Source organism: Polaromonas sp., assembly GCF_030682935.1.
Taxonomy (GTDB): Bacteria; Pseudomonadota; Gammaproteobacteria; order Burkholderiales; family Burkholderiaceae_C; genus Polaromonas.
Genome location: NZ_JAUXNA010000310.1, coordinates 1 through 42,439 on the forward strand (window position 1 = coordinate 1; position 42,439 = coordinate 42,439).

The 42,439-nt window shown below is 63.1% G+C and carries 38 protein-coding genes and 1 pseudogene; 24 read left to right on the forward strand and 15 right to left on the reverse strand.

Annotated elements, in window-relative coordinates; all coding sequences use genetic code 11:
• Positions 1-46 precede the first annotated feature (46 nt).
• The 3 genes from Q8K05_RS14170 to Q8K05_RS14180 all read right to left on the reverse strand — a co-directional run bounded on the left by Q8K05_RS14170 (position 47) and on the right by Q8K05_RS14180 (position 3,685).
• Entirely contained in the window at positions 47-1,132 is a 1,086-nt protein-coding gene (locus Q8K05_RS14170) for an ABC transporter permease (protein WP_305247280.1), read from the reverse strand.
• On the reverse strand, positions 1,119-2,684 hold the full coding sequence (locus Q8K05_RS14175) for an ABC transporter ATP-binding protein (protein ID WP_305247281.1): 1,566 nt from the start codon (positions 2,682-2,684) through the stop codon (positions 1,119-1,121). The genes Q8K05_RS14170 and Q8K05_RS14175 overlap by 14 nt, the downstream gene beginning before the upstream one ends.
• A gap of 71 nt (positions 2,685-2,755) precedes the next feature.
• A complete protein-coding gene (locus Q8K05_RS14180) occupies positions 2,756-3,685 on the reverse strand; it encodes a LysR family transcriptional regulator (protein WP_305247282.1) in 930 nt (309 codons plus the stop codon).
• Positions 3,686-3,778: 93 nt separating this feature from the next.
• On the opposite strand from Q8K05_RS14180, the gene xdhA reads away from it, so the two are divergent.
• The 8 genes from xdhA (at position 3,779) to Q8K05_RS14220 (ending at position 15,591) form a co-directional block, all read left to right on the forward strand.
• Positions 3,779-5,266 carry a xanthine dehydrogenase small subunit gene (xdhA, locus tag Q8K05_RS14185; RefSeq protein ID WP_305247283.1) on the forward strand — a complete coding sequence of 496 codons (1,488 nt, stop codon included), beginning with the start codon at positions 3,779-3,781 and terminating at the stop codon, positions 5,264-5,266.
• Positions 5,263-7,560 (forward strand): xanthine dehydrogenase molybdopterin binding subunit, encoded by a 2,298-nt coding sequence (gene xdhB / locus Q8K05_RS14190; protein ID WP_305247284.1) that lies wholly within the window; start codon positions 5,263-5,265, stop codon positions 7,558-7,560. Before xdhA ends, xdhB begins: the two co-directional genes overlap by 4 nt.
• A 279-nt stretch (positions 7,561-7,839) precedes the next feature.
• Positions 7,840-9,534: an AMP-binding protein gene (locus Q8K05_RS14195; protein ID WP_305247285.1), complete on the forward strand. Its 1,695-nt coding sequence runs from the start codon at positions 7,840-7,842 to the stop codon at positions 9,532-9,534.
• Between the two features lie 21 nt (positions 9,535-9,555).
• Positions 9,556-10,779, forward strand: coding sequence for a hypothetical protein (locus Q8K05_RS14200; protein WP_305247286.1), 1,224 nt, complete (start codon positions 9,556-9,558; stop codon positions 10,777-10,779).
• Positions 10,776-11,570, forward strand: a complete 795-nt coding sequence (locus tag Q8K05_RS14205) for a hypothetical protein (protein WP_305247287.1) — start codon at positions 10,776-10,778, stop codon at positions 11,568-11,570. The genes Q8K05_RS14200 and Q8K05_RS14205 overlap by 4 nt, the downstream gene beginning before the upstream one ends.
• Positions 11,571-11,572: 2 nt before the next feature.
• A complete protein-coding gene (locus Q8K05_RS14210) occupies positions 11,573-11,956 on the forward strand; it encodes a hypothetical protein (protein WP_305247288.1) in 384 nt (127 codons plus the stop codon).
• Between the two features lie 5 nt (positions 11,957-11,961).
• Positions 11,962-14,826 carry an AMP-binding protein gene (locus Q8K05_RS14215; protein WP_305247289.1) on the forward strand — a complete coding sequence of 955 codons (2,865 nt, stop codon included), beginning with the start codon at positions 11,962-11,964 and terminating at the stop codon, positions 14,824-14,826.
• A 132-nt stretch (positions 14,827-14,958) separates the two neighbouring features.
• Entirely contained in the window at positions 14,959-15,591 is a 633-nt protein-coding gene (locus tag Q8K05_RS14220; RefSeq protein WP_305247290.1) for a bifunctional 2-polyprenyl-6-hydroxyphenol methylase/3-demethylubiquinol 3-O-methyltransferase UbiG, read from the forward strand.
• Between the two features lie 104 nt (positions 15,592-15,695).
• On the opposite strand, the gene Q8K05_RS14225 is transcribed toward Q8K05_RS14220, so the two are convergent.
• Positions 15,696-16,820, reverse strand: a complete 1,125-nt coding sequence (locus tag Q8K05_RS14225; protein WP_305247291.1) for a hypothetical protein — start codon at positions 16,818-16,820, stop codon at positions 15,696-15,698.
• 176 nt (positions 16,821-16,996) lie between these two features.
• Entirely contained in the window at positions 16,997-17,737 is a 741-nt protein-coding gene (locus Q8K05_RS14230; protein WP_305247292.1) for a UTRA domain-containing protein, read from the reverse strand.
• Positions 17,738-17,752: 15 nt separating this feature from the next.
• Here Q8K05_RS14230 and Q8K05_RS14235 point away from each other — a divergent pair, with 15 nt between their 5' ends.
• From Q8K05_RS14235 to Q8K05_RS14265, 7 genes are read left to right on the forward strand one after another with little or no spacing between them, the layout of a single operon-like run.
• Positions 17,753-18,127, forward strand: coding sequence for a hypothetical protein (locus tag Q8K05_RS14235; protein ID WP_305247293.1), 375 nt, complete (start codon positions 17,753-17,755; stop codon positions 18,125-18,127).
• A gap of 26 nt (positions 18,128-18,153) precedes the next feature.
• A complete protein-coding gene (locus Q8K05_RS14240) occupies positions 18,154-19,209 on the forward strand; it encodes an ABC transporter substrate-binding protein (protein ID WP_305247294.1) in 1,056 nt (351 codons plus the stop codon).
• A gap of 7 nt (positions 19,210-19,216) precedes the next feature.
• Positions 19,217-20,026 (forward strand): alkaline phosphatase family protein, encoded by an 810-nt coding sequence (locus Q8K05_RS14245; protein WP_305247295.1) that lies wholly within the window; start codon positions 19,217-19,219, stop codon positions 20,024-20,026.
• 59 nt (positions 20,027-20,085) lie between these two features.
• Positions 20,086-20,910 carry an ABC transporter permease subunit gene (locus Q8K05_RS14250; RefSeq protein WP_305247296.1) on the forward strand — a complete coding sequence of 275 codons (825 nt, stop codon included), beginning with the start codon at positions 20,086-20,088 and terminating at the stop codon, positions 20,908-20,910.
• Positions 20,900-21,670 (forward strand): ABC transporter permease, encoded by a 771-nt coding sequence (locus Q8K05_RS14255; protein WP_305247297.1) that lies wholly within the window; start codon positions 20,900-20,902, stop codon positions 21,668-21,670. The genes Q8K05_RS14250 and Q8K05_RS14255 overlap by 11 nt, the downstream gene beginning before the upstream one ends.
• Positions 21,671-21,679: 9 nt before the next feature.
• Positions 21,680-22,696, forward strand: a complete 1,017-nt coding sequence (locus tag Q8K05_RS14260) for an ABC transporter ATP-binding protein (RefSeq protein WP_305247298.1) — start codon at positions 21,680-21,682, stop codon at positions 22,694-22,696.
• The gene (locus Q8K05_RS14265) at positions 22,696-23,361 is read left to right on the forward strand and encodes an HAD family phosphatase (RefSeq protein ID WP_305247299.1); all 666 of its coding nucleotides are present in this window, start codon (positions 22,696-22,698) and stop codon (positions 23,359-23,361) included. The genes Q8K05_RS14260 and Q8K05_RS14265 overlap by 1 nt, the downstream gene beginning before the upstream one ends.
• Here Q8K05_RS14265 and Q8K05_RS14270 read toward each other — a convergent pair.
• Positions 23,358-24,620, reverse strand: a complete 1,263-nt coding sequence (locus tag Q8K05_RS14270; RefSeq protein WP_305247300.1) for an Nramp family divalent metal transporter — start codon at positions 24,618-24,620, stop codon at positions 23,358-23,360. The two genes, Q8K05_RS14265 and Q8K05_RS14270, sit on opposite strands and share 4 nt — an antisense overlap.
• A gap of 176 nt (positions 24,621-24,796) precedes the next feature.
• On the opposite strand from Q8K05_RS14270, the pseudogene Q8K05_RS14275 reads away from it, so the two are divergent.
• Both Q8K05_RS14275 and Q8K05_RS14280 read left to right on the forward strand, forming a co-directional pair.
• Positions 24,797-25,165, forward strand: a pseudogene (locus tag Q8K05_RS14275) (aldehyde dehydrogenase family protein); the annotation flags it as partial.
• A gap of 18 nt (positions 25,166-25,183) precedes the next feature.
• The gene (locus tag Q8K05_RS14280) at positions 25,184-25,447 is read left to right on the forward strand and encodes a tripartite tricarboxylate transporter substrate-binding protein (RefSeq protein WP_305247317.1); all 264 of its coding nucleotides are present in this window, start codon (positions 25,184-25,186) and stop codon (positions 25,445-25,447) included.
• On the opposite strand, the gene Q8K05_RS14285 is transcribed toward Q8K05_RS14280, so the two are convergent.
• From Q8K05_RS14285 to Q8K05_RS14300, 4 genes are all read right to left on the reverse strand, one after another.
• Positions 25,405-26,721, reverse strand: coding sequence for a glycerate kinase (locus Q8K05_RS14285; protein WP_305247301.1), 1,317 nt, complete (start codon positions 26,719-26,721; stop codon positions 25,405-25,407). The two genes, Q8K05_RS14280 and Q8K05_RS14285, sit on opposite strands and share 43 nt — an antisense overlap.
• A gap of 56 nt (positions 26,722-26,777) precedes the next feature.
• Entirely contained in the window at positions 26,778-27,944 is a 1,167-nt protein-coding gene (locus Q8K05_RS14290) for a mandelate racemase/muconate lactonizing enzyme family protein (RefSeq protein WP_305247302.1), read from the reverse strand.
• Between the two features lie 74 nt (positions 27,945-28,018).
• The gene (locus Q8K05_RS14295; protein ID WP_305247303.1) at positions 28,019-28,975 is read right to left on the reverse strand and encodes a tripartite tricarboxylate transporter substrate binding protein; all 957 of its coding nucleotides are present in this window, start codon (positions 28,973-28,975) and stop codon (positions 28,019-28,021) included.
• A 41-nt stretch (positions 28,976-29,016) separates the two neighbouring features.
• On the reverse strand, positions 29,017-30,111 hold the full coding sequence (locus Q8K05_RS14300) for a tartrate dehydrogenase (RefSeq protein WP_305247304.1): 1,095 nt from the start codon (positions 30,109-30,111) through the stop codon (positions 29,017-29,019).
• A 101-nt stretch (positions 30,112-30,212) separates the two neighbouring features.
• Between Q8K05_RS14300 and Q8K05_RS14305 the strand changes: the two genes are divergently transcribed.
• Positions 30,213-31,148, forward strand: coding sequence for a LysR family transcriptional regulator (locus Q8K05_RS14305; RefSeq protein WP_305247305.1), 936 nt, complete (start codon positions 30,213-30,215; stop codon positions 31,146-31,148).
• Between the two features lie 17 nt (positions 31,149-31,165).
• Here Q8K05_RS14305 and Q8K05_RS14310 read toward each other — a convergent pair whose 3' ends face one another.
• Together Q8K05_RS14310 and xdhC are read right to left on the reverse strand one after the other, a co-directional pair.
• Positions 31,166-32,383 (reverse strand): urate hydroxylase PuuD, encoded by a 1,218-nt coding sequence (locus Q8K05_RS14310; RefSeq protein ID WP_305247306.1) that lies wholly within the window; start codon positions 32,381-32,383, stop codon positions 31,166-31,168.
• Positions 32,384-32,539: 156 nt separating this feature from the next.
• Positions 32,540-33,361, reverse strand: coding sequence for a xanthine dehydrogenase accessory protein XdhC (gene xdhC, locus Q8K05_RS14315; protein ID WP_305247307.1), 822 nt, complete (start codon positions 33,359-33,361; stop codon positions 32,540-32,542).
• A 114-nt stretch (positions 33,362-33,475) separates the two neighbouring features.
• On the opposite strand from xdhC, the gene Q8K05_RS14320 reads away from it, so the two are divergent.
• On the forward strand, positions 33,476-33,979 hold the full coding sequence (locus tag Q8K05_RS14320; protein ID WP_305247308.1) for a hypothetical protein: 504 nt from the start codon (positions 33,476-33,478) through the stop codon (positions 33,977-33,979).
• A 12-nt stretch (positions 33,980-33,991) separates the two neighbouring features.
• On the opposite strand, the gene Q8K05_RS14325 is transcribed toward Q8K05_RS14320, so the two are convergent.
• Complete coding sequence (locus Q8K05_RS14325; protein WP_305247309.1) at positions 33,992-35,002, reverse strand: tripartite tricarboxylate transporter substrate binding protein; 1,011 nt, start codon at positions 35,000-35,002, stop codon at positions 33,992-33,994.
• An 85-nt stretch (positions 35,003-35,087) separates the two neighbouring features.
• Positions 35,088-35,441, reverse strand: a complete 354-nt coding sequence (gene uraH / locus Q8K05_RS14330) for a hydroxyisourate hydrolase (protein WP_305247310.1) — start codon at positions 35,439-35,441, stop codon at positions 35,088-35,090.
• A gap of 85 nt (positions 35,442-35,526) precedes the next feature.
• On the opposite strand from uraH, the gene Q8K05_RS14335 reads away from it, so the two are divergent.
• From Q8K05_RS14335 to Q8K05_RS14350, 4 genes are read left to right on the forward strand one after another with little or no spacing between them, the layout of a single operon-like run.
• Positions 35,527-36,192 (forward strand): GntR family transcriptional regulator, encoded by a 666-nt coding sequence (locus Q8K05_RS14335; RefSeq protein ID WP_305247311.1) that lies wholly within the window; start codon positions 35,527-35,529, stop codon positions 36,190-36,192.
• Positions 36,189-37,139 (forward strand): allantoinase PuuE, encoded by a 951-nt coding sequence (gene puuE, locus Q8K05_RS14340; protein ID WP_305247312.1) that lies wholly within the window; start codon positions 36,189-36,191, stop codon positions 37,137-37,139. Before Q8K05_RS14335 ends, puuE begins: the two co-directional genes overlap by 4 nt.
• 3 nt (positions 37,140-37,142) lie before the next feature.
• Positions 37,143-38,918 (forward strand): 2-oxo-4-hydroxy-4-carboxy-5-ureidoimidazoline decarboxylase, encoded by a 1,776-nt coding sequence (gene uraD, locus Q8K05_RS14345; RefSeq protein WP_305247313.1) that lies wholly within the window; start codon positions 37,143-37,145, stop codon positions 38,916-38,918.
• Complete coding sequence (locus Q8K05_RS14350; protein WP_305247314.1) at positions 38,915-40,138, forward strand: ArgE/DapE family deacylase; 1,224 nt, start codon at positions 38,915-38,917, stop codon at positions 40,136-40,138. Before uraD ends, Q8K05_RS14350 begins: the two co-directional genes overlap by 4 nt.
• Positions 40,139-40,147: 9 nt before the next feature.
• On the opposite strand, the gene Q8K05_RS14355 is transcribed toward Q8K05_RS14350, so the two are convergent.
• Positions 40,148-41,062 carry a LysR family transcriptional regulator gene (locus Q8K05_RS14355; RefSeq protein ID WP_305247315.1) on the reverse strand — a complete coding sequence of 305 codons (915 nt, stop codon included), beginning with the start codon at positions 41,060-41,062 and terminating at the stop codon, positions 40,148-40,150.
• A gap of 124 nt (positions 41,063-41,186) precedes the next feature.
• Between Q8K05_RS14355 and gcl the strand changes: the two genes are divergently transcribed.
• Positions 41,187-42,439: glyoxylate carboligase (gene gcl / locus Q8K05_RS14360; RefSeq protein WP_305247316.1), on the forward strand; the 1,253-nt coding region annotated here is incomplete at its 3' end.

The following is a 42,439-nucleotide window of genomic DNA, read 5'->3' on the forward strand; positions in this document are numbered from 1 at the left end:
GTGCCGGCACTCAGGGTGGAAGCGATCAGCAGTGCGGTGGAATCCATCAGCGCGCTCCTTGGGTGCGCGGGAAGAAGGCGCTGGTAAATTTGAACCGGTAGGCAATCAGGGTGTCACAGGCCAGCAGGTTGAACAGCAGCAGGCCCTGGAACACGCCCGTCAGCGACTTGGGCAGGCCCAGGCGCGACTGCGCCAGCTCGCCGCCGATGTAGAACATGCTCATCAGCAGTGCTGAAAACACAATGCCCACCGGGTGCAGGCGACCGACAAAGGCCACGATGATGGCCGCAAAGCCGTAGCCCGCCGGCACGTAAGGCGTGAGCTGACCAATCGGTCCCGCCACCTCCAGCGCGCCCGCCAGGCCCGATGCCCCGCCGGAGACCAGCAGCGCCACCCACAAAGCCCGGCGCGACGAAAACCCGGCATAGCGCGCCGCCGCCGGGGCCAGGCCGCTGACCTCTTGCGCAAAGCCTGCGTAGGTGCGAAACAGGTACAGCCACATGACCAGCACCCCGACCAGGCCCAACAGAATGCCGATGGTGACGCGCGAGCCCGCCATCAGGCGCGGGATTTGCGTCACGGCTTCAAAGGTCCTGGTTTGCGGAAAGTTGTAGCCGGCCGGGTCTTTCCAGGGGCCAAACACCAGGAAGTTCAGCACCATGCCGGCCACGTACACCAGCATCAGGCTGACCAGGATTTCATTGGCGTTGAAGCGGTCCCGCAAAAAGGCGGTGATGCCGGCCCACGCCATGCCGCCGATCACGCCGGCCAGCAAAATCACCGGCATGATCCAGAGTCCGGTATTTTTGTCGGCCAGCAGGGCCACGCCGCCTGCCGCGACGGCGCCCATGACAAACTGGCCTTCGGCGCCGATGTTCCAGACGTTGGAGCGAAAGCACACCGCCAGGCCGAGCGCAATGATCAGCAAGGGTGTGGCCTTGACCATCAGCTCGCCGAGCGCATAGGGCGTGCGAATCGGTTCCCAAAAGAACACCTGCAGGCCCTTGACCGGGTCTTTGCCCAGCGCCACGAACAACCCCACGCCAACCACCACCGTGATTAGCAGCGCCAAAATCGGCGAGGCCAGGGTCCAGAACGACGAGGCCTGGGGCCGGGCTTCAAGCTGCGCCATGCTGGGCTCCTGTTGCGGCGGGCGTCCACAAGCCGCTCATCCACTGGCCGACCAGTTCCACCGTGGCCTGGGCGCGCGGCAGCGGCGGCGAGAGCTGGCCCTTGGCCATCACGTAGAGCCGGTCCGAAATTTCAAACAGCTCGTCGAGTTCTTCGCTGACCACCAGCACCGCGCAACCGGCACCCGCCAGCTTGAGCAGCTCGCCGCGTATCTGCGCGGCCGCACCCACGTCCACGCCCCAGGTCGGCTGCGAGACGATGAGCAGCGCCGGGTTGGCATCGATCTCGCGGCCCATGATGAATTTTTGCAGATTCCCCCCCGACAAGGACCGGGCCACCGCCTGCGGGCCGCCGCACTTGACCTTGAAGCGCGCGATGATGCGCCGGGCCTGCGCCTGCAGCGCGCCGCCCTTGAGCCAGCCGCCCGCGCCCACGGCTTCCGTGCGCGTGAGCATGAGGTTGCGGGCCAGCGACAGCGACGGCACGGCGCCCCGGCCCAGCCGTTCTTCAGGCACAAAGTGCAGCCCCAGGGCGCGGCGCCGGCCGGGGCTGAGCTTGCCCGCGTTGTGCCCCTTGACGACAATCGCCGCAGCGGCCGCCCGCGTGTCTTCACCCGACAGCGCAACCAGCAGCTCCTTTTGGCCGTTGCCCGAAACACCGGCAATGCCCACCACCTCACCGGCGCGCACCTGCAGCGCAATCTGCTGCAGGTCGACACCATGCTGGTCGCCCTTGGCCAGGCTCAGTTGCCGCACCTCCAGCACGACGTCGCCGATTTTGACGTCGCGCTGCGCCAGCGCGGGCGGCTCGGCGCCAATCATGAGGCGGCTCAGCGAGGCGTTGGACTCCTGGCGCGGATCACATTCACCCGACACCCTGCCTGCACGCAGCACGGTGCAGGCGGCGCACAGCGCACGGATTTCATGCAGCTTGTGGCTGATGTACAAGATGCTGCAGCCCTGGGCGGCCAGTTGGCGCAGCGTGACAAACAGCTTGTCAACCGCCTGCGGCGTCAGCACCGAGGTCGGCTCGTCCAGGATCAAGAGCTTGGGGTTGGTCAGCAGCGCCCGCACAATTTCCACGCGCTGGCGCTCGCCCACGCTGAGCGTGTGCACCGGCCGCGTCGGGTCCAGCTGCAAGCCGTAGGCCTCGGTGGTCTGCGTGATGCGCTGGGACACGTCGGCCAGGCTCAGGTGTTTGCCCAGGCCGAGCCAGACATTTTCCGCCACCGTCAGCGTGTCGAACAGACTGAAATGCTGGAACACCATGCTGATGCCGAGCGCGCGCGCTTCCTGCGGGTTGCTTATCACGACGCTCTGGCCATCGACCTTCACGCTGCCGGCGTCGGGTTTGACCGAGCCGTAGATGATTTTCATCAGCGTCGACTTGCCAGCGCCGTTTTCGCCCAGCACCGCATGGATTTCACCCGGCTGAACCGCCAGCGAGATATCGTCGTTGGCGACCACGCCGGGGTAGCGCTTGCTGATGCCGCGAAGCTGCAGCCGGGGCGGGCTGGCGGCCGGGGGTTCGGTGGGGGGAGGCAAGGCAGTCATGAATCGCTGGATACTTGTTGTTTTTTAATGTTTAAGGCCTCTAACCCTTTACTGACGGGTTAATACAGCTATTATTTTCGTAGCGAAGCAGCGACCGACTTGACCCGCTCGCGCAGCCACTTGGCGGCGTTAGAGGCATGCGTGCGTTCGTGCCAGAGCTGGTAGTACATCATGCGGGGAAACGCTATCGGGCAAGGCAGTATTTTGACCGGAAGCAATCCGGCAAAGCGCTCGCAGTACTGGCGACCGGTGCTCATGACCAGCAAGCTGGAAGCCACCATGGACGGCATCAGACCAAAGTGCGCGCAGCGCACCGTGATGTTGCGCGTCATGCCCAGGGCGGCCAGATGCTCGTCAATCACGCCCTTGGCGCCGGGATGCGTGGCCATGGGCGCAATGTGCTCGGCCTCCAGCCACATCGCCGCGTCCCAGCCACGCCGCGCCGCCGGGTGGTCGTTGGCCACCAGGCACACCACCTCATCGTCGAACAGACGCGCCAGGTGCAGGTCATCGGGCGGCGCGGCCCAGTTGCCAATCACCAGATCGACCCGCCCCTCTGCCAGGTGCGCGCGGTAATCAGACGCGGCCGACAGCGGGTGAATTTCAATCGGACAGCCTGGCGCCTGAGCCTTGATTTGCGCGACCAGCTGCGGCAAAAACAGAGGGTCGAGGTAGTCGCTGGCGGCCAGCCGGAAAGTGCTTTGCGCGGTGGCCGCGTCAAAGCCCCGGGCGTCGCTGAACAGCATGCCGGCGGCGCGCAAAATGCTGGCCGAGGGCTCGATCATGCGCAGACCCGCATCGGTGGGCACCATGCCGGCACCGGACCGCACCAGAATCGGGTCGCCGGCCAGTCCGCGCAGGCGCTTGAGCGCCGCGCTGACGGCCGGTTGGTACATTCCCAGGCGGATGGCGGCGCGCGAAACGCTGCGTTCGGTAAGCACGGTGTTCAGGACCCGGATGAGATGGAGGTCAATCTTGTCGGCAATTTTGTCGAAGGACACCGGATATTTCATACCTGTTTAACCATGCGCTTGATATGCTCTTTCATATGGCGGCCAGCGCCCGCGTGTTTTACCCTGAAGGCTATGACCCGCATGACGCACCCATTGACTGACAGCAATTCCGTGAAAACCCTGCGCTTCATCAGGCGGGGCGAAGTTGTTTCCCTGAACAATGTACCACCCAGCCGCACCCTGCTGGCGCTGCTGCGCGAGGACCTGCACCTGACCGGCACCAAGGAAGGCTGCGGCGAAGGCGACTGCGGCGCCTGCACCGTGGTGCTGGGCGAAGCCGAGCACGGCAGCCTGCGCTTTCGCGCGGTCAACAGCTGCATTCGCCTGGCGCATTCGATTGACGGCATGGCGCTGTGGAGCGTGGAAGACCTGGCGGCCAAAGACGGCACGCTGCATCCGGCGCAACAAGCCATGCTGCAATGCCACGGCTCGCAGTGCGGTTTTTGCACGCCGGGCTTTGTCATGAGTCTGTTCGGCATGTACCAGAACCATGTCTGCCAGGGCCAGACCATCACGCGCGAACTGGCGCAGCAGGACCTCTCGGGCAACCTGTGCCGCTGCACCGGCTACCGGCCGATTCTGGACGCCGCGCAACGCATGGGCACCTTGCCGCGCGCGGCCATCGACGAAGCCGATTTGCTACAAAAACTAGAGCAGCTAGCACCCTCTGATATTGGGCCAGAGGCTGATTTTTCTTACAAATCCCCAAAAACGCTGGACGCCCTCTTGCGCGCCCGCGCCGCGCACCCGGACGCGCAGCTGGTGGCGGGCTGCACCGACGTGGGCCTGTCGGTGACCAAGCTGCACCAGCAGTTTTCCAAGGTGCTCGACATCACCAAGGTGGCCGAATTGCGCCGCATCGAGCAGCACCCGCAGCACATCGCGGTAGGCGCGGCGGTCACGCTCAGCGACGCCTTTGCCGCCCTGGTCGCCGACCGGCCGCAGTTGCAAACCTTTGCCACCCGCTTTGCCGGCCTCCCGGTGCGCAACTCGGGCACGCTGGGCGGCAACGTCGCCAACGGCTCGCCGATTGGCGACGCCATGCCGCTGCTGATTGCGCTGGGCGCCAGCGTGGCGCTCATGAGCATTCGGGGCCAGCGTGAACTGCCGCTGGAGCAGCTCTACACCGGCTACCGCCAAAACGTGATGGCGGGCGACGAGGTTCTGGCCTGGATCAAGCTGCCCCAGCCCACAGACGGGGAAAATCTCAAGGTCTACAAGATTTCCAAGCGCTACGACGACGACATTTCTGCCGTATGCCTGGCGATCAAGCTGCACATCGACAAAGGTGCCGTGACCCATGCATCGATTGGCGCAGGCGGGGTTGCCGCGACGCCAGTACGCGCCGTCAAAACCGAAGCCGTGTTGATGGGCCAGTCCTGGACCGAGGCGACGGTTCAAAAAGCCATGGCCACGCTGCGCACCGAGTTTTCGCCGATCTCGGACATGCGGGCCTCCAGCGCCTACCGGGTCGAGGTGCTGGGCAATCTGCTGCGGCGCTACTGGCTTGAAAGCCAGGGCCAGCAGCAAATCAACCTGGAATCCTTCACGCTGGAGGACCCGGCATGAGCGCCGACCAAGACCTGACGGGCCAGCCCCCGGCCGCAGGCCGTTCAGCCTTTCATGAGAGCGCCCGCGCCCAGGTGGCGGGTTCCGCCACCTATGTGGACGACATCCCGGAAATCCGGGGCACGCTGTATGCCGCGCCGATTCTTTCGACCGTGGCGCATGGCCGGCTGCTGGACGTGGACACGGCAGCGGCGCTGGCGATGCCCGGCGTACGCGGCGTGATTCTGGCGCGCGACATTCCCGGTGACCGGGTGCTGGGCAACTTCTCGCACGACGAGCCGGTGTTTGCCCATAGCACCGTGCAGCACATCGGCCAGGTGATCGGCGTGGTGGTGGCCGAATCGGTGATGCAGGCCAGGCGCGCCGCGCGCCAGGTGCGCTGCCACATCGACACCCTGCCCGCCATCCTGAACCTGCGTGATGCCCTGAAGGCGCAAAGCTATGTGCTGCCACCGGTTTTTGTGCAGCGCGGTGATGCCGTCCAGGCGCTGAAAAGCGCGCTGCACACCTTGCACGGCACGCTGGAAGTCGGCGGCCAGGAGCATTTCTATCTTGAAGGCCAGATCGCCTACGTGCTGCCCCAGGAGCAACACCAGTGGCTGGTTTATTCCAGCACGCAGCACCCCGGCGAGGTGCAGCACTGGGTGGCGCACGCGCTGGGCATTGACCAGCACGCGGTGCGTGTCGAATGCCGGCGCATGGGCGGCGGCTTTGGCGGCAAGGAAACCCAGGCCGGTCACCTGGCCGTCTGGTCGGCGGTGGCGGCCCGCAAACTCAACGCACCCATCAAGCTGCGCCTGGACCGCGATGACGACTTCCTGGTCACCGGCAAGCGCCACCCGTTTGCCTACGATTACAGCGTGGGCTTTGACGACAGCGGGCGCATTACCGGCCTGCAGCTGATGATGGCCGTCAACTGCGGCTTCAGCGCCGACCTGTCGGGCCCCGTGGCCGACCGCGCGATTTTTCATGCCGACAACGCCTACTTTTTGCAGGACGTACACATCGCATCCTACCGCTGCAAAACCAACACCCAAAGCAACACGGCCTTTCGCGGCTTTGGCGGGCCGCAGGGCATGATCGTCATTGAATCCATCCTGGGCGACATTGCGCGCCAGCTGGGGCTGGACCCGCTGGCCGTGCGCAGGCGCAATCTCTATGGCGTGACTGCGCGCAACGTCACCCATTACGGCATGACCGTGGAGGACAATATCCTCGAACCCTTGCTCTCAAAACTGGCGCTGACTGCGGACTATCCACGTCGCAAACAAGCCATTTCGGCATGGAACGCCAGCAGCCCGGTCATCAAGCGCGGCATCGCCATCACGCCGGTGAAATTCGGCATTTCGTTTACCGCCACCTTGTTCAACCAGGCGGGTGCGCTGGTGCATGTGTACACCGACGGGAGCGTGCAGGTGAACCACGGCGGCACCGAAATGGGCCAGGGCCTGAACACCAAGGTGGCGCAAATCGTCGCCGACGAACTCGGCGTGGCGCTCGACCAGGTGCTGGCCACCGCCGCCGACACCAGCAAAATCCCCAACGCCTCGGCCACGGCCGCCTCCGCCGGCACCGACCTCAACGCCAGAGCCGCGCAATACGCCGCCCGCAAGGTAAAGGGCAAGCTGGCGCAGTTTGTGGCCGGGCTGGACCGCTGCGGCGCCGGCGCCGTGTGCTTTGGCGGCGGCCAGGTGATCACGCCCACCGCCACCCGGCTGTTTGCCGACGTCGTCCGGCAGGCCCATGCCAACCGGATCCAGCTCTGGAGCGACGGCTTTTACCGCACGCCCAAAATCCATTACGACCAAGCCGCGCTGAGCGGCCGGCCGTTTTACTACTTTGCCTACGGTGCCGCCTGCGCCGAAGTGGCCATAGACACCTTGACCGGCGAAAGCCGCGTACTGAAAGTCGACATCCTGCACGACGTCGGCACCTCGATCAACCCGGCCATCGACATCGGCCAGATCGAAGGCGGCTTCGTGCAGGGCATGGGCTGGCTGACCACCGAGCAACTGGTGTGGAATGACAAGGGCCACCTGAGCACCCACGCGCCCAGCACCTACAAGATCCCGGCGACCGGCGACATTCCCGAGCACTTCAAAATCGATCTCTGGCCGGAGCCCAACCGTGAAGACAACGTGTTCGGCAGCAAGGCCGTTGGCGAGCCGCCGTTGATGCTGGCGATCAGCGTGCTGGAAGCGCTGAAGGAGGCTGTGGCGGCCGCGCGCAGTGGTGTGGTTCGGCTGGATGCACCGGCTACCGCCGAGAACGTGTTGAGGTCGCTGAAAGCCTGAGCCTGACTTCACCACGCGTGTGCTTGGCGCACCGGCATTGTCAAAGCCTAAGTTGGGTTGCTTGCTGGTCACTGAGTTGCCTTGTCGTCATGTCACCCTGGAAACGGCAGCGAAGTGCGCATTCCCCGGCAAGGTGACGATTTGACATCAGAACGATCATGCCGCCTGCCACCCGGCGCCCATCAAGAGGGCAAGTCCCGACACCGGCGTTCACTTGTGCAAGTTGGCGCAATCTGTAGACTCAACACTTGAAAAAGAACTACGACAAGGGAGAGTGGTATGGAACCGATCTGGCTGAAGTACTATCCCGCAAGCGTTCCGGCGGAGATCGACATCTTCCGCTTTGCCTCGCTCAAGGACATGCTTGAACATAGTTGCGCGCGGTACCCGAAACGCCCCGCTTTCACCAATATGGGCGTTGCCCTGACCTATGGCGAGCTCGACCGCCTCTCCCGGAATTTCGGTGCCTACCTGCAGCAGGTGATCGGGCTGCGCCGTGGCGACCGTGTGGCCATCATGCTGCCCAACCTGCTGCAATATCCGGTGGCGCTGTTCGGCGCGCTGCGCGCCGGCCTGGTGGTGGTCAACGTCAATCCGCTCTACACCGCGCGCGAATTGCAGCACCAGCTGGCCGACTCCGGCGCCGTGGCGATCGTGGTGCTGGAGAACTTCGCGCACACCCTGCAGGAAATCGTCGCCACGACCGCCGTGCGCCACATCATCACCACCCAAGTGGGCGATCTGTTCCCGCCGGTCAAGGCCTGCCTGGTCAACTTCGCCGTCAAGCGGATCAAGCGCATGGTGCCGCGCTGGCAACTGCCGGGCGCGGTGGCCTTCAACGACGCGTTGAAATCTGGCGCCCGCCAAACGCCCGCCGACGTTGCACTCACACACGAGGACATCGCCTTCCTGCAATACACGGGCGGCACCACCGGTGTGGCCAAGGGCGTGATCCTGACGCACGGCAACATGGTGGCCAATGTGGAGCAGACCTCGGCCTGGATCGGCGGCACGCTCAAGGAGGGTGAGGAGGTGATCGTCACACCGCTGCCGCTCTACCACATCTTCGCGCTCACGGCCAATCTGCTGACCTTCGTGAAATGGGGTGCGAACAACATTCTCATCACCAATCCGCGCGACATTCCCGCCTTCATCGAAGAACTGAGCAAGACCCGTTTCACCGCCATCACCGGCGTCAACACCCTGTTCAATATGCTGCTCAACGCCCCCGGCTTTGAAAAAGTGCAACAGGCCAATGCCGGCGCGCTCAAGGTGGCGGTGGCCGGCGGCATGGCGGTGCAACGCACGGTGGCGGAGCGCTGGCAGCAGGTAATGGGCGTGCCGCTGATCGAGGGCTACGGCCTGACAGAAGCCGCCCCCATCGTCTGCGCCAATCCGCTGGAGGCCAAGACGTTCAGCGGCAAGATCGGCATGCCGCTGCCCTCCACCCGGGTGGCGATCAGGGACGAGGCAGGACGGGAACTCCCCCCGGGCGAAGTGGGTGAAATCTGCGTGCAGGGGCCACAGGTCATGCGGGGCTACTGGAACATGCCCGAGGAAACCGCCCGCGTCCTGGGCCCCGACGGCTGGCTGCGTACCGGGGACATGGCTGTGATGGACGACCATGGCAGCATCCAGTTCATCGACCGCAGCAAGGACGTGATCGTGGTGTCCGGCTTCAAGGTCTACCCGACCGAGATCGAGGACGTGGTGATGATGCTCCCCGGCATCAAGGAAGTGGGCGTGGCGGGCGTGCCGGATGAAAAAAGCGGCGAAGTGGTCAAGCTTTATCTGGTGAAGAAAGATCCAGGCCTCACCGCCGAAGCGGTGATTGCGCACTGCAGGGCGAACCTGACGGGGTACAAGGTGCCGAAGCACGTGGAATTTCGCGACAATCTACCGAAGTCCCCGATTGGCAAGATCTTGCGCAGAAAGCTGAAGGAGGAGCCCGCGGCCTCCGCAGGGGCCGACTGAGCGCAGGGGCAGGGCAAGGTGATGTCGCAAGCCTCTTTCCGCGTGATGGCCGTGGCGCTCCTCATCCTGCTGGCGGGCTGCGCGCCGGCACGGCACTACCAAGCCGCGCTGGTGTTGCAGGATTTCGCCGCGGCACAGGGCACATCGCGGCTCAAGCGGACCACCGCCGCACCGCAGCGGCAGACCATGACCTACACGGTGGCGGGGCGTAGCCATCGCGCCGACCTTTACTTGCCGGGCAAGCTGGACGCTTGCGTCGCCGTCGGCGGCGAACAGGCACGGGATGCATCCAGTCGCGGCAAGCACTGTCCACGCGCCGCCATCGTCGTGGTGCCCGGCGCTGTGCCACAGGGCAAGGACGACCCGCGATTGACAGCCTTCGCTTCGACCCTGGCGCGCGCCGGCTTTGCGGTGCTGACACCCGACCTTGCCGGCTTTCGCCAACTGCGGGTGCGCCCCTCGGATGCCCGTGAGATCGCGGATGCGTTCGCCTGGCTGTCCAGCCGCCCGGAACTGGCCCCCGGCGGCCGCGCCGGCCTGTTCGCCTTCAGCTACTCGGTCGGCCCTGCACTCCTTGCCGCGCTGGAAGACGACATCCGGGAACAGGTGCGCTTCATCCTGGGCGTCGGCGGCTACCACGACCTGCCCCGCGCGATGCGCTTCTTCACCACCGGCTGGTTCGAGCAGGAAGGCAAATGGCACGCCCTGACCCCGGACGACACCGGCAAAATGGTGCTGCTCCATGCCAGTCTGGACTACCTTGCCAACGGGCGTGACGGCGAGATATTCGACCGCATGGTGGCGCAGCGCATGCGCGACTCCCACGCTGACCTGTCACCGCTCGCTGCGGAGCTGAGCGCCGAGGCGCACGCGGTGTATGCGCTGGCCGCCAACCCTGATCCCGCACGTTTTCCCGAGCTGCTCTCAAGGCTGCCCGAGGCCATGCTTGCGGATATCGAACGCCTGGACCTGTCGCGCCATGATCTGAAGCCACTCAAGGCAAGACTCATCCTGGTGCACGGCCGGAACGACAACCTCATTCCTTACCCGGAGAGCCTGGCGCTCGCCGCCGCCGTGCCAGAGGGGCAGGCCAGCGTGTTTCTGATCCATCGTGTGCTCGGCCATGTGGAACTGGATATGTCCAATCTGCGCTCCTGGCGTTTCTGGAGCGAAGACCTCCCCGACCTGTGGCGGCTGTGGCGCGTCATCGACCTGCTGCTGGCGCAGCGCGAGGAGGCACGATGAACGCATGGCGGCTGGCCGATCCACGCGTCAAGGCCGCCGGCCTGTTGCTGCTGGTGGCGGCGCTGGCCGCCCTGGCATGGCTGCTGCCGCGCGTCCCGCAGCCGCAGCAGTACCATCATTTCGCCGACCCCTACGTCTGCTTTGGCCTGCCCCGTTGCCTCGATATCAGCTCCAACGCCCTGATCCTGCTGGCGGGAACGGCCGGCCTGCGTTTCCTGCGCAGTGCCGCAGCACGGCGCGCTTTCATCGAGCCGGCCGAGAGCCGCCCCTACACGCTGTTCTTTCTCGCCACCCTCCTGGTCGGCCTCGGCTCCGGCTACTACCACCTTGCGCCGGACAACGAGCGGCTGGCCTGGGACCGGGCAGCGCTGGCGCTCGCACTGATGTCCTGGCTCGCCGCCAACCTGTGCGAGCGCGTCCATCCGAGCGCCGGGCTGCGCCTGCTGCCGCTGCTGCTCGCCGCCGGGCTGGGCAGTGTCGTTTACTGGAACTGGAGCGAGGCGAACGGCATGGGCGACCTGCGTGCCTACGGCCTGATGCAGTTGATCCCGATGCTGCTGGTCCCGCTACTGCTCTGGCTCTATCGGCCCCGCTACAGTGGCGACAAGGACGTTCTTGCCATCACCGGGCTGTACCTGCTGGCCTTGCTGGGCGATCTTCTGGATCACCAGATTGCCGCGCTGAGCGGCCTGGTCAGCGGGCACACGGTGAAGCACATGATCGCCGCGTTGGCGATCTATGGCGTCCTGGTTCGATTGAAACGGCGCAGAATCATGGGACACAGGAAATGACGATGCCCAAGCCACTTCGACCAGTTCAGGACCGGCACCTCCAGACCATGTCGCACTCCGATGTCCGACCGCGCGAGTTGTGGGCCAGGGCCATGGGCCGGGTGTCCGGCCGGGCCCTGGTGGGCGTGCTGGCGCCCCCCTCGCGCGCGGCTGAATTCTTCGGCCTTTGGGGCCTTGCCGTCAAGCTCGCGTCGATCGCCGGGCCCCTGACCTACGGCATGACAAGCTGGGTGACGGGCGGCGATCACCGCCAGTCCCGGCTGGCCACCGGCAGCTATTTTCTCGTCGGGCTGGTGCTGCTCTGCGGCGTGAATCCGGTACACGGCCGACGGGCCGCCTTGCGTTCGGACCGCCTGTCACGCAGGGGAAACGTGCCCAACAGGTGACGCGAATGAGCCCTTCACTTCCCCCACTTCAACCCGGCGCGGCGCCCGACAGCCGAATCGATGCGCAACGGCTGCTCGGCATCGTGCAGGGCCTGGCGCGCGAGTTGCGGCCCCACGCCCCGGAGGTGGAGCATCTGGGTCTGGACCATTCCCTCGAACGTGACTTTGGCCTGGACAGCCTGGCGCGCGCCGAATTGCTGGCCCGCATCGAGCGCGAACTCGGTGCGCGACTGGACGAGGAAGCCCTCACCAGTGCCGAGACACCCCGTGATCTGCTCAGACTGACAGGGATCGCTGCCAGCACCGGCGCCACTGCCCCTGACCGTGCGGGCACGCCACCTGAACTGCCGGGTGGCGGGCCGCCCGAACTTGCCGGGAGAGCGGAGTCCGACCGGCCGCCGGACACGGCGTCCACCCTGATCGAGCTGCTGGACTGGCATGTGGCAACCCACGGCGACCGGGTGCACATCACGCTTTATGGCGAGGGTGAAAGCATGGAGGACATCAGCTACGGCGCGCTGCAGGCGCAGGCCAGGACGCTGGCGGCGGGCCTGCAGCAGCAGGGGCTGGGCGCCGGCGACAAAGTGGCGGTGATGCTGCCCACGGGACGCGAGTTCTTTGCCGCCTTCTACGGTGCGCTCTACGCCGGCTGCATACCAGTGCCGCTTTACCCGCCAGCGCGACCTTCGCAAATTGAGGACCACATGCGGCGCAGCGCCGGCATCATCGAGAATTCCCAGGCCGTCATGCTCGTCACGGTCGCCCCGGCCAAGACCCTGGGCCACCTGCTGCGCGCGCAGTGCGCGTCGCTGCGCAAGGTACTGACGGTCTCAGACCTGAGCGGCGCTGGCGCGCGGCCATCCGTAGCCAGGCCGGGACCCGCGGATGTCGCCTTCCTGCAATACACCTCCGGCAGCACGGGCAACCCCAAGGGCGTGGTTCTGACCCACGCCAACCTGCTGGCCAATCTGCGGGCGATGGAACGCGCCTCGGGCGTCACCGCTGCGGACACCTTCGTGTCATGGCTGCCGCTCTACCACGACATGGGGCTGATCGGCGCCTGCATGGGCAGCCTCCTGGTCGGTTTCCGGCTGGTGCTGATGTCGCCACTCGCTTTTCTCGCCCGGCCGGCATTCTGGCTGCGGACCATCCACCGGCATCGCGCCACGGTCTCGGCGGCGCCCAACTTCGCCTATGAACTGTGCGCCAACAAGCTCGATGAGCGCGACCTTGCGGGTCTGGACTTGAGCTGCTGGCGGCTGGCCTACAACGGCGCCGAGCCGGTCAGCCCTGACACGATAGAGCATTTCTCCACGCGTTTCGTCCGCTACGGATTCAAGCGCACCGCCATGACGCCGGTCTACGGCCTGGCGGAATCCGCCGTCGGGCTGGCGTTTCCTCCACCCGGCCGCGGGCCGCTGCTTGACCGGGTGGATCGCGACGCGCTCGCACGCCTGGGCGTCGCCCGTGCCGCGCCGGCAAGCGCGCCCAAGGCGCTGAGCCTGGTCTCCAGCGGCCTGCCCCTGCCCGGCCACCAGATCCGCATCACCGACGCCAGCGGACGGGAACTGCCCGAGCGAGCGCAGGGGCACGTGCAATTCTGCGGCCCGTCTGCAACCGCCGGCTATTACCGCAACCCCGAAGCAACGGCGCGCCTGTTCGACGGGCCCTGGCTCAACACCGGCGACATGGGCTACATCGCGGCGGGAGAGCTGTACCTGACCGGGCGCGAGAAAGACATCATCATCCGCGCCGGGCACCACCTGTTTCCGCAGGAACTGGAGGAAGCCGTGGGCCGGGTGCGCGGCATGCGCAAGGGCGGCGTGGCCGTGTTTGCGGCCACCGATGCGCGCTCGGGCACCGAGCGGCTGGTGGTGCTCGCCGAGACGCGCGAAGACAAGGCCGCAGAACGCAGCCGGATACTGTCCGAGATCAACAACCTGGCGGTCGACCTGATGGGCATGCCGGTCGACGATATCGTGCTGGTGCCGCCGCGCACCGTGCTCAAGACCTCCAGCGGCAAGCTCCGGCGCGCCGCCTGCCGCGAGATGTATGAACGCGGCAAGACCGGCAGCACCCAGCGCGCGCCGTGGCGCCAGCTTGTACATCTTGGCTTTGCCGGCGCCATGGCGCAGCTGGCACGTGGGGTGCATCAGGGCCGTGCGTGGCTGTGGAGCGCGTGGGCCTGGTCGGTGCTTGCCGCCCTCGCGCCTCTGGCCTGGCTGCTGATCGTGCTTGCGCCCGGGCGCATCTTGCGCCGGCAGATCGCCAGAGCCATCGCCCGCATGGGGTTCGCGCTCGTCGGACTGGCACCGCGGGTAGAGGGTTTGCATTACCTCGCTGGCCGCGAGCCCGTGATTGTGGTCGCCAATCACGCCAGCTACATGGATGCGCTCCTGCTCACGGCGGTGCTGCCAGCCCGATTCACCTATGTGGCCAAGCAGGAGTTGCTGCTGAACCCTGCCGTCGCCATCCCGCTGCGCCGGCTCGGCTGCGCCTTTGTCGAGCGTTTCGACAGCGCACGCGGCGTGGAAGACACGAAGGAGCTGGAGCAGCTGGCGCATGCCGGGCAATCCCTCATGTTCTTCCCCGAAGGGACATTTCGGCGCGAACCCGGACTGATGTCGTTCCGGCTGGGCGCGTTTCTGTCGGCCGCACGATCCGGTACGCCAGTGGTATCGATCACCCTGATCGGAACCCGCTCCCTGCTGCGCGAAGGTCAGTGGCGGCCACGCCGTGGTGAACTCAAGGTACTGATTGGCAAGCCCGCGCTTGCGGCAGGCGATGACTGGCAGTCCGCCCTGCAGCTGCGCGATGCGGCGCGCAGCGCCATGCTGGCGCGGCTCGGGGAACCCGACGCGGCCGCCTGACGGCGCCAGCCACCGCCGAAAACGTATTGAGAGCCCTGAAAGCCTGAGGCGGTCAACAGCATCGAGTCTTACCAATTCATGCCGATTCTGGCCGTTCATGGCCCACCGAAAAATCGAATAGCATGACCGGATATGACCCAGCCTCCTGACGCTATCGAACGCATCGCCGCCCTGACGCTGGCGCATTACGAGCACCATGCCGAGGAGTTCTGGCAAGGTACGCGCGCTCATGACGTGAGCCAGAACATCGCCGCGCTGCTGCACGCCATTGCGGCACCGCCGCCGTTTGAACTGCTCGACTTCGGATGCGGACCCGGACGCGACCTCAAGACCTTCAAGGAACTCGGTCACCACCCCACCGGCCTGGAGGGGGCCGCGCGGCTTGCCGCGATGGCGCGCGCCTACAGCGGTTGCGAAGTGCTGCAGCAAAATTTCCTCGAACTCGATTTGCCTGAAGCCCAGTTTGACGGCGTGTTCGCCAACGCCGTGCTGTTCCATGTGCCCAGCCAGGCCTTGCCGCGCGTTCTCAAGCAGTTGCATGCCACCCTGAAACCAGGCGGCGTATTGTTTACTTCCAACCCCAGGGGCGACGGCCAGGAGGGCTGGAGCGGCGAGCGCTATGGTGCTTTTCATGATTGGCAGGCCTGGCGCAACTATTTGTCAGCCGCAGGGTTCGTCGAACTGACGCACTATTACCGCCCCGCCGGCCTGCCGCTCGAACAGCAGCCCTGGCTGGCCAGCGTGTGGCGCAAGCCGAAAGCCTGAATGCCGGGCTGCTTTGGCAGGCACGCAACGATGTGGGCCCGGGGTCCTGTTATTGAATCAGCCCCGGGGAAACTGTAGCCGGTCCACTGCTTTCAATAGCGGTTTCAGTCGACGGTGTGCCGCGCCGCTACCCAGGTCTGGAATTCGGGGTCCTCGAAGCGGTAGGCGCCATGGTCAATGCGCGCCATCAGCTGGAGCTTGGCGCCGGTGAGCCGGCGAATCGACGTTCTTGGCGCGCTGGCGGTCACCTCCGCAGACTCCAGCAACTCCTGAAGCTGCCTGAGCGCCTGGGTACCGTAAAGGTCCTGTACCCCGCGGGCCGCCAGCAGCAGCACGGCACGGTCGGGGCGACTGAGTTCCTTCCAGGTCCTGGCGTAGCCGGTATCGTCGTGTACCCGGGCCAGGGTGTACTGCAGCGCCTGCTCGGGCCCCTGCTGCTGGTATATCAGGTAGCGCTCGATGTACCACCGAAAGAATTCAGGCGTCTCCTTCAGCGCGGCAAACGCCTTCAGCGCATCTTCCAGACTCAGGGGCTGCCTGGCCACACTGGCCAGCTGCCTGACCGTGGCGTCGACAAACTCGCGCCCCAGCAATGGGAAGGGCTCCAGCGGAGCCCAGTTATAAAACGGCGCCGCCGAGCGCGAGAACATCTCCCGCAAGGCCGCCTCCGAAGACCCCGCGAAGAGCACCTTGATGCCGGGCTTGCGAATGTCCAGACCCGCGCGCAGCGAGTGCGCCACCGCCTTGTGCTCAGGAGCGGCAAGCACCTGGGCCTCATCGATGACTAGCAGCAAGCGTTTCCTGGCCTTGTCGGCCGCCCGCAATGCCGCCTGGATAGCGGGTACCGCCGCTTTTTCCTTTTGAGCCAAATCCAGTTCGAGCGAGCCTTCGATGCCCAGCGCCAGCTTGCCGCTGCCCTTGACCCTGCTGATCGGCGTGTTCAGGTCTTCCCAGAACTTACCCAATCCCTTGGGCTGTGTTGCCAGCAGAATGGCGGTTGCCAGCGCTTGCCCCGGGTGGTCGGTGTCATCCCAGAGGTTGGTGTAGGCGGCCAGGTAGCCGGCGCGCATCGCGGCGGGAAGCAAATCGTGCTTCAAAAACTCGCTCTTGCCCATGCGCCGGCGCGCAAACAGACCCCGCGCTGAAGTTAACCCGAGGTCGAAACCCTGTAAGCAGGCCTGCGCCAGGTCTGGGCGTGGAAAGTGCCAAGGGTCGGTGATTTCACTCATCCGACAAATTCTGACAGGTTTTTGTCAATTGACTATTTTTCGTCGGAACCAGTCTGTTTGAGGCGCGTTTGAAGTCGAGTTCTGTGATAAAGGTCGCGAAGGTGGCAACCGGGCGGATGAGCATCGAAGCGGTGGCAGAGGGCACTGACCTGCCCTGATTTAGAAAGCGAAGCGGGTTAATTGAAAGCTTCGCTGCCTACATCTACAGAAATCCGGACTGCATCATGACGCCAGAACTCGCGATCACAATCAAGAATTCGTCCATTTTGATCGTAGTTGACGCGAATGATCATTAACAGCGGACTGCCTTCTGCCAAATTAAGATGGTGTGCCACGCTGGCATCCGCAGCTGTCGGATAAATATCAAAAGTAGCGCGCCCACATTGGATGCCATATTGTTTTTGATATATCAATGTCAGCGACTCTGTCAAATCCATTTTCAAGATATCCGGAAAAATAACCGGATTGAGGTGGTGTTCGACAAACACGGTAGCGCGTCCATCGACATAACGCAGACGGCGTATGCGGTGCAACTTACTCAACGGAAGAAGCTTCATCTTCCGGCACAACTCAGGGCTCGCCAATTCGGTACTCGTCGAGATAACCTGGGTAACCGCCTTGCGCCCCTGGCTTTCAACCATCTGATGAAAAAGCGATTTTGTAATGAGGTTGTACTCCAATCGAGGTGGCGTAACAAACCAGCCACGTCTGCTTTCCCGGTAGATTGATCCTTCCATTGCCATTCTCTGCAGTGCTTCCCTGAGCGTGATGCGCGTCGTGGCAAACAAGCTGCTGAGCTCTCGCTCGGAGGGAAGTTTCGAGCCGGTCGCCAGGGTGCCACTGATGATTTGAGCTAACAGTGCTTGATAAATGGTGACAACTTGAGTGGCAGATTTTTTTGTCACGGTATGGGTCATGAGAAGTGGCTCCGCTTGTTTGAGCAACTTGCTCCGATTCTTAAGTGGACTGTGGGCGGCTGGCAGAAGGTGCGCAGTTTTGTCCCTGGCGGCGAGCTTCGCTTGCGGCGAACCACCCCACGCGGCTGGCGACTCGGGGCGCACCAGGGTTTTCATTTTATGCAGCCGCCGTTTGTCCATCCAACCCGCGCATGCGCGCAGATGTCGATGAGACGCGATCATGGATTGCCACGCTGCGTTCACCGTGACGAGGAGTCTGTCACGCGTTACGGAAAATTCAACAATTTTCCGTACAAATTTTCGACTCCACTTTTCACCGGCCAAGAAGCGGCGCAATGGAATGTCACACCAATGTCATTTTGGAAAGGTATCTTCAAGCCTCTCTCTTAATCTGGTCTAGACCAAACAGGAAAATTATGAATAAATTACTGATGACGAGTTTGCTTGCAGGTGTTTTGTCGACAGCGGTTTCTGGCGCATATGCGCAGCCGGATCTAAGCAGTCTCATCACAGCGGCAAAAAAAGAAGGCGTTGTTAACAGTCTGGGCATGCCCGATGACTGGGCGAACTGGAAAGATACCTGGGCTCAGATGAAGAGCAAATATGGAATCTCTCATCAGGACACGGACATGAGTTCGGCGCAGGAAATCGCCAAGTTCGATGCCGAGAAAACCAACGCCTCTGGCGATATCGGTGACGTGGGCCACTCCTTTGGCCCGATTGCAGTGGCCAAGGGTGTGACAGTGCCGTACAAGCCAACGACATGGAATGATGTTCCTGCCTGGGCCAAGGACGCCGATGGTCACTGGATGCTGGCTTACACCGGAACGATGTCTTTCATCAGCAACAACAAGCTGGTGAAAAACCCACCAAAGAACTGGAAAGATTTATTGGCGGGTACGTACAAAGTCACGGTGGGTGAGGTCGGTGTTGCTTCGCAGGCCAACAGTGCGGTACTGGCCGCAGCGATCGCAGGCGGTGGTGACGAGAAGAACCTGGCCCCTGCATTCAAGTTGTTTGCAGAACTGGCCAAGCAAGGACGCCTTTCGCTGGCTAATCCGAGCATTGCAAATCTTGAAAAAGGCGAAGTTGAAGTGGGTCTTTTGTGGGATTTCAATTCCCTTAGCTATCGCAACAAGCTGGACGCTACCAATTTCACGGTTGCCATTCCTCAGGACGGCTCTGTGATCGCTGGCTACACCACGATCATCAACAAATATGCCAAGAACCCCAACGCAGCCAAGCTGGCACGTGAATACATCTTCAGCGATGAAGGCCAGATCAATCTGGCTCGCGGCAATGCTCGCCCTATTCGCACGTCTGTCGTCATGCCTAAAGACGTCAAAGCCAAGATGCTGCCTGAAGCGCAATACCAGAACGCCAAGCCCATCAAGGATTTTGCGGCATGGGAAGTAACCACCAAGGCCTTGCCCCGCCAATGGCAAGAGCAAGTCATAGTTTACAACAAGTAAGCATGACGTGAATAACAAGGTTATCCTGGTTCTTATTGATGGCCTTGCCTGGCAGGTAGCCCATGACTGCATGGGCTACCTGCAAGGACTGCGTGAGGCTGGTCGCGCAAGTCTTTACCGTATGGATTGCGAGTTGCCGGCGCTGTCGCGTCCCCTCTATGAATGCGTCCTGACCGGCGTTCGCCCCGTCGACAGCGGCGTGGTGCACAACGACGTAACAAGACTTTCAACAGAGGAAAGCATTTTTCACCTGGCGCGCAAGGCGGGCGCAACAACCGCTGCGGCGGCTTATCACTGGATCAGTGAACTCTACAACCGCTCGCCCTATGACGCGGTCCGGGACCGCTTCACCGATGATGAAAGCCTGCCGATTCAACATGGTGTTTTTTACCACGCTGACAGCTATCCCGATGACCATCTTTTCATTGATGGTGAAATCTTGCGGCGTCGGCATGACCCTGACTTTTTGTTGATCCATCCGATGAACACGGACGATGCAGGACATCGCCATGGTTTGGAAAGTTCTCAATACCGCAATGCGGCGCGGCGCGCTGATAATTTTCTATCGGCTCATCTGCCGACTTGGATTGAGCAGGGCTACCAAGTCCTTGTGACCAGTGACCATGGCATGAACAAAGATCACACCCACCGTGGGGTGTTGCCGGAAGAGCGTCAGGTGCCGTTGTTTATCTTTGGCAAACACTTCAGTCACGACCCCGGAGCAGCGCCTCGCCAGCTCGAGTTGTGCGGCGTCATTGCTGAACTGCTTGGCGTTTCTCATGAAAAAATCTGGAATAAGAAACTCTTAGCTGCATGACGCCCTCTTCAAGCCGGTCCGCCGCCCCTTCTGCACTTGTTGCGGCGAGAAAGCCACTCATGCGCCATTGGCGCGCTGCGCTATTGTTGTTGCCCCTGCTGCTGATGTTGTCCATGTTTTCGTTCGCCCCGGCATTTTGGGTATTGATCAACAGCGTCAAAGTCGAGGGCTTGTGGTCACTCGCAAACTTTATTGAAGTATTGGGCTCGTCGTTTTACCGGCAAGCTTTTGCAAACAGCCTGTGGATTTCGGTAGGCTCAAGTTTCATTGGCCTGCTGATTGCCTTGGTCAGTGCAGCCTCCATCAAACGTGTTGACGGCACCTTGCGCGACGTGACTGTCGCGTTCACCAACATGGCGAGCAATCTAAGTGGCGTGCCTCTTGCCTTCGCTTTCATCATCATCATGGGTGCCAATGGTGCCGTAACCTTGTTGCTGCGCGAATGGGGGGTGATCGATAGTTTCAATATCTATTCGCGCGCTGGCCTGACCCTGATCTACACCTACTTTCAGGTGCCGCTGGCAGTGCTTTTGCTATATCCTGCCTTTGACGCTCTGGATGATGACTGGCAGGAGTCGGCCGCCTTACTGGGTGCATCCAGACTGCGCTACTGGCGCCTGATTGCATTGCCCGTCATCGCACCGGCGGTGCTGGGCACCTACATTTTGTTGTTTGCCAATGCCATGGGCGCTTACGCAAGCGCCTACGCGCTGATGACCGCCAACTACAACCTGGTGACCATCCGCATTTCCAGTCTGGTGGCAGGCGATATCTTTCTGGAACCCAACCTGGCGGCCGCGCTTTCGGTGATCCTGGTTGCCATGCTGGTGATCCTGGTGACGGTCAACCAGTTGCTGCTCAAGAGAACCTACCATGCGCGCTAGTCTTTATCACCGATGCGTTGTTGGCGCCCTGATTGCCCTGCTGAGCGTGCCAATTCTCGCCACGCTGCTGTACTCGTTTTCCCGTCACTGGGGCGCCACCATCCTGCCTGACGGACTTACGCTCGATTGGTACATCAAGCTTTGGCAGGATTTCCGTTTCTTGACGGCGTTTGCGCATTCGCTGCTCATCGCGATCGCGACGCTGGTCTTCAGTACGCTGATTGTGGTGCCCGCCACATTTGTCGTTTTTTACTATTTCCCCAAGCTCGATCGCTGGATGAACATTTTTATTCTGATTCAGTTTGCCGTGCCGCCGGTGGTTTCATCGGTGGGTTTGCTGCAAATTTATGCCGATGGCCCGGTCCCCATCATTGGTACGCCGTGGGTTCTGATCGGTTGCTACTTCACGATTGTTCTTCCCTTCATGTACCGGGCACTGGTCAATGGCCTGCAGGGGCTGAACGTGCGCGATCTGATGGACGCGGCCCACCTCCTGGGCGCCAGTACGCCCGTCGCATTTCTCCGCGTGATTCTGCCCAACATCCGCAAGGGCTTGATGGCTTCGCTGTTTTTGTCGTTTTCTTTTTTGCTGGGTGAGTTCGTATTTGCCAACATGCTGGTGGGTAACCGGTATGAAACGCTGAATGTGTACCTTTATTCCATGCGTCAAACCAGCGGGCACCTTACGAGCGCGATCGTGATGAGCTACTTTATGTTTACGCTGGGTGTGACCTGGATCGCCACCCGCCTCAGCCGATAGGACGATTTCATGAGCTACCTAACAGTTTCCAATTTATCAAAGTACTTCGGCAAAACAAGGGTGTTTGAGGACATTCATTTCGAGATCGAGGAAGGCGAGCTGGTCACACTGCTGGGACCCAGCGGATGCGGGAAATCCACCTTGCTTCGCTGCATTGCTGGCCTGACGGAGCCGGACAGCGGCCAGATCAGCGTGTCGGGCAATGACATTACCCGCGTTGTCCCGCAAAAGCGCGGCATCGGCATGGTGTTTCAAAATTACGCCTTGTTTCCCAATTTAACCGTGACGGGAAATATTGCTTTTGGCTTGAAAACGCAAAGCGTGCAGGCGGCTGAAATCGAACAGCGGGTGATGGAAGTCATCGCGCTGGTTGAGCTGCAGGGGCATGAAAACAAGTTTGTGCATCAGCTGTCCGGCGGTCAGCGCCAGCGTGTTGCTTTGGCCCGTGCGCTGGTAGTGCGGCCACGAATTTTGTTGCTGGATGAGCCCTTGTCAGCACTCGACGCGCGCATTCGCAAGAACCTCCGAGAGGAAATCCGACGCATTCAGTCGCAACTAAAACTGACCACCATCTTTGTGACCCACGATCAGGAAGAGGCACTCGTCCTGTCCGACCGTATCTTTGTGATGGATGAAGGGCGCATCGTTCAAGCCGGGTCGGCAGAAACGATATACACCCGCCCGGCAAACGAATTCGTGGCCCGATTCATGGGCAACTTCAACCTGCTGAGCCCTCTGCAGGTTCACAAATTGCTGGGGCTTCAGGTACAGGGGAAAATGGCAATCCGGCCTGAGTCGATTCATGTGGCCGAGGCAGGGCGAACCTATGAAAACCATCTAAGCGCCCCGTGCCGTGCCGTCGTGCGGCACCATCAGTTGCTCGGCAACGTCATTCGCTACCACGTCGATGCGCAAGGCTGCCACCTGATGGTCGATACGCTCAACCGGAGTTCTGACTTGCTATTGCAACAGGGCGCCCAGATTGACCTGCTGTTCAACAGCCAGGAATTGCAGGAAGTCGCCTGATGACGCTGGCCATTTTTGACCTGGACGACACATTGATCGACGGCGACAGCGCGAGCCTGTGGCTGGGTTATATGGTGCAGCAGGGATGGGCTGATGGCGACATGCTGCACACCGAGCAGCAGATGATGCGGACTTATCACCTTGGCGATTTGTCCATGCTGGACTACATGAATTTTTGGCTTAAACCTCTTTGCGGAATAGCCGTTGCCGAGATAGCCCAACGGGCAGACGCTTTCGTGAGCGCCCTGATTCCGCCTCGGGTGTTTCCGGCGGCGCGGCGTCAAATGGATTGGCATCTCCAGCAGGGGCATCAGCTCCTGATCATTTCGGCCACCGCTGATTTCATTGTCCGGCGTGTCGCGTCCATGCTGGGTGTGGACGATGTCATCGCCATTGAACTGGAAGAGAAGGACGGCTGTTACACCGGTTCCACGCAGGGAGTTCTGAGCTTTCATGCAGGCAAGGTGCAGCGCTTGCAGGTGTGGATGGACAGCCATGGGAGCAGTTTACAGGGCAGCTATGGTTATAGCGACTCAGTGAATGATTTGCCGCTGCTTCGCGCAGTCGAGCATGCGAGTGTCGTCAATCCTTCCTCCTCGCTTGAGCAGATATCAGACCAGCATCAATGGCCCCAGTGTCACTGGCAGCTGGATTGCCTGGTCTAAAAAAGCGGCCGCACCATATCCCGGAACATCATCAGTACCGCCATGCCCATGACCGCCGCACCGCCCCAGCCAAACCAGGTGGTCTTGAAGCCCGAAGTGAAACTGCCCATCACCGACTTTTTGCTGGCCAGCAGCATCAGGCCGACCATGATGGGCACGGCCACCACGCCGTTGATCACGGCGCTCCAGTAGAGCGCTTTCATCGGGTCAATGGCGGTGAAGTCCAGCCCGGTGCCCACCACGGTGGCGATGGTGATGATGGCGTAAAAGCGCTTGGCTTCATACCAGTGCCGCTCCAGGCCCTCGGGCCAGCCGAAGGCTTCAGCGACCGCATAAGCCGCTGACGACGCCAGCACCGGCACGGCCAGCAGGCCGGTGGCGATAATGCCGCCGGCAAACAGGGCAAAGGCAAATTCACCGGCCAGCGGGCGCAGCGCCTGCGCAGCTTGCGCGGCCGAGGTCACGTCACGAATGCCGGCCGCATACAAGACGACGGCCCCCAGCACCATGATGAAAAAGGCGATGGCATTGGAGAAAAACATGCCGATGCAGGTGTCCCGCTTGACGCGCCGCAAGTCGTGGCGTATGTCCGCTTCGGTGCCTCGTCCCGCACCTTTGAGCCGCAGCTCTTCCACTTCCTGCGAGGCCTGCCAGAAAAACAGATAAGGCGAAATCGTGGTGCCCAGCAGCGCCACCATCATCATCCAGTAGCCGGAGGTCCATTGCAGCTTGGGAATCACCAGGTCATACAGCACCTGGCCCCAGGGAACCTGCACCAGAAACACGGCAATGACATAGGAAAACAAAAACAGCGTCAGCCACTTCAAAATGGGCGCAAGCTTGCGGTAGGGCACAAACACCTGGAGCAGCACCGTGACCACGCCAAACGCCACCGAATGGAAATGCTCACCGCCGCCCACCACCAATTGCAGCGCCTCGCCCATGGCGGAAATATCGGCAGCGATATTGATGGTGTTGGCAACCACCAGCAGCGCCACCATGGCCATCAAAAACCACTTCGGTGTGTGTTGGCGCAAGTTGGCCGCCACGCCCTTGCCTGTGACGCGGCCTATCCTGGCGCTGACCAACTGAATGGCAATCATGAAGGGCAACGACAAAAATACTGTCCAGACCAGCCCGGTGCCAAACTGCGCGCCGGCCTGGGTGTAGGTGGCAATGCCGGACGGGTCGTCGTCGGCGGCGCCGGTGACCACGCCCGGGCCGACATGGCGAAGAAAGGACGGCAGACGTTCAAACATGGCCGGGAGCCTACCACAGCGCGGTGACGACACCCTTGCCGTTTCTCTCAACAAAAAAGGCCACAAGCCCAATATTTACGGACACAAGCAGCTACAAAATAAATAGCAAATCAAGGTCATTATCCGTGATGCCGATCACCCTGCTGATCAAGGCCGCAGCGCACGGCCTTTAGCGCGCCAACTTGTCGCTGGGTGACCCGCGTAATGGCCCGGTGGTGCTGGGCTCGGTGGTGGACATGAACGCCGTGCACCGCTGCAATGCGCTGGTGGACGACGCCCTGGCGCAGGGCGCGAAGCCGCTGTGCGGCGGCAAGTCGGGCAACACACTGATGGCCGCCACGCTGATTGACCATGTCACCCCGTCGATGAAGATTTACAGCGAGGAGTCCTTCGGCCCGGTCAAAGGCATCGTGCGCGTGAACGGCGTGGAAGAAGCCATTGCCTGCGCCAATGACAATGACAATGAATATGGCCTCTCCAGCGCCGTGTTTGGCCGCGACATTGCCCGCGTCCTGCAGGTGGCCGGCCGCATCCAGTCCGGCATGACCCAATCCTTTCGGTGCATGTCCCTTACCGGGGCGGGGGGCGCGGCGCCCGCGATGCAGGACTTGCTGGGCGGGCAGGTGGACTTCATGTTTGACCCGGGCATTCGCCTGAACCACGTGCGCGCGGACAAGCTCAAGCTGCTGGCCGTGGGCAGCCCCAAGCGCTCGCCGCTATTTCCTGACGTTCCGACGCTCAGCGAAATCGGCCTCAAGGCCGGCCAGCGGCCGCGCACCCCGCATTACAGGATCAGGATCGCCCTGAAATCATTGACGTTGGTGTAGGTCGGCCCGCTGATCACCAGGTCGCCCAGCCGTTCAAAGTAGCCATAGGCATCGTTGCGGTCCAGGTAGTGGTCCAGCTTCATGCCGGCGGCCAGCGCCCGCTGCAGCGTGTCCGGCGCCACAAAAGCGCCGGCATTGTCTTCCACGCCGTCAATGCCGTCGGTGTCGGCCGCCAGCGCATACACGCCGGGCTGGCCCTGCAGGCCAAGGGCCAGCCCCATGCAGAACTCGCCGGCGCGGCCACCACGGCCCTTCGGTGTACCGGGCGCCTGCTTGCGGATGGTCACCGTCGTTTCGCCACCGCTCAAAATTACGCAGGGCTTTTGAAACGGCTGGCCCTTGCGCGCCACGGCGCGTGCCAGCGCGGCGTGGACCTTGCCAACTTCCCGCGACTCGCCTTCCATTTCATCGCTCAGGATGTAAGCCGTCAAACCTGCCGCCCGGGCGGCTTCGGCCGCGGCTTCCAGGCTCTGCTGAGGCGTGGCCATCATATGGACTTCATGGCCGTCAAACAGCGGATCGCCGGGCTTGGGCGTTTCAAGCGCGCCCTGCGCCAGCAGGCGCATGACGGCGCCTGGCACCTCGATGCCGTAGCGCTGGAGAATGGCGACTGCGTCGGCGCAACTGCTGGCGTCCGGCACGGTCGGGCCGCTGGCGATGATGGACGGATCATCACCCGGCACATCGCTGATGCTGAGCGTGACCACACGCGCCGGCGCGCAGGCCGCGGCCAGGCGTCCGCCCTTGATGCGCGAGAGGTGCTTGCGCACGCAGTTCATCTCGGTGATGTTGGCGCCGCTGCCCAGCAGCGCCTTGTTGATGCTCTGCTTGTCTTCCAGGCTCAGGCCCTCGGCCGGCAAGGTCAGCAGAGACGAGCCGCCGCCCGAGATCAGGCACAGCACCAGGTCATTGGCACTCAAACCCTGCACCATGGCCAGAATGCGCTGCGCCGCCGCCAGCCCCGCTTCATCGGGCACCGGATGCGACGCTTCAACGACTTCAATGCGCGCCAGCACGCCCTCGGGCCGGGGCGGCACATGGTGGTAACGCGTCACGACCAGGCCTTCGAGCGGTGCGTCAGCCGGCCAGAGCGCTTCGACCGCCTGCGCCATGGCGCCGCCCGCCTTGCCCGCGCCAATGACAATGGTTCTGCCCTTGGGCGGCTGGGGCAGGCAAGCTGCGGTGTTGTGCAACGGCAGGGCACGCGCAACGGCGGCCTGGTAGAGATGCTCGAGAAATGCGCGGGGATCGGTGGCGGGTTGGGGTGTAGTCATTTAATGTCTCCACGCAGGATTGTGCCGTGGTAACCGGTCCGTAACTCCGCGTTCAGCTAGCTCGCCAGGTTCGTCATCTCGCGATAAAGGTCGGCCTTGCCCTCAAAGCCGATACCCGGCAACTCCGGCAGGGTCACAAAACCGTTCTCGACCTTCACGCCATCGGGAAAGCCGCCATACGGCTGGAACAGATCGGGGTAACTTTCGTTGCCGCCCAGCCCCAGGCCCGCGGCAATCGCCAGGGACATCTGGTGGCCACCGTGCGGAATGCAGCGCGCTGGCGACCAGCCGTGTTCCTTGAGCATGTCCAGGGTGCGCAGGTATTCGACCAGGCCGTAGCTGAGCGCGCAGTCGAACTGCAGCCAGTCGCGGTCGGGCCGCATGCCGCCGTAGCGAATCAGGTTGCGCGCATCCTGCATCGAGAAGAGATTTTCTCCGGTCGCCATCGGTTTGTCGTAGTGGTTGGCCAGCTCGGCCTGCAAGGAAAAGTCCAGCGGGTCACCGGCTTCTTCGTACCAGAACAGGTCATACGGAGACAGCGCTTTGGCGTAGGCGATGGCGGTTTGCAGGTCGAACCGGCCATTGGCATCGACCGCCAGCTTCTGGCCCGGCCCCAGAAGCCGGAGCACGGCCTCGATGCGTTGGCAGTCCTCGGCCAGCGAGGCGCCGCCGATTTTTTTCTTGACCACCGAGTAGCCACGGTCCAGATAACCCCGCATCTCGCGCTCCAGCCCCTCGACCCCCTGCCCCGGCCAGTAATAGCCGCCCGCGGCATAGACAAACACCTTGCGGTTCGCCGTGCCGTTGCCATAACGGTCGGCCAGCAGTTGATAGAGCGGCACGCCTTCTATCTTGGCCACCGCGTCCCACACCGCCATGTCGATGGTGCCGACCGCCACCGAACGTTCCCCGTGGCCACCCGGCTTTTCGTTGCTCATCATCGCCGCCCAGATCCTGTGCGGATCGAGGTTGTCGCCACTGTCGTCGAGCAGGCTCTCCGGCGGCGCCTCCAGGATGCGCGGTGCGAAGCGTTCGCGAATCAGCCCGCCCTGGCCGTAACGGCCATTGGAATTAAAGCCATAACCAATGACCGGCTTGCCGTCCCTGATCACATCCGTGACGACCGCCACCAGGCTCAGGGTCATCTTCGAGAAGTCGATGTAGGCGTTGCGGATGTTGGACTGGATGGGTCGCGTGGACTCGCGGATGTCGATGATCTTCACTCAGGGCTCACAATCAAAAAAATACCTGCCAACGCGGGCAGGTCAAGGATAAACGCCTTGCGCAGCGCGACCGGCTACTTCTTGCCCAGCCCCAGCCGCTGCGCGCCCTCGGTGTACAGGCGGGTTTTCTCCTTCATGAACGCGTCCATCTGGTCAACGCCGACGTTGATGAGCTCGAAGCCGCTCTTGGCCGCCAGCTCCTTCATTTCGGGATCATTGTTCAGCGCGGCCCACATGTCTGAAATTTTCTTGCGTGTCTCGGGCGGCGTGCCCTTGGGCACACCGATGCCGCGGTAGGCACCGTCCACCCAGTCCACGCCAAGCTCCTTGAAGGTGGGCACGTCGGGCATCAGCGGGTGGCGTTTTTCCATCGCCACGGCCAGGGGGCGGATGCGGGTCTTGTTGTTGATGGCAAACGCGGTGTAGGTCATCGCGCCATCGACCTGCGCGCCCATGACGGAGCTGGCCATGTCGCCCGTGCCCTTGAACGGCACATAGATGGTCTTGACGCCGAAGGCCGCGTTGAAGCGCTCATGCGCCGCATGGTTGGCCGAGTTCTGGCCGGAGCCGCCCAGGCTCAGCTTGCCGGGCTCGGCCTTGGCGGCCTTGATGAAGTCGGCAAAGTTCTTGATCGGGCTCTGTTCGGGCACGACCAGGATGTCGGGCGTGTAGTGGAACCAGAACACCGGCGTGATGTCCTGCGTCTTGTACTGCACCAGGCCCTCGATCGGCTGGAACACGATGTGCGGCAGGTTGATGCCCACCACGTTGAGCCCGTCGCCGGGCAGGCTGTTCATCTGCGACCACATCAGCGCGCCGCCGGCGCCGGCCTTGTACTGGATGATGGTTTCGATCGCCGCGCATTTTTTCTTCAGCACCATCTGCTGGTGGCGCGCCGACAAATCCGACTCGCCGCCCGGCGGAAAGGCCTGCCAGTATGAGAGGTTCTTGTCAGGGCAGGCCTGCGCCATGACGGCGGGCGCTGCAACCAGGCAAACAATGCCCATCCATTTTCTGATGTCAACTTTCATGCTGCTGTCTCCTTTTTTGATGGCTGATGGTGAAACGCGCTTCAGGCCGCGCGCGCCTGCTGCATGCCGCCCTGGGCAAGCAGCGAGCAGACGGCGGCGGTAACCTGTGCGGTGGTGGCGCTGCCGCCCAGGTCGCGGGTGTGCAGGGCCGGGTTGGCGGTGACGGCCTCGATGGCCTGCATCAGCTGCCGCGCCGCCACGTTTTCACCGAGGTGCTCGAGCAGCATGACGCAGCTCCAGAAGGTGCCGACCGGGTTGGCCAGGACCTGGCCCATGATGTCGAAGGCCGAGCCGTGGATGGGCTCGAACATCGAGGGGTAGCGGCGCTCGGGGTCGATGTTGCCGGTGGGCGCAATGCCCAGGCTGCCGGCCAGCGCGGCAGCCAGGTCGCTCAGAATGTCGGCATGCAGGTTGGTGGCCACGATGGTGTCCAGCGAGGCCGGGCGATTGACCATGCGCGCGGTGCAGGCGTCCACCAATTCCTTGTCCCACGTCACGTCGGGGAATTCCTTGCTGATCTGCAGCGCAATCTCGTCCCACATCACCATGGCGTGGCGCTGGGCGTTGGACTTGGTGACCACGGTCAGCAGCTTGCGCGGGCGCGACTGCGCGAGCTTGAAGGCGTAACGCATGATGCGCTCGACGCCGGCGCGCGTCATCATCGACACATCGGTGGCCACCTCGATCGGATGCCCCTGGTGGGCGCGGCCGCCGACACCGGAATATTCGCCTTCGGAGTTCTCGCGCACGATGACCCAGTCCAGGTCCTGCGTCCGGCAGCGCTTGAGCGGCGCATCAATGCCGGGCAGGATGCGGGTGGGCCGTACATTGGCGTACTGGTCGAAGCCCTGGCAGATCTTCAGGCGCAGGCCCCACAAGGTGATGTGATCCGGAATGTGCGGGTCACCCGCCGAACCGAACAGGATGGCGTCCATGTCCCGCAGCGCGTCCAGGCCGTCGTCGGGCATCATCACGCCGTGCGCGCGGAACCAGTCGCCGCCCCAGCCGAAGGAGGTGAAGGCAAAGCCGAAATTTTTCTGGGTGGCCGCCAGGGCTTCGAGCACCTGCTGGCCGGCCGGGACCACTTCCTTGCCAATGCCGTCGCCCGGGATGCAGGCAATCTTGTAAACCTTCATGCGATGTCCTTGTAATCATTGACCAATGGAGATGGACTCTACCGATTGCAGGATTCAACAGAACGCCGTAAAGTTATCGCATTGTTTACTTTGAGTTAATAATGACCACGCCTGCCTCTGCCCCTTCCGAGATGGCTTTTTTCAGCCTGCTGGCGCGCTGCGGCAGCTTCTCGGCCACGGCGCGCGAGCTCGACGTGACAACGCCGGCCATCAGCAAGCGGCTGGCCCAGATGGAAGCAAGGCTGGGCGTGCAGTTGCTCAACCGGACCACACGGCGCGCCAGCCTCACACCCGAAGGCGAAACCTACCTTGCGCATGCGCGGCGCATCCTGGCCGAGATCGACGACATGGAACAGCTGGTGTCCAGCGCGGTGGCGGCGCCCAAGGGCTTGCTGCGCGTCAACGCGACGCTGGGTTTTGGCCGCAGCCACATCGCACCTCTGATATCGGGCTTCGTCAAACTGCACCCGGACATGCAGGTCCAGCTCCAGCTCACGGTCAACCCGCCGCCCGTCAGCGACGATGCCTTCGATGTGTGCGTCCGCTTCGGCGAACCCCCCGAAGCACGCGTGATCGCCCGCAAGCTGGCCCCGAACCGGCGCCTGCTGTGTGCCGCACCCGCTTACCTGGCCCGGCAGGGAACGCCCAGAACGCCACACGACCTGGCGCAGCACAACTGTATCGGCATACGCCAGGGCGACGAGGCCTATGGCATCTGGCGCCTGAGTTCAGGCAAACGGACGGAGACCGTGAAGGTGCGCGGCAACCTGAGCACCAGCGACGGCGAGATCGCCGTCAACTGGGCGCTCGCGGGGCACGGCATCGTGATGCGGGCCGAATGGGACGTCGCGCGTTATCTGCGCAGCGGCCGGCTGCGCCAGGTGCTGGAGAACTACCAGACCCCGCCGGCCGACATCCACGCGGTCTACCCGCAGCGGCACCAGGTGTCGGCACGCGTGCGGGCTTTTGTGGACTACCTGGCCGGCCACTTTGAAAAATCATCGACACGCGCGGCCGGCATGGTGGCCGACTGGTAGCAGCACCAGGCTTGCGATCACGGGGTGCTGGCGCCCGCCAGGAACCACTGCCCCACCAGCGCGCGCTCGGCTTCGGTGATGCCGGTGGCATTGTTCATCGGCATGAGCCGGGTCAGCACCACCTGCTGGTAGACGGCCTGCGCATGCAGCGACAGGGCGCCTGGGGAATCGAGCCGCACGTTTTTCATCTGCACCTGCGCGCCGTGGCACTGGTAGCAGCGCTGGGCCAGCACCGGCTGCACGGATTGATAGTCTATTTGGCCTGTAGCCCTTGCAGAACGGGCATTATCAGCTATTAAATCAGTAGCATCCGGCTTCATCCAGACGATCACGCCAATGATCACCGCCATCCCCACCAGCGCATAGGCCAGCGGATGGCGGTTGCGGCCCAGCTTGTAGCCGTGGCGCAGCACAAAAAACTGCCGGATGGCCGCCCCGGCCAGCATCATCAAGGTCAGCACCAGCCAGTTTTGCGGATGGCTCCAGGTAAAGCTGTAATGGTTGCTCAGCATGGCAAACAGCACGGGCAGCGTGAAGTAGGTGTTGTGCACGCTGCGCTGCTTGCCGCGCTGGCCGTGCACCGGGTCCACCGGCTGACCGGCCTTGATCGCGGCGACCACCTTGCGCTGCCCCGGGATGATCCAGAAAAACACATTGGCGCTCATCGCCGTGGCCATCATGGCGCCCACGAGCAGGAAGGCGGAGCTCCCGGCAAACCAGTGGCAGGCCAGATACGAGGCGGCGCACACCAGCAGCGCCACCAAGCCGCCCACGATCGCGTCACCGTTTTTACGCGGACCAAACACGCGGCAAATGCCGTCGTACAACAGCCAAAAGACGACAAAGAACGCCAGCGCAGTGGCCACAGCGGCCGTGGGCGACCAGTTCATCAGGGACTTGTCGATCAGGTAAGCGCTGGCGTTCCAGAGATAAGACACGGTAAACAGCGCAAAGCCAGACAGCCAGGTGCTGTAGCTTTCCCAGTAAAACCAATGCAGGTGTTCAGGGAGCCCGGGCGGCTTGACCGCGAACTTGACCGGGTGGTAGAAACCGCCGCCATGGACGGCCCAGAGTTCGCCGCTGACGCCCTGCTTTTTAAGGTCCTCATCCACCGGCGGCGTCAGGCTGGAGTCCAGAAAAACAAAGTAAAACGAGGAACCCACCCAGGCGATGGCGGTGATGACGTGAACCCAGCGCAGCAGCAGGTTGGCCCAGTCGAGAAGGTAGCTTTCCATAATTCCCCGCGTATTCAGCGTACGCAGCGCGCGGCGCCGCTGGGTGCAAACCTGCTCACCACTGCGGGCGCTGTAAGCAGAAAAAAGAGGCCGCGAACAAAAGAAACTGCACTGGGTGGGGGTTTCCCGGCTCCGCTGCGGCCTGACGTTGCGAGTTTATAGGGTTTGCAGCAGCTGCGCCGCCACGGCAACGGCAATCACTTCGGGCTCCTTGCCGGCGATGCCGGGCACGCCAATCGGGCAAGTGACGTGCGCCAGCTCAGCGGGCGTGAAGCCTCTGGCTTGCAGCCGATGGCCAAACACGGCCCATTTGGTCTTGCTGCCAATCAGGCCGACGTAGGGCAAGTCGGCTTGCGCGCGCTGACGCTTCAAACAGGCCGCCACCACGTCCAGGTCTTCGGCGTGGCTAAAGCTCATGATCAGCACCCGCGACTGCGGCGCCAGACCCGGCACGGCGGCCTGCACCGGCTCGGAATGCTCGCACATGACGCTCGGCGCCACGGCAGGAAACACGCCGTCGCGGCTGTCAATCCAGGTGAGCCTGAACGGCAACGGCGCCAGCACCTGCACCAGCGCCTGGCCCACATGGCCGCCACCGAACAGCGCCACCGGTGTCAGCCCGCCTGCCAGGCGCGGCAACAGCGCAGGTACATCGCGGGCGCTGACCGGCTCAAAACGCAGATGCACCACGCCGCCGCAGCACTGGCCGAGGGCCGGGCCCAGCGCAAAGCGCAGCGTGGCCTCACCGCCCTGCCCGCCGGCCTGCTGCAACTGCGCGCGGGCCGTGGCAATGGCCTGGTATTCCAGATGGCCGCCGCCAATGGTGCCCACCAGCGCGTCGGAAAAAACAGCCATCCAGGTGCCCGCCTCGCGCGGAACCGAACCCCGGGTGGAGGCCACCTGCACCAGCACGGCCGGCTGGCCAACCAGGCGGGTCAAAAATATTTCGGTGTGGTGGCTCGTGTTGCTGGAAACCATGGGCGACCTGTTGGCAGAATGAGGCGAGAAAATAATGGGCAAAATAGCCAGACCGGCGTTTCACCGCCACCTTAGCACCAAGACAGCCCCCGCCAGACCCCCGAGAGACATCCTATGCCCGACACCAAACCCCGCCGCTTCTGGCTGCTGACCCTGATGAGCGCCGCGGCCGCTGCCGTGGTGAGCGCCTGCAAAACCGCACCCAAACCCCAGATCCAGCCACCCGAAGCGGGCGCGGTGACCGGGCCTGTCGTCGGCCCCAAAGGCTCGGCCCGAAGTTCGGGTGCGACCTCGCCGCGCGCCTACCGCGAAGACGGCGCCACCCATCTTTATGGGCTCAACGCCGCGCGCATCTACAAAGGCAGAATGCCTCCCCTGCTGTACGCCATTGGCGTGCTCAACGTGGAGATAGACCGGGTCGGCCGCGTGACCCGGCTGGACTGGATGCGGGCGCCTCGCCATGCACCTGAAGTCATCGCGGAAATTGAGCGCACCGTTCGGCAGGCCTCGCCGTTCCCGGCTCCCACCCGGCTCGGCAAGGTGGTTTACACCGACACCTGGCTGTGGCACAAAAGCGGCCAGTTCCAGCTCGATACGCTGACCGAAGGGCAAGACTGAAGGCCTTCCCGACTACTCAATTTTCAGGTTTTGCAGTTTCACGACCTTGCGCCAGGCGCGGTAATCGGACTCAATGAACTGCCCGAGTTGCGCGGGCGACCCGGGGACGGCGTCCACGGCATCGGCCTTGAAACGCAACATCACCTCCGGCAACGCCACGACCTTGTTGATGGCCGCATTGAGGCTGTCGATGATGGCGGCGGGCGTGCCCGCAGGAGCCATCAGCGCGAAATAGTTCACCACATCAATGCCTGAAAAACCGGCCTCCAGCATGCTGGGCACGCCGGGCAATGCACTGGAGCGCCTGGCGCTCGTCACGGCCAGCGGCTTGACGCTGCCATTTTTGATGAACGGCAACAAAGCCGGAATGGTGCCTGTGACCAGCTCGATTTGCCCGCCGATCATGTCCATGGTGGCGGGCGCCACGCCGCGGTAGGGAATGTGCGTAATGAAGGTGCCGGTGCGCGCCTTCAGGAGTTCCAGCACCAGGTGATTGACCCCGCCGGCACCCGCCGAGCCGTAATTAAGCACGCCAGGCTTTTGCCGGGCCAGCGCGACGAGCTCCTTCATGGTGCTGACCGGCAGTTTGGTGTTGGCGGCCCAAACCAGCGGCCCGGTGGCGATCAGGCCCACGGGGGCGAACTGCTGCAACGGGTCGTAGTTGGCGCTCGGCAGGGAGGCGGCAACCGTCGTGAAGGGCGAAGCCACCAGCAGCAGCGTGTAACCGTCCGCCGGCGCCTGAGCGACGTACTGCGTGCCAATCGCACCCGAAGCACCGGCGCGGTTATCCACCACAAAGCTGGCGTTCATGACATCGCCCAGCTTTTGCGCCATCAGGCGCGCCATCGCGTCGGTGCCGGCGCCAGGCGCAAAAGGCACGACGATCCTGACGGCCCGATCAGGGTAGGCGGCTGTAGCAGCTTGCGCCAGCGCGGCGGCCGGCCGCATCAGGCTGGCGGCTGCGCCGGCCGACAACAACAAGGCGTGACGGCGGCTCAGCGTGCCGGGTGACTTGACATTCATGGGAAAAGCGATCGAGGTTGATATATTTCTATTTTTGCCCCACGCCCATGACGCCTTCATGACAGGGAGGCCAGCCGGACGCGGCTCAACTGCCCCGGTAGGTCGAATAACTCCAGGGGCTGACCAGCAGCGGCACATGGTAATGCTGGCGGGTGTCGGCCACGCCAAAGTCCAGCGTCACCTGGTTCAGAAAAGGGGGCTCGGGCAGCGCCACACCCCTGGCCTTGAAGTAGCCCGCCACGTCGAACACCAGCCGGTAAGTGCCGGGCCGCAAGCTGGCACTGTCATACAGCAGCCCGTCGGGGTTGCGGCCGTCGGGGTTGAGGGCAAAGCTGTTGACCAGCACGGCCTCGTCACCTCGCGTGGTGTAAAGCTTCACCTGCATGCCGCCCGCGGGCGTGCCGTGCATGGTGTCCAGTACATGTGTGCTCAAGCCCATGGCATTCCTTGAAAGTTGACCGCTGCTACAAATAGCCAGCGTTCAAAAGTGTATACAGTTTTGGATTTTTGGCTATGATGGCCCGATGGAATCCTCCACCACCCACGCGATTGTCGAAGCGCTGACCAAAGCCATTGTGGAGCACCGGCTGCATCCGGGCAGCAAGCTGCCCGAGCAAAAACTGGCCGACCATTTCGGCGTATCCCGCACCCTGGTGCGGCAGGCGCTGTTTCAGCTCTCGCAAAACCGCCTGATCCGCCTGGAGCCTGCGCGCGGCGCTTTTGTGGCGTCGCCCTCGGCCCTGGAGGCCCAACAGGTGTTTGCCGTTCGGCGCATGCTGGAAGCTGAGATGACCCGCGCCTTTGTGCGCGATGTAACGCCCGCCAGGATCAAGGCCCTGAAGGACCACATCGCGCAGGAAAAATCCGCCGTCAAGCAGGGCGACGTGCCCGGGCGCACCCGGGCGCTCGGTGATTTTCATGTACGCATGGCCGAGCTCATGGGCAATAAAGTCCTGGCGCAAGTGCTGGGCGAACTGATTTCGCGCTGCGCCCTCATTACCCTGATGTACCAGAGCGCCAGCGCCGCCGAACATTCCCATGACGAGCATGCCGGCATCGTCAAGGCCCTGGCCGCCAAAGATGAAGCGCTCGCCGTGCAGCTGATGAACGCGCATTTGCTGCAGGTTGAGCAAAGCCTCACCCTGGACCGCAAGCTTCCCCCCGACGACATTTCGATGGCATTGCCATGAACATGGCCCCCTATCCGCGCGACCTGATCGGCTATGGCCGCCACCCGCCCCATGCGCAGTGGCCAGGCCAGGCGCGCATCGCCGTGCAGTTTGTCCTGAACTACGAAGAAGGCAGCGAAAACGCGGTGCTCCACGGGGACGCCGGGTCCGAGCAGTTCCTGTCGGAAATGTTCAACCCGCCCAGCTTTGCCGACCGGCACCTGAGCATGGAAAGCATTTACGAATACGGTGCGCGCGCGGGCGTGTGGCGCATCCTGCGCGAATTCGAAAAACGCCAGTTGCCGCTCACCGTGTTTGGCGTCGGCATGGCCTTGCAACGTGCGCCCGATGTGACGGCCGCCTTTGTCGAACTGGGCCACGAAATCGCCTGCCACGGCTGGCGCTGGATCAATTACCAGAACGTGAGTGAGGACGTCGAGCGCACGCACATGCGCCTGGGCCTGGACGCGATTGAGCAGCTCACCGGCACGCGCCCGCTGGGCTGGTACACCGGCCGCGACAGCCCGCGCACCCGCCGCCTGGTGGCGGACGATGGCCAGCTGGCCTACGACAGCGACTATTACGGAGACGACCTGCCGTTCTGGACGCCGGTGGCCCGCACCGATGGCACGGTGGTGCCGCGCCTGGTGCTGCCCTACGCCATGGACACCAACGACATGCGCTTTTCACTGCCGCAGGGCTTTGCGCAGGCCGAAGATTTTTTTGTTTATCTGCGCGACAGTTTTGACACGCTTTACGCCGAAGGCGACCCGAACGGGCTGAACGCCCCCAAGATGCTCAGCATTGGCATGCATTGCCGCTTGCTGGGCCGCCCCGGCCGCATCGTGGCGCTGCAGCGCTTTCTGGACCATGTGCAACAGCACACGCAGGTCTGGGTCTGCCGCCGCATCGACATTGCGCGGCACTGGCAACGCACCCATCCCTGTCAGGACCCGCAAGAAAGTTAAGGCATGGCCCTCACGCTTGAACACATCAATACCGCGCCGCGCGCAGAGGCGCTGCAGCTGCTGGATGGTCTTTACGAACACGCACCCTGGGTAGCCGACAAGGCGCTCGATGCGCGCCCCTTCCAGTCACTGGCGCAGCTGAAGCAGGTGATGGCGCGCGTGCTGCAGGGTGCCGGTCCGGAGGCGCAACTTCGCCTCATACGCGCCCACCCGGAACTGGCCGGCAAGGCCATGGTCAGCCCAAGCCTGACGCTGCAGTCCCGGCAGGAGCAGGACAAGGCGGGCCTGACCGACTGCACGCCCGAGGAGTTCGCAACCCTGCAGCAACTCAACACCGACTACAACGCCAAATTCGGCTTTCCCTTTATTCTGGCGGTGCGCGGGCCGCGCGGCACCGGGCTGCGCAAGCAGCAGATCATCGCCACCTTTGCGCGCCGCCTGCAGCACCAGCCGGACTTTGAACAGCAGGAATGCCTGCGCAACATTCACCGCGTGGTGGAGTTGCGGCTCAATGACAAGTTTGCGCTGGAACCCACTTTGGGCAACGCGGTCTGGGACTGGCAGGAGCAGCTGGCGCAGTACAGCGACCCTGGCTATCTTGATCAAGGCCAGCTCACGGTGACCTACCTCACCGATGCGCATCGGGCCTGCGCGCAGTTCATTGCCAGCACGATGCGGGAAAGCGGCTTTGACGACGTGACGATAGACGCCGTCGGCAACGTGGTGGGTGTTTACCGGGCGGCCAGCCCCGGTGCCCCCACGCTGCTGACCGGCAGCCACTACGACACCGTGCGCAACGGCGGCAAGTACGACGGCCGCCTCGGTATTTTTGTGCCGCTGGCCTGCGTGCGTGAATTGCACCGCCAGGGCAGGCGACTGCCCTTCAACGTGGAAGTAATTGGTTTTGCAGAGGAAGAAGGCCAGCGCTACACAGCGACCTTCCTCGGCTCGGGCGCGCTGACCGGCGACTTCAAGCCCGAATGGCTGGAGCAAAAAGACGCTGACGGCATCACGATGCGCGAAGCCATGCAGCACGCCGGGCTCAACATTGACGGCATCGTCATGCTCAAGCGCAACTCCGCGAACTACCTGGGCTTTGTCGAGGTTCACATCGAGCAGGGCCCGGTGCTCAACGAACTGGACCTTCCGCTGGGCATCGTCACCTCCATCAACGGCAGCGTGCGCTATCTGTGCGAGGTCACCGGCGTGGCCAGCCACGCCGGCACCACGCCCATGAACCGCCGCCGCGACGCCGCCACCGCCGTGGCCGAACTGGCGCTGTATGTGGAACAGCGCGCTGGTCAGGATACCGACTCGGTCGGAACCGTGGGCCTGCTGCAGGTGCCGAACGGCTCGATCAACGTGGTGCCGGGGCGCTGCGTTTTTTCACTCGACCTGCGCGCGCCGCTCGATGCGCAGCGCGACGCGCTGGCCCGCGATGTGCTGGCGCAACTCAATGCCATTTGCGGGCGCCGCGGTGTGCACTGCACGCAGGAGCTGACCGAACGCGCCGCCGCCGCCCCCAGCGCGCCCACATGGCAGCAGCGCTGGGAGCGCGCGGTCGAGGCGCTGGGCCTGCCGCTGCACCGCATGCCGAGCGGCGCGGGGCACGACGCGATGAAACTGCACAAAATCATGCCGCAGGCCATGCTGTTTGTGCGCGGCGAAAACTCCGGCATCAGCCACAACCCGCTGGAGAGCACCACCAGCGACGACATGCAACTCGCCATTTTGGCCTTCCAGCAGTTGCTGAACCAGCTTGCCCTTGAGACCGCATGACCGACTACGACAAGCTCGACGCCTGGATCAACGCCCACTTCGACGAGGAAGTGCGCTTTCTGCAAGAACTGATACGCGTGCCCACCGACACGCCGCCCGGCAACAACGCACCACATGCCGAGCGAACCGCCGAACTGCTCCAGGCCTTTGGCTTCGAGGCTGAAAAGTACCCGGTGCCGGCCGCCGACGTGCAGGCCTATGGACTCGAATCGATCACCAACCTGATCGTGCGCCGCCGCTACGGTGAAGGAAAAACCATCGCCCTCAACGCCCACGGCGATGTCGTGCCGCCCGGTGAAGGCTGGATCCACGACCCCTATGGCGGCGAGATTGAGGACGGCAAAATTTTTGGCCGCGCCTCTGCCGTCAGCAAGTGCGACTTTGCCAGCTTCACCTTTGCCGTGCGCGCCCTCGAGTCACTGGGCGCACCGCTGCACGGCAATGTCGAGCTTCATTTCACCTACGACGAAGAATTTGGCGGCGAACTGGGCCCGGGCTGGCTGCTCAAGCAAGGCCTGAGCAGCCCCGACCTGATGATTGCCGCCGGCTTCAGCTACGAGGTGGTGACGGCCCACAATGGCTGCCTGCAAATGGAAGTCACGGTGCACGGAAAAATGGCCCATGCGGCCATTCCCGACACCGGCGTCGACGCGCTGCAGGGCGCGGTGCAGATACTGAACGCGCTGTATGCGCAAAATGCGCTTTACCGGCAAATCACCTCCCGCGTTCCGGGCATACAGCATCCCTACCTCAACGTCGGCTGCATTGAGGGCGGCACCAACACCAACGTGGTGCCCGGCAAAGTCACGTTCAAGCTCGACCGCCGCATGATCCCGGAAGAAAACCCGGCGGACGTCGAAACCACGCTGCGCCAGGTGATGGCCGATGCCGCCGCTGCTTGCCCGGGCATCCGCATCGACATCAAACGGTTGCTGCTGGCGCGCTCGATGCAGCCGCTGCCAGGCAACCGGCCGTTGGTGGAAGCCCTGCAGAAACACGGCGAAGTCCTTTTTGGCCAGAAGATTCCCGCGATGGGCACGCCGCTGTACACCGATGTACGGCTTTACGCCGAGGCCGGCATTCCGGGCGTGATCTACGGCGCCGGGCCGCGCACCGTGCTGGAATCGCATGCCAAGCGGGCTGACGAACGGCTGGAACTCGAAGACCTGCGCCGCGCCACCCAGGTCATTGCGAGAACACTCAAGGATTTGCTGTCTTGACGAGCAGGTTCATACCTTGGGCAGGGTTTCCCACCAGCGCACGCCCAGCCGTCCCTGCAGGTAGGCGATGAAAGCCAGCACCTTGCCCGATACCAGTTTCGGAGAAGGGAACACGGCGTGTATCTCCTGCTCGGGCAATGTATGGTTCTTGAGCACCTCCACCACTTGCCCCGAAGCCAACGAATCGCTGGCCACATAGCGCGGCATTGCCGCAATACCGAGACCATTGCGCGCTGCGGCCAGCACTGCCGACAGGTTATTCGAACGCAGGCGTCCGGTCACGGGCACCGTCACCATCGCGCCCTTGGGCGTGGCCAGACGCCAGACATCATCGCCCAGCACGCTGCTGTACACCAGCGCAGGATGATTGCCCAGGTCAGCGGCCACACGGGGGATACCGTGCTCGTGCAGGTATTTGGCAGAAGCCGTGAGCAACCAGGGGTTGACACCGAGGAAACGGGCCCCCAGGGAGGAATCGGAGAGCTTGCCCATGCGGATGGCCACATCAACACCCTGCGCCACCAGATCGGTGTAGCGGTCCTCGAAACTCAAATCCATCTGCACCAGAGGATGCTGCTGCATGAAGTCCAGCGCCAGTGGCACCACAACACGTCGGCCAAATGCGACCGAAGTGCTCACACGCAGCAGACCCTGCGCCTGGGTTTGACCCGCGCGAGCAATGTTATCGGCCTCATCGGCCTCGCGCACGATGATCTTGCACTTCTCGTAGTACAGGGCGCCTGATTCGGTGAGGCTCACACCGCGGGTGTTGCGGTTGAGTAGCCGCACCTTGAGCCGTTCCTCAGTCGCCGCCACCATCTTGGTGACCGTGGGCTGCGTGGTGGCGAACTCGCGCGCGGCGCGCGAGAAGCTGCCACTTTCCACAACCCTGACAAATACATGCATCGCCTGGAGTCGGTCCATCGGGAATCTCTTTCCTATTTATTCCATCAAGGAATAGATGTTATGGGCTGGCGCCTCCTTCCGCAAGTGGGAGGCGATATTTACAGTCGGTTGATCGTGCAAATCAACTCAAGGAGAACTGGCCATGTCCAAAATGAAAGCGATCGAAGCCGCAGTCCTGGTAATGGAAAAAGAAGGCGTGAGCCAGGTGTTCGGCGTTCCTGGCGCCGCCATCAATCCGCTCTATGCCGCACTGCGCAAGCAAGGCACGATCAGCCATATCCTCGCGCGCCACGTCGAAGGGGCCTCGCACATGGCCGAGGGCTACACCCGCGCCATGGCGGGCAACATCGGCGTGTGCATCGGCACCTCGGGGCCGGCGGGTACCGACATGATCACCGGCCTTTATTCCGCAATTGCCGACTCCATACCCATCCTGTGCATCACTGGACAGGCACCGCGCGCGCGGCTGTACAAGGAGGACTTCCAGGCAGTGGACATCGAAAGCATCTCCAAGCCGGTGACGAAGTGGTCAGTGACGGTGCGCGAGCCCGGCCTGGTGCCGCGCGCGTTCCAGCAGGCCTTTCACCTGATGCGCTCGGGCCGCCCCGGACCGGTGCTGATTGACCTGCCGTTTGACGTCCAGATGGCCGAGATCGAGTTTGACATCGACACCTACGAGCCGCTGCCGGCTTACAAACCGGCGGCCTCGCGAAAACAGATCGAAAAGGCGCTGGACATGCTGATGGCGTCCAGCAAGCCGCTGATCGTGGCCGGCGGCGGAATCATCAATGCCGATGCCTCGGACCTGCTTGTCGAGTTCGCCGAACTCACTGGCGTGCCGGTAATCCCCACGCTGATGGGCTGGGGAACCATCCCCGACGACCATCCACTGATGGCAGGTATGGTCGGCCTGCAAACCAGCCATCGCTACGGCAACGCCACGATGCTCGCCAGCGACTTCGTACTCGGCATCGGTAACCGCTGGGCTAACCGGCACACCGGCTCGCCTGAGGTCTACTGCAAGGGTCGCACCTTCGTCCACGTCGATATCGAACCAACCCAGATTGGCCGCGTGTTCACACCCGACCTCGGTATCGTCAGCGATGCCAAGGCCGCGCTTGAGCTGTTCGTTCAGGTGGCGCGCGAGCGCAAGGCAGCGCAGCAGCTCAAGGACTTTGGTGGCTGGGTCAGTCGTTGCACAGAGCGCAAAAAGCTGATGCACCGCAAGACCCACTACACCGAAACACCCATCAAGCCCTTGCGCGTGTACGAAGAGATGAACAAGGTTTTCCCGCGCGACACTATCTACGTTTCGGCGATTGGCCTTAGCCAGATCGCCGGCGCGCAGTTCCTGAACGTGTACGGCCCGCGCCAGTGGATCAACTGCGGCCAGGC

What these genes read in the sequence shown, in the direction of transcription:
- Q8K05_RS14310 (WP_305247306.1), bottom strand. Translation starts at nt 32,383, where the DNA reads ATGGAAAGCTACCTTCTCGACTGGGCCAACCTGCTGCTGCGCTGGGTT.
- Q8K05_RS14205 (WP_305247287.1), top strand. Translation starts at nt 10,776, where the DNA reads ATGAACGCATGGCGGCTGGCCGATCCACGCGTCAAGGCCGCCGGCCTG.
- Q8K05_RS14325 (WP_305247309.1), bottom strand. Translation starts at nt 35,002, where the DNA reads ATGAATGTCAAGTCACCCGGCACGCTGAGCCGCCGTCACGCCTTGTTG.
- xdhB (WP_305247284.1), top strand. Translation starts at nt 5,263, where the DNA reads ATGAGCGCCGACCAAGACCTGACGGGCCAGCCCCCGGCCGCAGGCCGT.
- Q8K05_RS14195 (WP_305247285.1), top strand. Translation starts at nt 7,840, where the DNA reads ATGGAACCGATCTGGCTGAAGTACTATCCCGCAAGCGTTCCGGCGGAG.
- Q8K05_RS14305 (WP_305247305.1), top strand. Translation starts at nt 30,213, where the DNA reads ATGACCACGCCTGCCTCTGCCCCTTCCGAGATGGCTTTTTTCAGCCTG.
- Q8K05_RS14265 (WP_305247299.1), top strand. Translation starts at nt 22,696, where the DNA reads ATGACGCTGGCCATTTTTGACCTGGACGACACATTGATCGACGGCGAC.
- Q8K05_RS14285 (WP_305247301.1), bottom strand. Translation starts at nt 26,721, where the DNA reads ATGACTACACCCCAACCCGCCACCGATCCCCGCGCATTTCTCGAGCAT.
- Q8K05_RS14225 (WP_305247291.1), bottom strand. Translation starts at nt 16,820, where the DNA reads ATGAGTGAAATCACCGACCCTTGGCACTTTCCACGCCCAGACCTGGCG.
- Q8K05_RS14250 (WP_305247296.1), top strand. Translation starts at nt 20,086, where the DNA reads ATGCGCCATTGGCGCGCTGCGCTATTGTTGTTGCCCCTGCTGCTGATG.
- xdhA (WP_305247283.1), top strand. Translation starts at nt 3,779, where the DNA reads ATGACGCACCCATTGACTGACAGCAATTCCGTGAAAACCCTGCGCTTC.
- Q8K05_RS14260 (WP_305247298.1), top strand. Translation starts at nt 21,680, where the DNA reads ATGAGCTACCTAACAGTTTCCAATTTATCAAAGTACTTCGGCAAAACA.
- Q8K05_RS14170 (WP_305247280.1), bottom strand. Translation starts at nt 1,132, where the DNA reads ATGGCGCAGCTTGAAGCCCGGCCCCAGGCCTCGTCGTTCTGGACCCTG.
- Q8K05_RS14200 (WP_305247286.1), top strand. Translation starts at nt 9,556, where the DNA reads ATGTCGCAAGCCTCTTTCCGCGTGATGGCCGTGGCGCTCCTCATCCTG.
- Q8K05_RS14320 (WP_305247308.1), top strand. Translation starts at nt 33,476, where the DNA reads ATGCCCGACACCAAACCCCGCCGCTTCTGGCTGCTGACCCTGATGAGC.
- Q8K05_RS14230 (WP_305247292.1), bottom strand. Translation starts at nt 17,737, where the DNA reads ATGACCCATACCGTGACAAAAAAATCTGCCACTCAAGTTGTCACCATT.
- Q8K05_RS14280 (WP_305247317.1), top strand. Translation starts at nt 25,184, where the DNA reads ATGTCCCTTACCGGGGCGGGGGGCGCGGCGCCCGCGATGCAGGACTTG.
- uraD (WP_305247313.1), top strand. Translation starts at nt 37,143, where the DNA reads ATGGCCCTCACGCTTGAACACATCAATACCGCGCCGCGCGCAGAGGCG.
- Q8K05_RS14220 (WP_305247290.1), top strand. Translation starts at nt 14,959, where the DNA reads ATGACCCAGCCTCCTGACGCTATCGAACGCATCGCCGCCCTGACGCTG.
- Q8K05_RS14255 (WP_305247297.1), top strand. Translation starts at nt 20,900, where the DNA reads ATGCGCGCTAGTCTTTATCACCGATGCGTTGTTGGCGCCCTGATTGCC.
- Q8K05_RS14355 (WP_305247315.1), bottom strand. Translation starts at nt 41,062, where the DNA reads ATGGACCGACTCCAGGCGATGCATGTATTTGTCAGGGTTGTGGAAAGT.
- Q8K05_RS14350 (WP_305247314.1), top strand. Translation starts at nt 38,915, where the DNA reads ATGACCGACTACGACAAGCTCGACGCCTGGATCAACGCCCACTTCGAC.
- Q8K05_RS14240 (WP_305247294.1), top strand. Translation starts at nt 18,154, where the DNA reads ATGAATAAATTACTGATGACGAGTTTGCTTGCAGGTGTTTTGTCGACA.
- puuE (WP_305247312.1), top strand. Translation starts at nt 36,189, where the DNA reads ATGAACATGGCCCCCTATCCGCGCGACCTGATCGGCTATGGCCGCCAC.
- Q8K05_RS14175 (WP_305247281.1), bottom strand. Translation starts at nt 2,684, where the DNA reads ATGACTGCCTTGCCTCCCCCCACCGAACCCCCGGCCGCCAGCCCGCCC.
- Q8K05_RS14215 (WP_305247289.1), top strand. Translation starts at nt 11,962, where the DNA reads ATGAGCCCTTCACTTCCCCCACTTCAACCCGGCGCGGCGCCCGACAGC.
- Q8K05_RS14295 (WP_305247303.1), bottom strand. Translation starts at nt 28,975, where the DNA reads ATGAAAGTTGACATCAGAAAATGGATGGGCATTGTTTGCCTGGTTGCA.
- Q8K05_RS14335 (WP_305247311.1), top strand. Translation starts at nt 35,527, where the DNA reads ATGGAATCCTCCACCACCCACGCGATTGTCGAAGCGCTGACCAAAGCC.
- xdhC (WP_305247307.1), bottom strand. Translation starts at nt 33,361, where the DNA reads ATGGTTTCCAGCAACACGAGCCACCACACCGAAATATTTTTGACCCGC.
- Q8K05_RS14270 (WP_305247300.1), bottom strand. Translation starts at nt 24,620, where the DNA reads ATGTTTGAACGTCTGCCGTCCTTTCTTCGCCATGTCGGCCCGGGCGTG.
- Q8K05_RS14210 (WP_305247288.1), top strand. Translation starts at nt 11,573, where the DNA reads ATGCCCAAGCCACTTCGACCAGTTCAGGACCGGCACCTCCAGACCATG.
- Q8K05_RS14300 (WP_305247304.1), bottom strand. Translation starts at nt 30,111, where the DNA reads ATGAAGGTTTACAAGATTGCCTGCATCCCGGGCGACGGCATTGGCAAG.
- uraH (WP_305247310.1), bottom strand. Translation starts at nt 35,441, where the DNA reads ATGGGCTTGAGCACACATGTACTGGACACCATGCACGGCACGCCCGCG.